We start from the raw sequence: 57,671 nt of genomic DNA on the forward strand, positions 1-57,671 counted from the left end.
ACAGGGCAGGAACTGGCCGACCTTTCGTATAAGCCTGTGCGTGGTTTGGCTGAAGTGAAATCAGCGGAAATTCCTTTGAAGCTCAAGGACGGCGGACAAGAAATCACCTTGAAGATAGCGGTCGTTCATGGAACAAAAAATGTGGAACCCCTGCTGGCAGAAATCAAAGCTGGGAAATCACCATATCATTTCATCGAAGTCATGAACTGTCCGGGTGGCTGTGTGAATGGTGGAGGCCAGCCCATAAATCCGATGGGAACATCATGGACGGGCAAGTTTAAGGCAATTTTGCCGTGGTCGTAGGAGGTGCACCATGAAAAAATATTCCTATGAAGAAAAAGGTGTAAAGATCAGCCGCCGGGAATTTTTAGGCTTTGTGGGGATCGTGAGCGCTTTCCTTTGGACTGGTGTTTATACGATGACCGATTTAATCGTTGACCGGACGAAATACATCAAAATGCGTACGGCGGGCCTTTATCAGGATGATGAGAAGCAGGCGAAACGTCAGAGCCATAACAATCAAAGCCTGTTGAATATGTACAAGAGCCTTAACTTCCAGCCCATGAGCCCGCTGGCCGAAGAGTTGTTCCATACCCATTATATCGATCGCAGCATCTTGTAAGAAAGGCGGGAGAAAGATGAAAAAATTCAAAGGAAATGAGCGTATCCTGCATCATAAATTGCCGACACGATTATTTCACTGGTGTCTGGTGCTCAGCTTTTTGCCCGCAGGTTTTACCGGATTAATCCTTTTTTTCCGCCCCTTGGGGGATGCTGGCATGAATCTGGCGATGCAGGTACATATTGTCGGTGGTATGGTTTTATTTATCGCCTGTACGTTGTTCTTTTTGCTTTGCCCCGGGCGGGTGATTTCTTTTTGGCGGGAGATTACCACGTGGACGGATGATGATTATGCCTGGATGAAAATTTCCGGTGGCTATATTCATAAGTTCCTGCTATTGGAATATGAGGTTCCTCCCATGAATAAACTCAACTCCGGGCAAAAAATGATGGGGGTCATGGTGCTGGTAGGGACGATTTTGCTGATATTGACGGGCTTGGTGCTCTATGTTGCCCTGCCATTGGTGCCAAAGGAAATTGCCTTCTATGCTGACCGTATCCATTTGGTGGTCGGTATCTTCCTGTTTATGTGCGTTGTGGGAGGGCATATTCCTTTGGGGATTTATAACTGGCCGGAGTTCTGCAGTATGTTTGGCGACGGAACCATCAATGCCCAGCATGCGCAGGAACATCATCCACTCTGGACGAAGCATGAAATCAAGGAGACAAAAAAATAAATTCAGAATGACGAAAACAGGCATAGCGAAGAATTTGCTCTTCGCTATGCCTGTCTTTTTTAGAAACGGAAATCCCGTTCGCCCTGTTCGATTTGCTGTAAATGCTTTTGTAATGTTTTTTGGGCAGCAGGATTGCTTACCTGGGGAATGTTTTTGGTGATGAGTTTTTCGCCGGCAGCTTTTGTTTCCGGGGATGCGTAATCTTCAAGATATTCTTTCAGCGTCATCAGTGCATTGGGCAGACAGCAGTTTTGAATCTGCTTGGCCTTGCAAAGGGTCATGAACCGGTCACCGGTGCGGCCTTCCCGATAGCAGGCTGTACAGAAGGAGGGAATGTAGTCCATATCAATCAGCCACTTCATCACCTCATCCAGCGAACGGGTATCGGATACGTCAAATTGCACGGTGTCTTCGGGGCGTGTTTCCTGCGTGTAACCGCCTACAGAGGTACGGGAGCCGCCGGAAATTTGGGAAATACCCAGATGAAGAACCCGTTCACGGGATTTTTGTGACTCGCGGGTGGAAACAATCATGCCTGTATAGGGTACGGCAATCCGGATGCAGGCGACGATTTTGGCGAAGGTGTCATCGTCAATGGCATTGCTGAAGGTGTTTACATCAATATCTTCAGCGGGGCATATTCGCGGTACGGAAATCGTATGCGGCCCTACGCCGAATTTGGCTTCCAGATGCTCTGCGTGCATTAAGAGACCGGTGTATTCGTAGCGGTATTTATCCAAGCCAAAGAGAACGCCCAGCCCTACATCATCAATGCCGCCTTCCATGGCACGGTCCATAGCTTCCGTATGGTAGGCATAATCGTGTTTGGGGCCAGTGGGATGAAGTACCTCATAGGAGTCCTTATGATAGGTTTCCTGAAAGAGGATATAGGTGCCAATGCCAGCTTCGTGCAGGCGGCGGTAATTTTCTACGGTGGTTGCGGCAATGTTCACATTGACACGGCGGATGGCGCCGTTTTTATGTTTGACGGAATAAATGGTATGAATGCAGTCGAGGATGTATTCGATGGGATTGTTTACCGGATCTTCACCAGCTTCGATAGCCAGCCGTTTGTGACCCATTTCCTGTAAAGCAATGACTTCATCGCGGACCTGCTCCTGGGTAAGTTTTACCCGGGGAATATTTTTATTGATGCCATGATAGGGGCAGTAGATACAGCCGTTGATACAGTAGTTGGAGAGGTAAAGCGGGGCGAAAAGAACAATGCGGTTGCCGTAGAATTCTTTTTTTATTTCTTCCGCCAGGTGATAAATTTCCTCGTTTTTTTCGGGAATATCGCAGGCCAGAAGTACGGAGGCTTCCCGATGATTCAAGCCTTTGCATTCACGCGCTTTGGACAGAATGGCATCGATAAGTTCCACATCATTTTTATGCTGGTCGGCATAAGCAAGTGAGGCGAGAATTTCTTCGTGATTGATGAATTCATCTGCTTTACTGGACTTGGGATTATACATACTATCGATCTCCTTTATACCAATATGAAATAAGACGCCGGGCATAGCAAGGAGACTGCTGCGCGACGTCTTATTTTATTGCAGAGGACAAACGGGCTGTTGTTTTCTGCATAGGATGCTTTCCTCATTCAACCGAGCCACCGAAGGAAGAGGAAAAGCTATTTCATAATCTATTATAAAAATTTTATGGAAGGCTCACAAGCTCCCTGGGGGGATATAATTTCAAAAAAATGAAAATTATATTTTCTCTGATAAAAAGAAGGGGATATGATATACCTGGTATTCCGATAAAATGTTCTGCATATCCCCCTGGGGGGCTTATGTTTCCGAGAAAAATCTTGTATCATAAAATATTATAGAGAAGAGGGAGGTCTTAGCAAGGCATGAATTACGCGGTAAAACGCTTTATCCAGCTGATACCGATTTTGTTTGGCATTACGTTTTTATCGTTTTTGCTGATGTATCTGGCGGGCAGCGATGCGGTGACGGAGATGTATACTAACCGCGGCGTGGAAGTGGCGCAGGAAATCATTGACGAGAAGAAGGCGGCTTTGGGGCTGAACCTGCCATTTTTTCAGCAGTATATCAACTGGCTTTGGGGCATGCTGCATGGCAATATGGGCGTTAGCTATGTGACCGGTGAGGATGTGCTGCTGGCTTTTATGAAAAAACTGCCGGCAACCTTATTGTTGACGGCGCTTTCCATTGCCCTGACGGTCATGATTTCCCTGCCCTGTGGAATACTGGCGGCGGTTCGTCATGATAAAATCGCGGATATTGTGCTGCGTTTCGGCAGTTTCCTGGGTAATGCTATGCCGAACTTCTTTGTGGGGATGCTCTTGATGGAGTTTTTGGGCATTCAGCTGGGCGTGCTGCCGGTCATTTCCAGCGGTACGGATTTTCGGAGCGCCATTATGCCTACCCTGACTTTAGCGATTGCCATGTCGGCCAAATATCTGCGGCAGGTGCGCAGCGCGGTGCTGGATGAACTCAATAAGGATTACGTGCTTGGGGCGAAGGCTCGGGGCATAAGCAATCAGGTGATTCTCTGGAAAAACGTGATGAAGGCTTCGATGCTTACGATTATGACCTTGCTCGCGCTGTCTATCGGCAGTCTCCTGGGGGGCACGGCGATTATCGAAAGCATCTTTATGTGGGACGGGGTAGGCAAACTGGCCGTGGATGCCATCAACATGCGGGACTATCCCATCATTCAGGCCTATGTCATGTGGATGGCCATTATCTATGTTCTGGTGAATCTGGTGGCAGACATTATATACCACCATCTTGACCCGCGTATCCGTCTGGGGGTGAATGCCAAATGAGTCAGGCAATAGCCCCGACCATCCGGGTACAGAATGTACGTCAAAATCGCTTGCAGCGCAAGCTCTGGTTCTTTGGCGGGTTGGCCCTTTTGTTGATTCTTGCCTCCTTTTTCAGCGACTATCTCTGCCCTTATGACCCTTATCTGCAGGATATGTCAATGACTAAGGCAGCGCCTTCGGCAGAACACTTGCTTGGCACGGACCGTTATGGCCGGGATATGTTATCAAGGGTCATTGCCGGCAGCAAGACCAGTATCTTTTCCACCTTGCTGCTCGTGAGCTTTATTGCGGTCTTTGGCAGCATTATCGGCATTATCTGTGCCTGGGCGGGAAAATGGGTGGACACGCTGCTCATGCGCCTGTCCGATATGTTTTTGGCTTTCCCGGGGTTGGTATTTGCTTTGGCGGTGGCAGCTGTTTTAGGGGGCGGCGTTCATAATGCCATCTTTGCCCTGGCGGCCATCAGTTGGCCGAAATATGCACGCCTGGCCCGCAGCCAGACCTTGGCTTTGCAGTCATCGACCTTCATGCAGGCTGCAAAAATGGCGGGCAGCGGTACCTGCAAGATTATCCGCAAACATGTACTGCCCAATATCGCCGGGCCAATTCTGGTGACGGCCATGCTGGATATCGGTACGATGATGATGGAGCTGGCGGGACTCTCATTCCTTGGTTTGGGGGCTAAGCCGCCCATTCCGGAATGGGGCAGCATGATGAGCGATACCCGCAATCTTTTGCCCACGCAGCCTTGGGTGACGCTATCCCCGGGCTTTGCGATTTTCTTCTCGGTGATGATTTTCAATCTGCTGGGGGACACCGTGCGCGATTATCTTGATCCGAAAAATAGAAAGTAACAGGAGATAATATGTCAGAAATTATCCGTTATGAACATGTGGACATCAGCTACAATGGGGAACTGGCTGTCCACGATATCAGTTTTTCCCTCGGTGCAGGGGAGATTTTGGGCATCGTCGGGGAAAGTGGCAGCGGCAAGTCCACGCTGATTAAGGCTGCTTTGGGGATGCTTGGCCGGGATGGGCTGGTGACGCGTGGCGATATTTACTACAAGGGACTCGACCTGCCGGATATCAGCGACAAGGAAATGCAGAAAATCTGCGGTACGGAAATCGGCATGATTTTTCAGATGGCAGGCAATTCTTTCTGCCCCATCCGTACCGTAGGTGCGCAGATTAAGGAAATGATGGCGGCTCATGGAAATGAGAACGCTGCGGCCGTAAAGGCAGAAGCCTGTGCGCTCTTTACGAAGTTTGGCTTTAGTGAGCCGGAGCGCATCTGGGACAGCTATCCCTTTGAATTGTCCGGGGGGATGCAGCAGCGTGTCGGCGTGGCGGCCGCCATGCTCCTAAAGCCGAAGCTTCTCTTGGCCGACGAACCCACTTCGGCACTCGATGTTACCGTGCAGAAGCAGGTCATTGAGGAAATGCTTTTGGCGCGGAAACTCTTTGGTACGGCTATTATCCTTGTGACCCATAATATCGGTGTCGTTCGGGCTATGGCAGACAAGATGCTGGTGCTTCATCAAGGGGAAATGATGGAGTATGGCAAGGCGGGGGAGATATTGGCAAATCCCCAGTCGCCCTATACGCAAAAACTTTTGGCGGCGATGCCAAGGCTAAGGAGGCGGGCAGCGGATGGATACGATACTGCAAACTGCGCATCTTAAAAAAGTCTTTCCTCGCAAGGATGGGGAAGATATTGTGGCGGTGGATGATGTTACCTTCTCCCTGAAAAAAGGTGAGAAGCTGGCCATTATCGGGGAAAGCGGCAGCGGTAAGACCACCGTAGCCCGCATGATTGCCCATTTGCTGGAACCAACGGCAGGTCAGGTTATGCTGGCCGGAGAGGACATCACGAATGCCGGTGGCGCGAAGCTCAAAGAGGTCTATACCAGAATGCAGATGGTCTTTCAAAATCCCGTGGACAGTTTTGACCCGCGTTGCACATTAGGGGATGGCATCAGCGAGAGCCTGCTGAACCACGGCAAAAGCAAACGGCAGGCGGCAGAGATGACGAAAAATCTGCTGGCGCTCTGCGGTCTGGGAGAGGAATTTGCTCAGCGATATCCGCATGAAGTCAGCGGCGGCCAGTGCCAGCGGGCGGCTATTGCCCGGGCCTTGGCTATTGAGCCGGAACTGGTCATTCTCGACGAAGCGACCTCGGCGCTTGATGTGACGGTGCAGGCAGAGGTCTTGGATTTGCTGAACCGCCTGCAGGAAGACCGGGGCATTGCCTATCTCTTTATCTGTCACGATATTGCGCTCGTGCAGGATTTTTGCGACCGGGTAATCGTGATGCACGAAGGCAAAATTGTGGAGGAAGGCATCCCAGACGAGATTATCAACAATCCTCAGCAAGCATATACCAAAAAGCTGATTGACAGCGTTTTGTAACGGAGGCAGTAGAATTTTTTTACATAAAGGAAGGAGATTTTGACAAATGAAATGGAAAAAATTAATGGCATTGGCATTGGGGGCAGTCCTGAGTGCCGGCGTGCTTACAGGCTGCGGCACGGATACAGCCAGCAAGACTGGTGAAAAGGCGCTGACCATTGGTGATACGACCTTTAACAGTTCCAATGAGGAGCCGGATGTAAATCCGCATAACACCTATGCGGGCTGGGCCTGCATCCGTTATGGTATTGGTGAAACGCTGATTAAGTACAGCGATAATATGGAGATTCAGCCCTGGCTAGCGGTCAAATGGGAGAATGTGGACGAGCTTACCTGGAAGTTCACTTTGCGTGATGGTGTGAAATTCTCCAGCGGCCGTGTGCTGGATGCCGCAGCCGTCAAGCAATGCTTTGAGCATCTGATTGCCAATAATAAGCGGGCGGCACAGGATTTGAAGATTGCCTCCATGGAAGCCAATGGGCAGGAGCTTATCATCAAGACCACGGAACCGAAACCGGCGCTCCTCAACTACCTCGGCGACCCTTATGGCTGTATCATTGATGTGGATGCTGGCTTTGAAAAAGGCATTGTGGCCGGTACTGGCCCGTACATTGCCACGGATATCAAGACGGATGACCATCTGGTACTCAAGAAGAATGAAAACTATTGGGGGGGCACGCCGAAGCTCGACAAGATTACCATCCGCACGATTACGGACGGCAATACGCTCGCCAATGCCCTGCAGTCCGGTGAAGTGCAGGCCGCTTACGGCATGGCTTATGAAAGCTATCCGCTGTTCCGCAATGACAAGTATAATATCTCGCAGATTTCCACTTCCCGCTGCTTCTTTGGGAAGATGAACTTCGACCCGGATTCTGTGTGCTCTGACCCGGCTGTGCGTCAGGCTATATCCATGGGCATTGACAAGGAAAACTTCGTGGCCAAACTTTTGGATGGCAACGGCTTCCCGGCTAACGGTGTGTTCCCCGCAGGCCCGGCTTTCGGCGGCGATAAGGTAAAAGCCGAAAAGTTTGACCCGGAAGGCGCCAGGAAGGTACTTGAAGCTGCGGGCTGGGTCGATACGGATGGTGATGGCATCCGCGAGAAGAACGGCAAAAAGCTCGTCCTCAAGTGGCTGACCTATCCGAGCCGTCAGGAACTGCCGCTGCTCGCTGAATCTGCCCAGGCAACCTTGAAAGACATCGGCATGCAGGTGGAAGTCAACTGCACCGCGGACAACAATCAGGCAGTCAAGGATGTGAAGGGCTGGGATATCTACGCCATGGCCAATGTGCAGGCGCCCACCGGTGACCCCGAATACTGGTTCACGGTGTTTGCCACCGGGAATGCCACCAAGAATCAGGGCAAATACCAGAGTGCCAAACTGGATGCTTTGGAAGCACAGCTGAGCCGCGAATTTGACCCCGCTAAGCGTGCGCAGCTGGCCCTGCAGATGCAGCAGGTCGTACTCGATGACCATGCCTTTGTATTCTGCTCCTTCCTCAAGATGAGCATGATTTCCAAGGCCAATGTGAAAAACTACACCTCCCATGCCTGCGATTACTATCAGGTAACGGCAGATTTGGATGTGGAATAAAAGATGGCACTTTGAGCAGGAAGCCCGCGCCTTTTGGCGCGGGCATTTTCTTTACATTAAAGGCCATCTTTGCTATACTTATGGGGTTGAATTTCGACCTATATATTAATGAGGAGCAAAGAATCATGCGGCAGAAGCGCAGACGTAAGCGCAGTTATAAAAGAGTCAAGTGGATATTGGGAATTATGCTGACCGTGCTGGTGGCAGTGGCTGGCATAATGGCAGCCAATCACTCCCGCAACAATGGCGGCCTGGTGAACAGCGATGGCGAACCGGTGAAAAGCGACCAGATTACCCATGTGATGCTGTTGGGCGTTGACCGCCGTGAGGGGGATGTGGGTCGCAGCGATACCATGATGGTGGCGGCCTTTGACCAGGAAAAGGAAAAAGCGTCCCTGCTCTCCGTGCCCCGTGATACGCGGGTACAGATTGAGGGCAATGATTACGAGAAAATCAATCATGCCTATGCCTATGGCGGTCATAAGATGAGCCAGGAGGCCGTGGAAAAACTGCTGGGCACGAAGATTGACCATTATATCATCATTGACACCAAGGCCTTTGAACGGATTATTGATGCGCTCGACGGCGTGGACATCAACGTGGAAAAGCGCATGTACTACGAAGACCCTTGGGATGATGACGGTGGCCTCGTGATTGACCTCTATCCTGGCGAGCAGCATATGAATGGCAAAAAGGCCATCCAGTATGTGCGCTATCGTGATGGCGAGGGTGATATCGGCCGCATTGGCCGCCAGCAGAAGTTTATGAAGGCGGTGCTGGCCAAGGTCATTTCGCCCTCGGTGCTGCCCAAGCTGCCGAAACTAGTGGAGGAAGTAAAGTCCGCCATTCAGACGGATATGAGTCTGACGGAGCTCGTGGAGTTTGCGGGCAAGCTGAAGTCTGTTCACGACAATGGCCTGTCAGCGCAGATGGTGCCGGGACAGCCTGCTTACATCAAGGATGTGAGCTATTGGATTCCCGATATTACGGATTTGCGCTCGTTGATGGCTGAGCAGCTGGGCCTCGAACTCAGCGAGGGGGAAAAGCAGAGAGCTCAGGCTGATGAAGACGCCTATATGAAGACTCTGCCCAGCGGCATGCAGCTGCTGGCTAAGTCCAAGACCTCCGGTCAGGTGGCGGAAGGAACGGCGGAGAAGACGGAAGAAAAGAGCAAGCCCATGAAGCCGGAGGAAATTTCCGTGATGGTCATTAACGACAGTGGCATTAACGGTGCCGCCGCGGAAGTGGCCCAGATTCTTCAGCGGAAAGGCTTTGTGATTTCCGGTGTGGAAACGGGTAAGACCAGTTCCCGTACCCAGACCACCATCACGACTTCCACCCGCAACACGGATGTGTTCTACGGCATGCCCTTTGCCTGCGTGATTATGGACGGCGGCAGTTCCAATCAGGCCGTAGTGCATATTGGATTGGATTATAAGAAATAGAAGTCCTTGGAGGATAGGAATGAAAGCCTTCCCCTCTGGGGAAGGTGGCAGCCGCAGGCTGACGGATGAGGTTGCAGAGATATTGCCTTTGAACCTCATCCGCCCATGAGGGGCACCTTCCCCAGGGGGGAAGGCTAGTATAGAGGAGAATTTATTTTGGGTATATTGAAAGTTAATGGCCTCAAAAAGGCCTTTGGCATAGATGAACTCTTCCATGATGTGAATTTTGAAGTGCGGGGCGGCGATAAGGTCGGCCTGGTCGGTGCCAATGGTGCCGGCAAGACCACCCTGATGAAGATTCTCATGGGACAGGAAGAAGCCGATGGCGGTTCGGTGCAGCTTGACCCGGCTGAAACCATCGGCTATGTGCAGCAGCAGGCAGACTTTGGCGAAGGCACGCTCTATGACGAGTTCCGTCGTGCCTTTGACGATATCATCGAACTCGGCGAGCGCAAGCGTTCGTTGGAAAAGCGCATTGCCGCAGGTGAAGAAGAACTTTTGGACACCTATGGCAAGGTCGTGGAGCGTTTTGAACAGTTAAACGGCTATGAATTTGACAGCCGGATTAAAAAGGTCGCCTATGGTTTGGGCTTTACGGATGAAGATTTCCAAAAGAATGTCGAGCATTTCTCCGGCGGTCAGAAGACGCGTATCTGTTTGGCCAAGGCTTTGCTTCGTGAGCCAGACTTCCTCTTTTTGGACGAGCCGACCAACCATCTCGACATCGGGATGATTGAGTGGCTCGAAGGTTTCCTGCGCACCTATCGCGGCGGCGTGCTCATTATATCTCATGACCGCTATTTCCTCGACAAGGTGGCTACGCGCATGGTGGAACTAGAGGCGAATACCGTCACTAGCTACGAGGGCAATTACACCTACTTTATGCGGGTCAAGACGGCCCGGCGCGAGGCGCTCAAATCTGCCTACGAAAAACAGCAGGAGCATATCAAAAAGACGGAGGAATACATCCGCAAGTACAAGGCAGGCATCAAGTCTAAGCAGGCCCGTGGACGGCAGAGTCAGCTCAACCGCTTGGAGCGCATTGTATTGCCGCCGGAGGCTGCCAGCTTCAACTATTTTGCCTTTCATAAGCCGCCTGAATGTGCACAGCGTGTGGCAGAACTGGAAGAAGTTACCTTCGGTTATGGCAGTGAGCCGGTGTTCAAGGACTTGTCCCTGTTGATTCGCAACGGTGACGGCGTGGCGCTCGTTGGCCCGAATGGTGCAGGCAAGACCACTCTGCTCAAAGTTCTCGTAGGCGAGCTTGAAGCTGCCAAAGGCCGGATAAAAATTGGCAGCCGGGTGAAAATCGGTTATTTCTCCCAGCAGCATGAAACTTTGCATATGGATATGACTGTGCTTGATGAAATCATCTACACCTATGGCGTGGACGAAGAACAGGCCCGCCGTTATTTAGGCGCTTTCCTGTTCCACGGAGATGAAGTCCTGCGCAAGATTGGCGACCTCTCTGGCGGCGAGCAGTCCCGCGTGGCTTTTTTGAAGCTGATGCTTACGGGTGCTAACTTCCTTATTCTGGACGAACCGACCAACCATCTCGATATTCCGGCCAGAGAAGCGGTGGAAGAAGCCTTGATGGCTTATCCCGGCACATTCCTTGCGGTATCCCATGACCGTTACTTCCTCGACAAGGTGGCTAACTGCACCTTGGAACTTGATAAGGGCCAGCTTACGGAATACAGCGGCAATTACAGTTATTATCTGATGAAGAAGGAAGCTGAGCGGGAGGCCGAGGAAGAAGAACGGCTGGAAGCAGAAGACGCCGCTCAAAAGGTAGCGGCTAAGAAAGCTGCCGAGAAACCTGCGGAAGCACAGAAGGCAGCTGAGGAAAAAGCTGCCGCCAAAGAGCGGGCAGAAGCCGGTAAGATTCAGAGCATGAGCGATGCCAAGCGCACGGAGATGATTCAGCGGGCTGAGGCGGAAATCGCCATGGCCGAAGCGGAGTTAAAGGGACTGGAGTTTCAGATGAATCAGCCGGATATTCAGGCTGACCCAGCGGAAAGTCAGCGCATTGCCGAAGAATACGCCGCCAAAGAGCAGGAGATAGAAGAACGCTATGCCAAGTGGGAACGGTTAGTGGCCAGCGAATAAATTGCTTTACAGCAGGAGGGAGTGAAGTTATGGCTAACAACAACGAACAGATGGCGCTGGGCTTTGCCCCGGGAACTGTACAGGAAGAACTCGAAGGTCTGGTGGACAGCATTATCTTTGCCAGTGAGGATGGCAAGTTTGCGGTGTTCCGTCTGCAGCCAACCGGACAGAACAGCCGCGTCAGCGTGACTGTTAGCAGTGAACCGCCTTTGGTAGGGCAGCAGGTGCATTTGACGGGGAGTTGGGTCACCCATCCCCGCTTCGGCCAGCAGTTTAAGGCTGTAAGCATCCGTCTGGAAGCGCCTACCAGTGTGGAGGGCATTGAACGCTTCCTGGCTTCCGGTGTCATTGATGGCATTGGCCCTGCCATGGCCAAACGTCTGGTGGCTAAGTTCGGTGCGGACACTTTGGATGTGATTGAGCAGAAGCCCAAACTGCTGGAAACAGTGGAGGGCATCGGCAAAAAGACTGCAGAAAAAATCGTAGCCTCCTATACTGCGCAATCGGAGCTGCGGGAAATCATGCTCTGGCTCGAAAGTCATAATGTTTCGGGTGCTCTTGCGGCGCGAATTTTCAAGAAGTACAGTTCCTTTGCCTTGGATGTATTGGAAAATCATCCCTATAAGCTGGCGCAGGAGGTGGAGGGCATTGGCTTTGCCACCGCAGATGCCATTGCCGCCAGCCTCGGCTTGGCAGGGGATGACGAAAACCGCGTGGTGGCCGGCATTGACTACGCACTGCAGCAGATTTCCACCAATGGGCACTGCTGCATTCCCGAACAGCCCCTGATTGAACGTACTGCTAAACTCCTGCGGGTAGACCCGCTGCGCGTGGGCGAGGTACTCAAAAAACAGCTCAAGCTTCAACGCCTAGCCGTGGAATCCGTCGGCGGAACGACGCTTATCTATTCGCCCTATCTCTATCGGGCCGAGAAAAAAGTTGCCCGCAAGCTCTTATATCTGCAGCGTTATGCCGATGTGCTCAATGTGGAAAATCCCGAGGGGCTGGTGGCGCAGTGGGAGGAAATGACGGGGCTTGATTTGGCCAAGGCACAGAAAGAAGCCATGGTTGCGGCGCTGACGCATGGCATTCTGGTGCTCACGGGCGGCCCCGGCACAGGCAAGACCACCGTGGTGCGCGGGATGATTGATATGCTGGAAATGGCCGGTCTCGAAATCCTGTTGGGGGCGCCAACAGGACGCGCCGCTAAGCGTTTGGCTGAAGCCACAGGGCGCAAGACCATGACGGTGCACCGCATGCTTGAAGCACAGGGGGGACGGCAGGACGATGGCTCCTCTATGTTTGCTAAAGATGCAGACGAGCAGTTAGAGGCCGATGCCATCATTCTCGATGAAGTGTCCATGATGGATATCGTGCTTATGCAGCATTTTTTGGACGCTGTACCCGATGGCTGTCATGTAATTCTCGTGGGCGACGTGGACCAGCTGCCCGCCGTAGGTCCCGGCTCGGTGCTCAAGGACATTCTGCGCTCCGAGGCCATTCCTTCGGTACGCCTGACGGAAGTTTACCGTCAGGATGAAGAGAGCACCATCGTCCTCAATGCCCATGCCATTAATGCCGGCCGTCTGCCCATCTGCAAGCCGGCGGGAGATTTTCAGTTCTGGGAAATTGCTGACCCTGCTGAGGTGGCGAAAAATATCGTGCGCCTCTGCGTGGAAGTCCTGCCAAAGCAGGGATGGAATCCCCTGACGGATGTGCAGGTGCTCTCGCCTATGCACCGGCAGGAATGCGGCGTGGAAAATCTCAACAAGCTATTGCAGGCAGCGCTTAATCCGCCTGCCGCGTATAAGGCGGAGTACAAGAACAGCATCCGTACCTTCCGCCTGCATGACAAGGTCATGCAGACCAAGAACAACTACACGAAAATGGTCTTTAACGGAGATATCGGTTTTATCACCGCTGTGGAGGCCGACCACCTCACGGTAAAATTCAGCGAGGATTTAGAGGTGGATTACGAGAAGAATGAGCTGGTAGAACTGCAGCTGGCCTATGCCATGAGTGTGCATAAGAGTCAGGGCAGTGAGTATCCCGTCATTATCCTGCCCTTAACGGCTGGCCATTACATCATGCTGCAGAGAAATCTGCTCTATACTGCCGTAACCCGGGCCAGCAAGCAGGTGATTCTCCTGGGCACGAAGGCGGCTCTCAATACCGCCGTGGAGAATGACCGCACCCGCAAGCGTTATACTCTGCTTGCCGAACGGCTGGCTGGAGCGCTGAATGAATAAAGACAGCTCTAAGAAGAAAGCGGGAATAAGCTTGAAGGAACGGAATAAAGGACTCTTAATGGTGTGCCTGGGCGCTTCTATGTGGGGCGGCAGCGGCGTAGCCGGACAGTATCTGCTGCAGGATTGCGGCTTTTCTACGGAATGGCTGGTGGTGTCACGGATGCTGCTGGCCGGCGTGATTTTTTTGGCGGCAGATATCTGCCTTTATAAAGAAAACATTTTCTGCGTTTGGACAGACAGGAAAGATGCCAAGGAGATTCTGCTCTTTTCTATTTTGGGGATGCTGGCGGTGCAATATACTTATTTTGCCTGTATCAAAGAGGGAAATGCGGCGGCTGCGGCGGTGTTGCAGTACCTGATGCCCATCATCATCGTGGGATATACGGCCATTACTGTCCGCCGCTTTCCGCAGTATCTGGAAATTCTGTGCGCGGCCATGGCTGTGGGCGGGACGATTCTGCTGGTTACCCATGGCAGTCTGGACTCCCTGGCCATCAGTCCGTTGGCTCTGTTTTGGGGGCTGGCTTCGGCTGTGGCGGCGGCCTTTTATACCATGCAGCCCAAGCGGCTGATTCGCAAATGGCGTCCCACGCTGGTGGTGGGCTGGGGGATGCTCTTGGGAGGTCTAGCACTGTCGGGTATCTGTCCTCCTTGGCAGTTTTCCGGCAGCTGGAATGATATGGCTGCGCTTATCTATGCTTATATTATTGTATTTGGCACTGTGGTGGCCTTTGGCTGTTACTTAGGCAGTATAAAATACATTCAGCCAGCGGAAGCGGGAATGCTGGGCTCTCTGGAACCGCTGGCGGCCATAATCTTTTCCATGATGTTTCTGGGGGCCAGCTTTGGCTTGATGGATGTGCTCGGGACAGCGCTTATTCTGGGCACGGTGTTCCTGCTGGCTCGCCGAAAGGATGGAGAACAACAAAAATGAGGCCTCTTTCGAGGCCTCATTTTTGTTGTTATTATTTCTTGATAATCAAAGCCATAAACACCAAATCCTCGGTCTTGGAGGGGTTGGCGATGCCGTGTTTTTCGCCGTCGGGGCAGAAGGTGGTGCTACCTGCGCCGATGGTTACTTCTTTGCCATTGTCGTTGTAGAGGGCCGTGCCGGAGAGAATGTGGTAAGTCTCCGTGTTGCCGTGATGTTCATGCACGCCGATGGAGCAGAGGGGCGGGATGATAACCTTGGCGTACATATCGCACTTGCCGTCGAGTTCTTCCGGCGTCAAGAGTTTTACGATGGTGATGGTGCCATTGCCATCTGCCTTGTTGGTTGCCTGAATGGGATTCGGTTCAATAAAAGCCATGTTAAAGTCTCCTTTGATAGTTGTTTCTTTTCATTATACCTTTTTTATTTCAAACATGCCATGATAATAAACTGATTGGCCAGCACATTCATGTTGGCAGAGTTTATTTTACCGGCGGCGGCAAAGTCTTCCCAGGCTTTGTCGTATTTTTTTTGCCCGATATGGCAAAGGCCGATAAGATTCTGAGCGTCGGCAGAGCGTTCTTCGATTTTTAAGAGCTTCTGCAGGTCAGAGAGGGCGCCGTCATAGTCCTTGCTTTGGTAGCGGAGCAGGGCGCGGTTGTACCAGGCCTGATTATGGTTGGGCTGCAGGGTGAGCAGTTCATCATAGGCCTTGCGTGCAGCCTTTTTGTCGCCGAGCTTTTCCTCGGTGATGGCCAGATTGAAGAGAGCTTCACCGGATTGGGGCTTGAACTTATGGGCAGCGGCAAAATCGGCCTGGGCGTTCTTAAAATCATCCCGGTTGTAGTAGACAATGCCACGGTAAATCAGGTTGGCAGCTTCATCCGGAGCCTTGCTGACTTTTTTCTGAGCGGCCTGTAAGGAGGCAGAGGAACCGTCAGGGACTTGGGCTTCGCGCCAGAGCATCAGGATTTCCTGACCGTAATTTTTTCCTGGCACAGCCCAGTTGCCGTTGAGTTTTGTCCAGGTCAGCACCTTGCCGTGAAGGTCGGGACGATTCTGTACCACATGCTGATAGCGAGGGTCAACCAGTGCCTGCACTGGCGGTTTGTATTTAGCATAGGCCAGCAGGTGCTGGATATGGGCACGGACGCCTAACTGGGGCGTGGCAAAGCTATGGCCGGGCTCATGGTTTCCTGTGGCGCCTAAGCCGCAGAAATTATTTTGCTGGGGGGACACATCACCACCATAGGCAAAAAAGCCGGTTTCCTTCAAAGCCTGACAAAGAGCCACATCGGGACGGACACCTTCGGCGCCGGCTTCCTGATAGTAGTAGTTTACGATTTCCTCCACAGAGCAGTTGAGCTTCGGCGCGGTATTGCGCTGTTTGATGAAGGCAATCATCTGCTCCTGGCTGGCTTCGGCAGCGCCCATAATGGTGATGGATTCGGGATTTTCGTCCATGGCCATCATGGGCTCATCAAAGGCTGGTGCACAGCGGAAGTGCACGGAGGAAATAGCCCGTTTATTGATTTCGCCGGGCATTTTGTCGGGGAAGGATGGACGCCCCGCGATGGTGCGCTGAGACACAGGTGTATCCTTTACCGCTGCGGCACAGCCGGTAATCGGCAGCAGCAGGCAGCCCATGGTTAGAACAGGAACGAACGCGCGAACAAAACGCATGATGAAAACCTCCTCAATTCAGTTAAGTCTAGCTATAGTATACCACAGGATTTTACCGAGAGGCAGGGATAAATCTGAAAGATGGCGAAGTCATAAGGCAACGAAATGTGGAAGGGGCAAAGTTTGTGGATAGAGATGATTTTTTGGCCGTCTATGGGCAGGCATTGGAATGTTATAAGCGGCAGGAATATGACAGGGCCTGGCAGCTCGTGAAGGATTTTCAGGAGCAGACCGGCATGAAATTTTTGCTCGGAGGTTTGCTGCAGGCCTATATCCTTCGCGCGCAAAAAAAATATGTATCAGAGATTGCCCTGCTGACTTCGTTGGTTCATGATTTTGCGGATAGTGAGGATAGGAAGCGGCTAGCCGATGTCTGGAGTCTTTTAGGGGCGGCTCACCGCATGCTCGGAGAAAGTGAAGCGGCGATGGCGGCCTTTGTGCAGTCGGCAGAGCTTGAACCGGATACGATAAAAAAGCTGACGGAAACAAGCAATGCCATCTTTTCGGCCAATGCCATAGAGAATTTGCCGGCGGCAAGGATGCAGGAACTTTATGGTCTTTACCGCCATTATCTGCAGGATATGCAGGGGAAAGTTTTTCCTGCACCAGACTGGCAGCATGCGAAAATCCGGGTGGGCTATCTTTCTGCTGACCTGCGTGACCATGCTGTAGGACAGTTTGTGAAGCCTTTCTTCACTGGCTTTGACCGAGCAGCCTTTGAAGTCTTTGTGTACCAATTAAATGCAGAAAGCGATTTTGTCACGGAGGATTTGCGCCATGCGCCGGTTCATTGGCGCATGATGGCGGGGCAGGATTTTGCAGCCATCGCCCAAGCGGTTCGTGCTGATGAAATCGATATTCTGGTGGAACTGGGGGGACATACGGCAGACAATGCCCTGCCGGTCTTTGCTTACCGGGCAGCGAAGGTACAAATTTGCGGCATTGGTTACTTCAACAGCACGGGAATCTCGGAGTGTGATGGTTTTCTGTCAGATGCCTACTGCGCTCCTGCGGAGCACTCGCCCTATTTTACAGAACGGCTTTTGCAGCTGCCGCATACTCATTTTTGCTATCAGCCGTATAAGAAATTTCCAGAGCTAGTGCCGCCACCATGCCGGCAAAATAAGTATATTACCTTCGGTTCCTTCAATAATTTTGCCAAGGTCAATGACGGCATGCTCTGTTTGTGGCGGGAACTTTTGCAGCAGGTGCCGAATTCCCGGCTGCTGCTGAAACATCAGTTGCTGGGCACGGATGAAGGGCGGGATTATACACTGTCCCGTCTGCGGAAGCTGCAGCTGCCCATAGAGCGGATTGAACTGCGTTCCTATTCGGCAGATTATCTGCGCGAATATGGAGATATGGATATTGCGCTGGATACATCGCCTTATCCCGGTGGACTGACCACCTGTGAGGCTCTCTACATGGGAGTGCCGGTGGTGACTTTGACAGGCAATCGTCACGGTGCCCGTTTCGGGAAAAGTTTTTTGTGCAATTTAGGACTCGGAGAACTGGTGGCGGAGAGTCCGGAACAATATGTAAATATCGCCCGGACTTTGGCCGGGGATGAGGAACTATTGACGGCTTTGCGGCAGACACTGCGGCAGATGATGCTGGCTTCGCCGTTGATGGACAGTCAAACTTATATGCAGGATGTGGAAAATCTGTATCGACAAATTATGTTGAAACGAGAATAATTTTTGCAGGAATGGATAAGAATGTGTCGAATATTCACACTAGAAATAGCGGATAAAATGATTGTGAGGAGGATTTGGAGGGATAGAAATGTCACTAAAGGGACGCATGGTGATTATGGTAATTGGCATCGCAGTATTGACTACGATTTGCGTAAGTGCGGCATTTATCATGAATCTCAAAGCTGAATCGGAGCGTCAGGTTGCTTCGGTGCGGCAGACGATGACGGCAGATGTGGAGCGGGAACTGAAAATTGAAACGGAAACCGCCATCTCCATTATCAAGCAGGTCTATGACCGTCAGCAAAAGGGTGAGCTCACCGAAGAACAGGCTAAAAAGCAGGCCGCAGATATGGTGCGCAACCTGCGCTATGATGATGGCAAAGGCTATTTCTGGGTGGATACATTTGATGGGGTCAATGTGGTGCTTCTGGGCCGTGATACGGAAGGAAAATCACGTATCAATTTGACTGACCCGTCCGGCAAGCAGTTCATCAAGGAAATGATTGAAAATGGCCGCAAGCAAGGCGGCGGCTATACGGATTTGATGTTCGCTAAACCAAATGAGACTACGCCGCTGCCCAAGCGGAATTACACCGCAACCTTTGAGCCTTATAAATGGGTGCTGGGCACGGGTGTCTGGATTGACTATATTGACAGCCGTGTTGCTGAAGAACAGGCAGCTGCTGACGAGGCTTTCAAAGCCACTCTGATTAACACGGTCATCGTCAATATCGTTCTGCTGGCTATCTTCTCCGGTTTGGGGATGCTGGCAGCAAAATCCATTGTGGGTCCCCTGCATATTGTCACCGACCGTCTGGGCGTTATGGCGACGGGCGACTTGCGGGAGGATAATTCACTGGAAGAGGTATTCCATCGTACCGATGAAATCGGTGAGATGAGCCGGGCCTTGCACAAGGTGCAGACGGAGGTCAGCACCATGATGCGGCAGATTATCGAGTCGAGCCAGCAGGTAGCAGCTTCCTGCCAGCAGCTCACCAATAGTTCCGAACAGTCTGCTGAAGTCAGCGGCTCTGTGGCAGACAGTATCGTCAACGTGGCTGGTGCCTGCAGCGAGCAGTTCACGGAGGTCGAAAATGCCAGCACCAATATTGAAAGCCTCTCCCAGAGCATGGAGCGGTTCAAGGTAACCATTGAACATGCCGGTCAGGTGGTTGCTGATGCCAAGGGGCAGGCCGACAGCGGGGAAAAGGCAGTAACCGGTGCAGTGAAACAGATGGAACTCATCGAGCAGTCCGTCAGCCAGTCCGCGCAGGTTATTGAAGAACTGGGCCGCGAATCCGATAAGATTGGCGCCATTGTAGATGCCATCTCGGAAATTGCTGAACAGACGAACCTCTTGGCACTGAATGCGGCGATTGAAGCTGCCCGTGCCGGTGAACATGGCCGGGGCTTCGCGGTAGTAGCCGATGAAGTAAGAAAGCTGGCCGAACAGTCCAGTTCCTCGGCAGGGGAAATCTCCAGCCTGATTGGTTCCATTCAGGATAAGGCCCGCAATGCCGTATCCGTTATGCAGGACGGCGTATCTCAGGTACAGAATGGTGTAGGTGCCGTTAATGGAGCCGGCAGCAGCTTCAAGGACATTGCCGTCATGGTTGAGCAGGTAGTGGATGAAACCAACGAAATGGAACGCACGGTGGCAAGCCTCGCCAACAATACCAGCACCATTGCGGAAGCCATCAACAAGATTAGTGAAATGAGCCGCAACGTGGCATCCGAAGCAGAAACCGTATCGGCAGCTACTGAGGAGCAGACAGCTACCATGAATGAGATTGCCAGTGCCAGCCGTCGCCTTACGGAAATGGCGGAAGGCATGGAAACTTCTGTAGAGCGCTTCAAGATTTAACTGTCTTGACAGGAAAAAATTGCAATGCTAACATAATAGCAAGATAACAGTGATGGTTTCGGCAGAATTTATTCTGCCGAAACCATCTTCGTGTATTACGTTAGAAGGAGAACTCTATGCAGGACATAATTGGTCAGGATATCAAGAGCATTACGCAGGACATATTAGCCGATTACGATAAAAACCGTCATATCGACAAGCTGGATGTATTCAATCAGCCGGATACCAAGGTCATCTATGAATTGATTGGGGAGCTCACGCGAGTGGCCTATCCCGGTTATGTCAAAGACCCGCATTACCGCATCTATGATATCCGCAACAATTTGTCGATGGTGATTGAGGATATCGCCTTTCGCCTCAACAAGCAGATTGCCATTGCCCTGCGTTATGGCATGAAGCTCGACGAGGAGACACTGGACGCAACCCGGACGGAAGCACAGCGTATTACGCTGGCTTTTTTGCGGCAGATTCCCAAGATTCGCGAATTTTTGGCTACGGATGTGGAGGCGCTCTTTGATGGTGACCCGGCAGCGGAAAGTGCTGATGAAATCATCTTTGCTTATCCCGGCCTCTATGCGGTGACGGTGTTCCGCTTTGCCCATGAGCTCTACAAACTCAACGTGCCAGTGATTCCCCGCATTATGACGGAGCTCGCGCACAGCAAGACGGGCATTGACATCAATCCGGGCGCAACCATCGGCAAATACTTTATGATTGACCATGGCACGGGCATCGTTATCGGTGAGACCACGGAAATCGGTGAGCATGTGAAAATCTATCAGGGCGTTACCTTGGGGGCCCTTTCGACCTCGGGCGGGCGGAAACTCTTCAACAAGAAGCGTCATCCGACCATTGAGGACAATGTGACCATTTACTCCGGGGCATCTATCTTAGGCGGCGATACGGTGATTGGCAAAGGCTCGGTCATCGGCGGCAATGTGTTCCTGACCCATTCGGTTCCGCCGGAAACGAAAGTCAGCGTCAAGAATCAGGAATTGCGCTACAATATGGGAAGCTGTGATTTATAACGTGTTTTTCCTTCATTCCTATATTTCTGTCAATTCACACTTGCGCTTTGAACTGTGCGTGTTATAATGGATAGGTATGTTTTTCCCCATAGACTCATTGTTTCCCCATCAATGAGTTTTTTCGTTTTTTACTTTACTGCAAAGCAAGGAGTTTTGAAATGTCGAGAATTAAAGACGCTTTTGATGCCGTAGCTGCGGCCATCATTGCCCAGAAGGATTATCTGTCGGATATTGATGCCAAGGCCGGTGACGGTGACCATGGCTTCAATATGGCCCGCGGTTTTCGGGCTGCTCAGGAAAAAGTGGACGAGATGGACGATACCAGCCTGCCAGGCCCGGTGCTGATTAAAATCGGCAAGGCGCTGATTCAGAACGTGGGCGGTGCTGCAGGCCCGCTTTACGGTGCAGCTTTCGTCAAGGCTGGTGAGGCATGTGATGAAGAAACCCGCATGAACATCAAGAGTTTTGAAAAACTTTTGGCAGCTGCCATTGAAGCGATTCAGTCCCGTGGCCGTGCCGAACAGGGCGACAAGACCATCTTGGATGCTCTGATTCCCATTCATGACTGCTTCCTGCCGGAAAATGTGGAAGACAAGAATCTCTTTGAGGTTCTGCAGGAAGCCTCCAAAGCCGCTGGTGACGGCGTAAATTACACCAAGGAAATCCCCGCGAAAAAAGGCCGCGCCAGCCTCGTAGGCGAGCGCAGCATCGGCGTGGAAGACCCCGGTGCTGTCAGCACGATGCTGATGTACCGTGCCTTGTATCAGTTCTTGAAACGCTAAGCGTTTTTATTGTAAGTTTTTAGGAGGAAATTTCATTGAGTCAGAAGGTTCGTACCCGTTTTGCTCCGAGCCCTACGGGTTATATGCATATTGGTAATCTGCGCACGGCGCTTTACGGTTATCTCTACGCCAAAGCACAGAAGGGTGATTTTATCCTGCGTATTGAGGATACCGACCGTACGCGTTATGTGGCCGATGCGGTGGATTTCATCAACCGCACGCTCGAAATGGCGCATATTGTGCCGGATGAAGGCCCCGATATCGGCGGTGACTGCGGCCCCTATGTGCAGAGTGAGCGCATGGACATCTACAAGAAGTACGCCGAAGAACTGGTAAAGACCGGTCATGCTTATTACTGTTTCTGCGACCCGGACGAAGACCATTCTGCCGGTGAGTTTGGCGGCTATGACCGCACCTGCCGCGATTTGAATGCTGCAGTAATCGAAGAACATCTGAAAAATGGCGACCCGTATGTCATCCGTCAGAAGATGCCGCTCGATGGTTCGACCACGTTCTTTGATGTGCTCCATGGCAATATCACCATTCCGAACTCCGAATTGGAAGACCAGGTGCTCTTAAAGCGTGATGGCATGCCGACTTATAACTTTGCCAACGTAATCGATGACCATCTGATGGGTATCAGCCATATCATGCGCGGTGCTGAGTTCATCACGTCCACGCCGAAGTACATCCTGCTCTATGAAGCATATGGCTGGGAAGTGCCGACCTTCATTCATCTGGCACCGGTTATGGGTAAGAATGAAGACGGTTCTGTATCCAAGCTGTCCAAGCGTCATGGAGCAACGAGTTTTGACGATTTGGTGAAGCTGGGCTATCTGCCGGAAGCCATCACGAACTATGTGGCACTTCTGGGCTGGAACCCCAAGACCACCAATCAGGAAATCTTCTCCATGGAAGAACTCATTGCGCACTTTGAGCTGGATGGTCTGTCCAAGTCCCCGGCTGTGTTCGACTATGACAAGCTGGGATGGATTAACGGCGAATACTTCAAGGCCATGAGCGACGAAGAATTTGCTAAGCGCGCCCATGACTTTGTGGAGGACCTGCCGGATTATCTCGAAAAGAACTGGCAGATGGTGGCCGCACTCCTGAAGACCCGCGTACAGCGCTTCAGCGATGTCAAAGACGAAATTGACTTCCTCGTGGAGATGCCGGCGTTTGATGCTGACCTCTACAACAACAAGCGCAACAAGGTCAATCCGGAAAAGGCCGCTGAACTCATGCCGAAACTCGTGGAACTCTTGGAAGGTGTAAGCGAAGCAGACTGGCACAATGACAGCCTTTACGCTAAGCTCGAAGAATACATCGCAGCTCAGGAACTCAAGAAGGGCCTCGTGATGTGGGTGCTGCGTATCGGCGTTGCCGGCAAGTCTGTAACGCCGGGCGGCGCTACGGAAATCCTGTCCGTATTGGGCAAGGAAAATTCTCTGGCCCGTCTGCAAAAAAGCCTTGCCAACCTTACGGCGTAGTGCTATAATAGTTTGAGTCAGCAACAGTAGAGTTGCTTTTGGCGCCTTCGTCAAGCGGTTAAGACACTGGCCTCTCACGCCAGGTTCACGGGTTCGAATCCCGTAGGCGTCACCAATCGGCACCTTCGTCAAGCGGTTAAGACACCGGCCTCTCACGCCGGGTTCACGGGTTCGAATCCCGTAGGTGTCACCATATGAAAATACAGGAGCTATGAATTTTCATAGCTCCTTTTTAGTCTAAATTGCAGTTTGTTGGGGCGTTCGTGGTAAAGGTATCTTGTTCATACGTAGTTTGAGGCCAGACGGGGGAGTAATTTTTCTGTTTTCCGCTAAACGACCCCTTCGTAAAGTACAGCTGTCCAGTTATTCGCGCCGGGCAGGCCAACGGCGCTGCTTTCAGTGTATTTGCTTAGCCGGGGACTACATGGGGTCGGCCTTCACTTCGTTCAGGCAGTCGCTCCCTACAGAAAAATCACTCCCCCGTCCGACCCAAGCTACGGCCAATACTATTGCCACGAACTCGTTGCTCCCGTTACAAGAACATCGATGTGCTTGCTGCTTGTTTCCACGAAAATTACGTTTTATAGGGACGTCGCTTAGGGCGGAGGTGGTGATGCTTTTCGCCGTGGAACGACTGTCCGAACGCAGTGAGGACTGGCCCACAAACGGTAGTTACTAAAAATCGAGCTGAACATACGCGCCGCCGGTCTTGCCCGGCGCAGGTAACTAAAAAGTCCATACATTTGCTTGTGGGTCATTTAGTGCAACGGCGAAAAGTATTACCACCTCTGCCCAAACTAAGCTGTAACAAAAATATTTCAGCACGCACTAACATACTGCAGCTTATATGTGTGGATGTTCCTTTTCAATAGTAGCTGCTTAGTGCAAACAGAGGAACAGCAGTGGGAAGATTAGCAGGAGGTAAGCGGCTGTGGTGATGACGAAGGAAGAAACGGTTATATCGTAATTGAGTTTGTAGATTTTGGCGGCTAGCACTGCGTTGATGGCGGTGGGGCAGAAGGTTAGAATGATGAGGGTTCCCCGCAGGATGGGGTCGCTTACTACAAGATAGGTCAAGATGATAAAGAGGGCCGGGGTGATGACGAAGCGCAGCAATGTCAGGGTGCGTACTGTTCGGGCATATTCCCGCACCTTGCCGAAATCGATTAAGAACCCCACTGGCAGCATGGCAATCCAAGCGCCGATGTGGACGAGGCTTTGGAAGATGGTGCCCAGTTCCTGGGGGCGTTCCACGCCGTTGGCATTGAGCAGCAGGCCGGTGGCCATGCCCAAAAGGCTTAACTGGTTGATGGAAAAGAACATTTCCCGGAAACTGTGGCCGGGGCTGGACTTGCGGACTGAGGAAGTATGCTTCAGATAATAGTACTGAGCCATGGGAAACACCACGACGCAGAGCAGAAAATTCTGGGTGGTGCCAATGAGCTGGGAATAGGCGTATCCCTGCTCGTTGTAAAGGATAAAGGCGCAGACCCCGCCCAGGGTGCCAAGATTGGCAAGCATGGCGCTGGCAATAAAGGCGCCTCTGTCCAACAGATTTTCAATGCGCCGGGCAAAGAGGGCATAACCGATAGCTCCGGGCAGCAGTACCAGCATCATGCCAAACAGGGGCACGAGCAGCAGGTTCCAGGACAGGGGGAGTACCCAGAAACTCAGCAAGGAGAGTGTGGTGTACACGCAGATAACGTTGAAGCGGATGACTTTGTTGATGGTATTATCGGAAATCCAATGGCGGTGGTGCATAAAATACCCCATCACCAAGGGCATGATTAAATCCGTTACCACATAGAGAATTCGCAGGGAAGCGCCGTCCAAAAAATCACTCCTTAAATTTATAGCTCAAAATTATAAAGTTATCCTATCACCTTTTGTGCGGACTGTAAATGGCATGGGGGCAGGAAAATATGTTATAATGATAGAATGTAAATTGGGGAGGTGGATGATGTGCCGGAAAAAATCAAGCCGGAATTGTTGCAATTCTTACAACCGGGCGAATTATCCTTAAAGATTCTGGTGGTGGAAAGCCTCTGTTATCTGCCGGATTTACGCCGGATGTTTCCCTGTGCCCAGCTCTATGCGGTGACCGCCGATAGGGATGCCATGCTGGATTATCAGGGACTTTCTGTGGAATTTACGGAGCTTAATTATCTGGACGCACCCCTGCCTTACCCTAAGGAATTTTTTGATTACATCATTTCGGATTTGACTTTGGAACAGGCCGGACATCCCCAGGACATTGCGGCGGGATTTTCCCGCTTTCTCAAGGAGACGGGCAGTTTCCTCACCAGTTTCCGCAATATTCGCCATTGGTCGCAGCTTACGGATTTGCTCGCAGGCCACTACTACAATGTGGTGGCCCGACTCTTTGCCCGGCAGGAATTTGAGCGCTTGCTCTACGCTTCCTATTATAAGATGGTCTTTATGGAACCGCAGAAGCGTCCCGCGGATGAAAAGACGCTGCAGAAACTTTTGGCAGCGGGCTTTGACAATGAAGGGGACGATATCAATACGGAATTCTATCTGGTGCGGGCAGACAGGTCCATGCCGGAAATGGCGCTCTTGAAGTCCATGTACAGTAAAGCGGAACGGCGGCAGCTGTCAATATATTTGCATCGTATCGAATACGGTGTGGAGCCGGAGCAAAACTGCCGGGAGTTTTGGCAGTTCTATCGTAAGACGGGTTTGTTTGCCGATTATACGGCGGCGTTTATCAAGCAGGCGGTATTCCATCCAAAAAAATTTTATCGTGAGCTGTTGGCTAATTCGCCCGCGGAGCGGGATGAAATTGGTCAGATGCTTCAAGGGGCATTGAATAATGCGACCACCGAGGAAGAAGCTGCTTATTTGCAGGAACTTTGGCAGGAATGGCAGGGGATGCAGAATGAATAATCAAGTGGATGAACAAAAGATTGCCTTTATCACCTGTGTCAATAGTGAGGACTGGTACAGCGAGTGCCGTCTCTATTTGGAGAGTCTGCATATACCTGAGGACATGACGGCAGAGTTTATCCCGGTCCGGGGGGCCGCTTCCATGTGTGCAGGGTATAATGCGGGGATGGCCCGCACGGATGCCAAATACAAGGTCTATCTTCATCAGGATACGCTGGTGGTCAATAAAAATCTCGTGGCGGATTTACTGCATATTTTTGCGGATAAAACGGTTGGGGCTGTGGGTGTCATCGGCTGCCGCAGTTTGCCACTTAGCGGGGTATGGTGGGATGGCCTGCGCACCTATGGCCGGGTGCTCCATGCCTGTGAACCGGAAAGTGTTGTGGATTCCCACTGCCGGGAGCCGGAAGGGGAGTATCAGGAAGTGGAAGCCGTGGACGGCCTCTTTATTGCGACCCAGTATGATGTAAAATGGCGGGAGGATATCTTCACCGGCTGGCATCTTTACGATACATCTCTGTGCAAGGAGATGCAGCGGGCGGGTTACAAAGTGGTGGTGCCCAATCAGGAGGCGGACTTCTGGTGCATCCACTGCCCCAAGGAGAAGCCTTTGGCCTATGAGTACAAAGGTTATCAAAAAGCATTTATCCGGGAGTACGGCAAAGAACTCAACCCCGAGGTGTGATAAATCATGTCTGCGCTCTTTTTAGGTCAAATAAAGGATAAGCGGGCAGTAACGTAGAATAAGTAGAAGCGACGGTTTTTAGGGATTTTCGATAAATTTTTGGGAGTTAGTCTGTTTATGGAGCATGAAACGTTAAATTGGCTGAATCTGGCCGATAAGTTTGCGAGTGATGGTGACCCGAAGGGCATGCGGGCCTGCGCACGGGAACTTTGGAATATTGATGCGGAGAGCATGGACGGGGCAGCGGTAATGGCTGAAGCGGCCCTTTATACCGGCGACCACGAGGAAGCCCATGCGCTCTTGGATGAAATCCTGCGCAAGAAGCCCCAGCATCTGCGGGGGCGTTTGGTGGCAGCAGGTCTTGCTGCTGTGGAATTCCGTCTCGACGAGGAAATTCCGGAACTGAATAAACTGGTCAATGAACTGGAACGGAAACTCTGGGCGCTGACTCCTGATGAACCCTATTACAAAATCGTCATTTACCTGTTACAAAAAGCCAGAGCCTGGCTGGCGGATGCTTATTATTTGGCTGCTGAGCCGGATAAGGCGGCGGCCTTGATGCTGGCCCATAGCAAAAATGGGGCTTCGGATGAGGAGAAGGCCTTATCTTACAGCAAGTTTCTCTTCATGCGCAATTATCGGGAACTGGGCGCATTGGAGGGTAAGGAACTGGCAGAAAAATACGGCCCCATGTTGAATGTCACGCCCTATCTTCATGATAATGCGCAGAAACTTCCCGGCAAGAAACTCCGTATCGGTTATCTTTCGCCGGATTTCCGTCAGCATGCGGTGGCCAATTTCGTTGCGCCGCTGCTCAAGAATTTCGATGGCAGCCGGTTCAGTGTCTATGCTTATTCCACGGGGCAGAGGGATGAGGTAACGAAGCGGCTGATGGCTTCGCCGGTGACCTGGCGGGATTTGCGCGGACGCAGCCCCAGGACGGCGGCGCGGCTCATTGCCGAAGACCAGATTGATATTCTGGTGGATTTATCCGGTCACAGCAACAACAACTGCCTGCCCATTATGGCCTTGCGCCCTGCACCGGTGCAGGTGGCAGGTATCGGCTATATGAATACCACGGGGCTTTCTACCATTGATTACTTCCTGTCGGATGAAGTCTGTCTGCCTGCCGGTGAACAGGCAGCTCAGGGCTTTACGGAAAAAATCCTGCGTCTGCCGCATTCCCATCTTTGCTATGTGCCGGGTGCGGTGCGGGAAATTCCACCAGCGGGCACAGAAGCGCCCTGCCTTAAAAATGGTTTCGTGACTTTTGGCTCGTTTAATAATTTAGCGAAGGTCACGGATGAAACCTTACTCTTATGGCGGGGAATTCTGGATCAGGTGCATAGCTCCAAGCTGGTGCTGAAGGGCAAGATTTGCAGCATTGATTCTGGCCGGGCTATCCTGCGGGACAGACTGAAGCGGCTGAGCTTTGATTTGGCCCGGGTGGAGATGCGGCCTTACAGCCCTGATTATATGGAACAGTACCGGGATATTGATATTGCGCTGGATACTATGCCCTATAATGGGGGACTGACCACCTGCGAAGCTCTGTTCATGGGCGTGCCGGTCGTGAGCATCCGCGGGCGCCGCCATGGTTCCCGTTTTGGGGCTTCTATTCTGGTGAATGCCGGGGTTAAAGAGCTTGTGGTAGAAAATGACATCAATTATGTGCGCCGAGCCGTGCAGCTGGGCAACAGTCCGGAACTTATCGGTGCATATCACTCGGGACTCAGGGCAAATCTCTTGAAATCTCCGCTGATGGATGTCAAAAATTATATGCGCGAGCTTGAAAGTGGATATTGTGCGATATGGCAAAATTTTTGCACAATATAAAAAACACTTGCATTTTTGAACTAAACAATATATAATAATAGGCATGGACGTTCTTTTTCTCGGCGTAATCTACGGAAAAACTAGGGGACTCAGGGATACAGGGACATCTAAATATTATTTCTTTTTAGGTAAGGGGATTATCGTATGGCTTTTGAAGACAAAACACTGGTATGCAAAGAATGTGGGAAGGAATTTACGTTCACCGCTGGTGAGCAGGAATTCTACGCTGAGAAGGGGTTTGAAAACGAACCGGCACGTTGCCGCGATTGCCGTGACAAACGTCGTCGCAGTCGTGATGGCGGTGAAGCCCGTCAGATGTTCAAGGTAGTTTGCGCTGAATGTGGCAAGGAAACGGAAGTTCCGTTCGAACCGAAGAACGATCGTCCGGTATACTGCCGTGACTGCTTTAACAAAAAAAGAGGCGAAGCAATGTAATCATTAACACTTGCAGTTTTTCTGTAGTGTGTTATACTTACATTGTGCGTGACGAGTGGAGTTTGAGCGAAACGCTCAAACTCCACTTTTGTTACATTGTAAAAATTTAATTTGAGAGTGGGGTTATTCTATGAAGATGAAAAAAGTGTTATCCCTCCTGGCAGCAGGTGCATTTGCTGTCTTTGCTATGGCGGGCTGCGGCAATAGCGGTGCTCCTGCCGCTGATAAGCAGGCCAAGGTTCTGAAGGTTGGTTCCTCCATTGACTTCCCGCCGTTTGAATTCCAGGATGAAACCCAGAAGGAATATCAGGGCTTTGATATGGACCTCATCCGTGCCATCGGCAAGGAAATGGGCCGTGAAGTGGAAATTCAGAATCTGGGCTTTGATGGCCTGATTCCGGCTCTGCAGGGCAAGAGCATCGATGTGGCTATCTCCGGTATGACCATCAACGATGAACGCAAGGCAAATGTTCTGTTCTCTGACCCGTATTATCAGTCCGGTCTGACCATGGTGGTTCGTCAGGACGAAGAAGCCATCAAGAAGTTCTCTGACCTCAAGGGCAAGAAGGTAGCTGTGCAGATTGGTACCACCAGTGCTGCAGAAGTTAAGAAGCTCGAAGGCGTGACGGTTACGGAACTCAACACTCCGGCTGACTGCTTCATGGAACTCAAGGCCAAAGGCGTGGATGCCGTCGTAAATGACCGTCCGGTAAATGATTACTTCATCACCAAGAATGCCGCACAGGGCGTCAAGGTGCTGGACGAAAAACTGACGGCTGAAGATTACGGCATTGCCATCAATAAGGACAATGCAGAACTGCAGAAGGAAATTAACGCTGCGTTCAAGAAGCTCAAAGAAAACGGCGAATACGACAAGATTTTCGCAAAATGGTTCGGCGAGAAAAAATAATAGTTTTTCCCATAGCCTTCCCTTTCGGGAAGGCTATTTTACAGGTTGACACTCTTAAAATATTGCTCTATAATTATACATGATTTATGAATAAATATAAGCAGGGTGAAAGATATGGATTTTAATTTTGACTTGGTTGTACAGTCCTTTCCCTTGCTCCTGTTGGGAGCGGGGATAACCATCAAGATAACGGCACTGTCTGTGGCCGTGGGTATTATTATCGGTCTCTTTATGGGCATTGCCCGCATTGGCCGTATCCGGATTTTCCGCTGGATTGCGGCGGTGTATGTGGATTTCTTCCGAGGGACGCCGCTGCTCGTACAGATTTTCCTCGTATACTTCGCTCTGCCCTTGATGACAGGACAGAGAAGTGACCCCTATGTGGCAGCCATCAGCGCCTGCGGTTTGAACTCTGGCGCTTATGTGGCGGAGATTTTCCGCTCGGGGATTCAGTCCATTGACAAGGGGCAGATGGAAGCGGGACGTTCGCTGGGTATGACCTGGGTGCAGACCATGCGTTACATCGTTGTGCCGCAGGCCTTTAAGCGGGTTATTCCCCAGTTGGGCAATGAGTTTATCGCCCTCCTCAAAGATTCTTCGCTGGTATCGGTTATCGGCTTTGAGGAACTGACCCGCCGCGGCCAGCTCATCATTGCCAAGACCTATGCGTCGGTGGAAATCTGGACTTGTGTAGCCATCATTTACCTGATTATGACGCTGACTATTTCCCGCTTTGTGGCATTCTTGGAGTGGAGGTTTGCAAAAGATGATCGTCATTGAAAATTTACATAAGGCCTTTGGCAAGGTGGAAGTCCTCAAAGGTGTCAATCTCCATATCAAACCAAAGGAAGTCGTGGCGCTTATCGGCCCGTCCGGTTCCGGCAAGAGCACCTTGCTGCGCTGCATGAACTATCTGGAAGAACCCACCAGCGGCAAGGTGACGGTGGACGGCACACCGCTCGACGGGGAAACCAACATCAATAAAGTCCGGGAAGAAGTCGGCATGGTGTTCCAGCGTTTCAATCTGTTCCCGCATATGACGGCACTGGAAAATATTATGCTGGCGCCCATGAAGGTCAAAAAAATCAGCCAGGCTGAGGCGAAGAAGAAAGCCGAGGAACTATTGGCACGGGTCGGCTTGGCAGATAAAGCCAATAATTATCCCAGTCAGCTTTCCGGCGGTCAGCAGCAGCGTGTGGCCATTGCCCGCGCATTGGCTATGGAACCCAAGGTCATGCTCTTTGATGAACCGACTTCAGCTCTTGACCCGGAAATGGTCGGCGAGGTTCTGGATGTTATGCGTTCTCTGGCCAAGGAAGGCATGACCATGGCCATTGTGACGCACGAAATGGGCTTTGCCCGGGAAGTGGCCGACCGGGTTCTCTTCATTGACGGTGGCGGCATCTTAGAACAGGGTACACCGGAAGAACTCTTTGCACATCCTCAGCAGGAACGTACCAAGAGTTTCCTCTCCAAAGTGTTGTAAAAGTGTAAAAGGGTAAAACTGTATACACATATAAGAAAAGATTGACAATTCAATAACTAACAATTATAATTGTTATTGGGTCGTCAAAGAATTGTAGGCGACAGGTTTTAAGCAACAGGAGGAATCTCAATGGTTGGTAAAGTTAAATGGTTCAGCGCTGAAAAAGGTTATGGCTTCATTGCCCGCGAGGATGGGGACGATGTATTCGTACATTTTTCCGCTATCAATGACGAAGGCTTCAAGACTCTGAACGAAGGTCAGGAAGTTGAATTTGACATCGTGGAAGGTGCCCGCGGTCCGCAGGCTTCCAATGTCAGCAAAACGGCATAATTAATTTTATAGCGAATTAAGCCTTCCCAAACGGGAGGGCTTTTTTATATTTTCTTTACAATAAAAGAAGGGTTTTGCATACAAGCGGCGAATACTGTATATAGAACCAAATAAGTTGTTGCTAGTTAATCCGCAGGCAACGTCCTGTGGCAGTATAAGAAAGGGGATGTGTCATATGGCAACATTCACTGTAAGAGGCAAGAACATCGAGATCACTCCTTCCCTGCGCGAGTATGTGGAAAAACGTGTAGGCAAAGTCACCAAGTATTTCGAAAACGTTGGTGATATTTCGGTTCTCTTAACCGTATCGAAGGGGCGTCACATCGTCGAGGTTACGGTGCCCGTACAGAATGGCATTTTGCTTCGCGGCGAAGAGGCCACGATGGATATGTACACGTCAATTGACTTAGTGGTGGAAAAACTGGAGCGCCAGATTCATAAACAGAAAACGAAACTGGCTCGCCGTTTCCGTGGCGGCGGCTTCAAGGCCGAAGCCCTCAAGACGCCCCCTGTTGAAGGGCCGGCAGATGATGAGGAATATCAGGTCGTGAAGACCAAACGCTTCGTGGTAAAACCCATGGACGTACAGGAAGCCATCATGCAGATGAATCTCCTGAACCACAACTTCTTCGTCTTCCGCAACTCCCAGACGGAAGATGTGCAGGTGGTCTACAAGCGCACCGATGGCAATTACGGGCTGATTGAGTCCGGTAACTGAGCATTTACAAGGCTGTGAGCAAAATGAGCAATCGTTTTGCTCACAGTTTTTTTATTCTGCAAGCATGAAAAATAATTTTTTGTCGCGAAATAGTAAAACAAAAATTTACTGCCACAGCTTTTACGTCATCAGGAAGGACAGGCTTATTTTTGTGCGTTCTGCATCGCTTATTTTTAGAAAATTTTTAGTCTTTGAAAGGATTTGCGAATTGAGCGTAGAAGTATTAAGGCACGGGAAATTGTGATTTGAGAAAATCCAATATAAGGAAGAGAGGATGGTCATGTATGGGGATTAAACAAAAATTCACGGTACTAGCCGGAATTATCGGTGTGTTATTGGCGGTGGTTTCCATTATTGGCTTTTACACAGCGGATAGCAATCTGGAGAAGGCTGTGGAGCAGGAATTAACCGCTACCATGGGAGATGCAGCTTCCCAAATGGATGGCTGGCTGCAGGCAAAAGGGAGATCCGCCCAGTATGCGGCAGATTTGCTGACGGAGTTCAATGGGGACGAAACCCGAACCAAGAGCATTGCTTCTCTGGCTATCGGTGCTTCGGATAAAGAAATTCTTGACATCAATGTGGGCATGGAGGATGGTTATTTTGCTTCCTACCGCACCCAGAACAAGAGCACAGGGACTCTTGATCCGCGTACTCGTCCTTGGTACAACGATGCGAAGAAGGCTGGCAAGATGGTCTTTACCGATCCCTATGTAGACAAGAATACGGGGAAACTGGTGGTTTCAGCGGTGGCGCCTTTCAAGGCTAACGGCCAGTTTGCAGGAGCCATCTGTACGGATATTGACCTGGCTGTAGTGGATGCGCAGGTGGATAAGCTGAAATACCACGGCGAAGCTGGTATGGCAACTGTTGCGGATAAGACGGGCATGATTCTGGGAATTGGTACAGATGAGGCTATTGGCTCCAAGTTTCAGGATTTGCCAGGAATTGGCAGTCATTTTGAAGAAATGCTGAAAGCTGGCAAGGGTGTATTTGTCTTTGACAACCCCCGGGATGGCAAAATGATTTGTGGCTATACCGTGGTACCTAGCACGGGCTGGCTCTTTGCCATGAGCGTCCCCTATGATTATGTATTTGCCGCTGTCAGCAGCTTGAAGATTGTCTATGCCGTGTTGACCTTGGTAGGTTTGGCGTTGGTACTGGTGGTTTGCTTTGCCTTTGCGGGCCGCATTACCAATCCGATTGTGGCGCTGGAAGCTAATGCCCGCGAACTGGCCAATGGCAATCTGTCCCAGAAGAATCTGGAGGTTACTTCCCGCGATGAAATCGGCTCTTTGACGCAGGCCTTTAATACCATGAGTGACAATCTGCGCAACCTTATCCGGCAGATGGCCACGACTTCGGAGCAGGTGGCTGCATCCTCCGAAGAACTTACGGCTAACGCCCAGCAGTCGGCAGATGCATCCGTGCATGTTGCCGAAACGGTGGGGGATGTTGTGGGCAATGTGGCCCAGCAGCTCAGTGATATCGGCAGTGCCAAGGAAAGCGTGGATGGCGTTTATCACGATATTGCGGAAATGTCCGCCAAGGCTAAGCATGTAACGACCGCTTCCAACCAGACGGCAGAAGCTGCCAAGAAGGGCGCCGATTTGATGGAAGAAGCCATCAAGAAGATGGGCGCTATCGAGCAGAGTGTTCTTTCTTCCTCGGAAGTCGTCAGGACGCTGGGCGAAAGTTCTCAGCAGATTGGCCAGATTGTGGAGGCGATTTCCTCCATTGCTCAGCAGACGAACCTCCTCTCCCTCAATGCAGCCATTGAAGCTGCTCGTGCCGGTGAGCAGGGACGCGGCTTTGCAGTCGTAGCAGAAGAAGTCCGCAAGCTGGCGGCTGAATCCCAGGAATCGGCAGAACAGATTAAAGAACGCATTGCTTCCATTCAGAATGAAACGGCTCGGGCTGTGGAATCCATGCAGAGCGGTACCGAAGAGGTGACTTTGGGAACCAAGGCCATTCGGGATGTAGGCGAGCAGTTCGAAGACATTATGAGCAAGGTGGATTCTATCAATGTGCAGATGGAAGAAATCAATGGTGCAGTATCGCAGGTTTCCACTGGTGCCGAGCAGATTGTGACGGCAGTGGATGCCATTGACAGCGTAAGCAACAAGACTTCCGACAGCATGCAGACCATTTCTTCGGCAACAGAAGAACAGTCTGCATCGAACGAAGAGATTGCAGCCGCTTCGCAGGCGTTGGCTAATCTGGCGAACAAGATGCAGGAGGCTGTCGGCAAGTTCCGGCTTTAAGAAATTCATAGGCACAATAAAGGAAGGCGGTGACCATGTGGTCACCGCCTTTAGTGTACGTTTTATTGATTTTTGACAAGTCAACGGACGAGTTTATAAATGGCCTGCGGGATGCTGGAAAGGGGCAGCTGCTGCTGTACGGCGCCCAACTCAAAAGCGGATTTAGGCATGCCGTAGACAACGGAGCTGGCGGCATCCTGTCCGATGGTGGGCGAACCCAGCTGACGCATTTTAAGCAGGCCGGCAGCACCGTCTTTGCCGATGCCGGTAAGGATGATGCCCATGGCATGGTTCCCTGCCACATCCGCCACGCTGTCGAAGAGTACATCTACCGATGGGCAGACACTGTGCACTGGCGGTCCGGGCTTGCATTCGAGCATATAGCGGGTGCCCATGCGGGAGATGGTCATATGCTTGGCTCCCGGCGCAATGTAGACGTGATTGGGCAGTACCACATCCCCGCTGACCGCTTCCTTTACGGAAAGATGACATTCCGTGTTCAGGCGCTCGGCAAAGAGGCGGGAGAACATGGGGGGAATGTGCTGGACAATGACAATGCCCGGCAGAGGCGGCTGCAGCTGGGTGAGAATTGACGATAAGGCTTCTGTTCCGCCAGTAGAGGCGCCGATGGCAATGAGGTCAATCTGCGCCGCGTTGGGCGGTGGTGTTATGCTGCTGGTAATGGGGCAGGGCACTGGTTTCGGTGGTGCTGGCGGCTGTGCAGGCTTGGAGGCCTGCCAGATTTCTTTTGTCACTACAGCACCGCTGCCAATGTCAGACGGCCGGCTATTGGCACGGTCCGCTTTCCCTTGAGAAACCAGCAGGGCACTGACCAGCTGCTCAAAGAAGGGTTCCATGGGCTGGCCCGTGGAAGGCTTTTTCAGGTACTGGGCAGCTCCCAGGAATTGGGCTGCCCTTTGGCCGCTTTCCAAGATTCCATAAGTCACAACGGGAGCCGCGGGAAAGGTTTTAATCAGCAGAGGCAGAAACTTTTCCTGTTTTACCAATAAGGAAGATAAGGCAAAGTTCAGCACAATGATGGTGGGCTTGAAAACAGCCAGTTTGCTCAGTGCCTCAGCAGGCTGGCCGGCACGTTCCACCAGACTTCCGGCGGGCAGCCTTTTGGTCAGCTCCTGCAATAAGGTATTCTGAAACATTATGGAGTTGTCAATGACGAATACCCTCAAATTATGCATAAGCTCCTCCAAGTCAGGCTTACGTACTTACAGTTATTACTTTACTATATAATTGTAACATAAAATCCTGCTCGCAGGTAGCAGAATATGGAGGAGAAGCGTTTTTTGCGGGCATTTTTTATGATTGCTAATTTTCTAACAAATTGACATATGTCCTAATATTTGCTATGCTAGTACCGTTAATTTCTTGTATAAGCCCGCTGATAGGGTGCGGGCGTTTCTACAGGCAGCCGTAAACTGTCACAGTCTACAAGAAGAAGCAGGGAGTTTTTTGCTTCTTTTTTCTTGACTGGTGCAGAGTTTTTGTTTGACCTGTGGAGAAAGAGGAGGCTATTATTTTTTATGCAAGCACAAGCAAGTCAGTCTTTCCTAGAGCGCTTCTTTAAGCTCTCGGAAAAGGGAACCACGGTACGCACGGAAGTCATCGCTGGTTTCACCACCTTTATCGCTTTGGCCTACATCATGTTCGTCAATCCGAACATTCTGGCCGATGCCGGTGTGCCCAAGGAAGCGGCCATTGCTTCCACCATTTGGATTGCAGCGCTGTCCACACTTATGATGGGCGTATTCGCCAACTATCCGGTAGCCTTGGCACCGGGCATGGGCTTAAATGCGTTTTTTGCTTATTATGTCTGCGGCGTTTTAGGCCTGCATTGGACGGTTGCTCTGGGCGCCGTTTTCTTCTCTGGTTTGCTGTTTTTAATTCTGACCATCAGCCATGTGCGTCAGGCCATCATCAACGCTGTGCCGCAGAATCTGCGCGTGGCTATCGGCGTGGGTATCGGTCTGTTTATCGCCTTTATCGGTCTTAAGGGCACGGGACTTATCGTCAGTGACCCGGCCACGTTCATCACGCTGGGCAGTGTAACGAAGCCGGAAACGGCCATGTCCCTGTTCGGCCTCGTACTCACCGGCGTATTGATGGCCCGTGATGTGCAGGGCTCCATTCTTATCGGTATCATTGCCACCACGGTTCTTTCCATGGTGCTGGGCTACTCCCCGGTACCGGCAAGTTTTGCTGATGTAGTCAGCACCAGCCTGCCCCATATGGGTGAAACCTTCGGCAAGCTCGACATCATGGGGGCCTGGAACTACGGCATCCTGTCCATTATCTTCACCTTTACGGTCGTGGAACTCTTCGATAACATGGGTACGCTGATTGGCCTGACCGCCAAAGCCAAGCTCGTGAAAGAAAATGGCGAGATTGAAAACCTCGACCGCGCGCTGAACACCGACGCTGTGGGTACGATTTTCTCCGCAGTATTCGGTACTTCCACGGTAACTTCCTACATTGAAAGTGCTGCTGGTATCGCCGCTGGCGGTAAGACGGGTCTGACGGCTGTAACGGTAGCTGTGCTGTTTTTGGTATCGCTGCTGTTTGCTCCGCTGATTGGTCTGGTGCCGGGTTATGCTACGGCTCCGCCGCTTATCCTCGTTGGTGCGCTGATGATGTCTGAAGTAGGCAAGGTAAACTTCGCTGACTTCACTGACGGTCTGCCCGCCTTCCTGACCATCATCATGATGCCCATGACTTCTTCCATCGCTAACGGTTTTGCCTTCGGTTTCATCAGCTATGCTTTCATGAAATCCCTGTCCGGCAAGGCCAAGGAAGTCAGCCCCATCATGTGGCTGGTAAGCATTGCCTTTATGGTGAATCTCTTTATGCGTTCTTAATGGCAGTAACAGAGCCCTCCCGGGAAAGGGGAGGGCTTTTTCTTTGCCCTTGCAATTTCATAAAAAAGACATTACAATAGTATTCATGCAGCTTATGCTTTACAAATTAACAGATAGTCTGGAGGCAGCCTATGAAACGAGTATCCGTGGAGCTGATTCCCCGTGACGAGGAGACTTTGCGCGGCGAGTTACAGCTTTTGAAGCAGTATGAGGGCAAGATTGATGTCATCAATATCCCCGATTTACTGCGGTTTGACACCCGCAGCTGGGAAGGTTCGGCAATTGCCCAGGAGTATTTTGCCATGTCCATGCCTCATATCCGCGCCATGGATATCGACTTGGACAAGGAACTGCCCATGAAGGATTATCTGCGGGAAAAGGGCATCAAGGAAGTGCTGGTGGTGCAGGGCGACCCGCCGCAGCGCATGACCCATGAGGTTTATCCGACGGAATCCACGGACGTCATCCGCAAGTTCCGCGAGGAAATGCCGGAAGTGAAGGTCTATGCGGGCATTGACCAGTACAGAAGTTCCATGCGCCATGAGCTTTACCGTACCCGCCGCAAGGTGCAGGCCGGGGCCGCAGGTTTCTTCACGCAGCCGTTCTTCGACATGCGGATGCTGGAAATCTATATGGATATGCTCGATGGGCTGGATGTGTACTGGGGCGTATCGCCGGTGGTCACGGCGGCTTCGCAGAGCTATTGGGAGCGCAAGAACAACGTCATTTTCCCGAAGCACTTTGCGCCGACCTTGGAGTGGAGTGTGGATTTCTCCCGTCAGGTCATGGAAATGGCGGACAAGAAGGATGCCAATGTGTATCTGATGCCCATTAAGACCAATCTGGAAGAGTATTTAGCAGGTGTATTAGCCTGATTTTATTGTGTGTATTTAGGAGAGTGAATCATGTTTAAGATTCTGAAAAAGGAAGAGCTGTCTCCCAGCGTCTTCTCCATGGATATCGAAGCCCCGCGTGTGGCCAAGAAATGTCTGGCTGGCCAGTTCATCATTCTGCGGGTGGACGAGGAAGGTGAGCGCATTCCTCTGACCATCGCGAACTTTGACCGCGAAAAAGGCATCATCAACATCGTATTCCAGGTAATCGGTGCCTCCACGATGGCTCTGGCTGCAAAAGAAGCCGGCGACAGCATTGTGGACTTTGCCGGTCCCTTGGGCCAGCCGTCTGAAATCAAGAAGTTTGACGGCACGGTTGTTGTCGTGGGCGGCGGTATCGGTGTTGCTCCGACTTTCCCGATTGCCCGTGCGATGAAGGAAGCAGGCAACAAGGTTATCGCCATCATGGGTGCCAAGACCAAGGACATTCTGATTATGGAAAAGGAAATGTCCGAAGTGACGGATGAAATCCTGATTACGACCGATGATGGTTCCCGCGGCATCAAGGGCTTTGTCACCTATGCGGTGCAGGAACTCGTGAACCGCGGCGAAAAGATTGCCCAGATTACGGCTATCGGTCCGGTTATCATGATGAAGAGCGTGGCTGATGCTACGCGTGAACTCGGCATTCCGACGGTGGTCAGTCTGAATCCCATCATGGTAGACGGTACGGGCATGTGCGGCGGCTGCCGTGTAACCGTAGGCGACGAAACGAAGTTTGCCTGCGTAGATGGCCCGGAATTTGACGCACACAAGGTAGATTTCCCCGAACTCATGAGCCGCCAGCGTATGTACCGCGACATGGAGGCTGAGGAAAAGGACCATATTTGCCGCATTGGTTTGGGGAGGAAATAAACGATGGCTTTGTCTTTGAAGAAACATGAAATGCCGGTGCAGGACCCGCAGGTTCGCGCCCATAACTTTGATGAAGTAGCTTTGGGCTACGATGAGGAAACGGCAGTAGCCGAAGCAGAACGCTGCCTGCACTGCAAAGTGCCGCAGTGCCGCAAAGGCTGCCCGGTGTCCGTAGATATCCCGGAATTTATCGGCAAGATTAAAGAGCGCGATTTTGACGGCGCCATTGAAAAAATCAAGGAAGCCAACGCGCTGCCAGCTGTCTGCGGCCGTGTCTGCCCGCAGGAAAACCAGTGCGAAAAATACTGCGTGCTGGCCAAGAAGGGCGAATCCGTCGGCATTGGCCGTCTGGAGCGCTATGTAGCGGACCGCTATATGGCCAAGAATGAAGAAGTAAAGCCCATTGAATACGCCGAAGATGCACAGAAGGTAGCCGTGATCGGCTCCGGCCCCTCCGGCTTGTCCTGTGCCGGCGATTTGGCCAAGAAGGGTTACAAGGTAACGGTATTTGAGGCCCTGCACAAGGCGGGCGGCGTGCTGTCCTACGGCATTCCTGAATTCCGTCTGCCGAAAGATGATGTCGTGAAGAAGGAAATCGACAACATCGCCAAACTCGGCGTGAAGTTTGAACTCAACTCCGTAGCCGGCCGCCTGTTCACGGTGGACGAGCTCATGGAAGAAGAAGGCTTTGATGCGGTATTCATCGGCACGGGTGCTGGTCTGCCGCGTTTCCAGGGCATTCCGGGCGAAAGCCTCAGCGGCGTTTATTCTGCCAATGAATTCCTGACGCGCTGCAACCTCATGAAGGCGTACAAGTTCCCGGAATACGCTACGCCGATTAAGATTGGCAAGAAGGTCGCCGTTATCGGCGGCGGCAACGTGGCTATGGATGCTGCCCGCACGGCGCTGCGTCTGGGCGCGGAAAAGGTCTATATCGTCTATCGCCGCAGCGAGGCAGAACTGCCTGCTCGTAAGGAAGAAGTGGAACATGCCAAAGAGGAAGGGATTGAATTCAAGCTCCTCAATAACCCGGTGGAAATTCTTGGGGATGAAAACGGCTGGGTGAGTGGCATGCGCTGCATCAAGATGGAACTCGGTGAGCCTGATGAATCCGGCCGCCGCCGTCCGGTAGCTGTGGCTGGTTCTGAGTTTGACCTGGATGTGGAAACGGTTATCGTATCCATCGGTACCGGCCCGAATCCGATTATTTCGCAGACCACGCCGGGCCTTGATACGACGAAGCGCGGCAATATCGCTGCTGACGAGGAAACTGGGGAAACGTCCAAGCCGGGCGTATTTGCCGGCGGCGATATCGTAACGGGTGCCGCTACGGTAATTCTCGCCATGGGCGCAGGCCGCAAGGCAGCTGCCGCCATTGACGAATATTTGAAAAGCAAGCGCTAAGCGTTAATTGAATAAACAATGGGGAATCCACCTGGGCCTACGCTCAGGTGGATTTGTCCGTTTGTAATTCGATTGATGAAAGTTATATAAGCAAGAAAAGAAGGAACGATTGATTTATGATGAACTTTGCGGCCATTGACTTTGAAACGGCCACGGGCTGCCGTAACTCAGCCTGCAGTGTGGCGGTGATGGCGGTGGAAGATGGCAGGATGAAGGATGTATACTACTCGCTAATTCAGCCGCCCATGAATAAGTACAATTACTTCAATATACAGATTCATGGCATTACGCCCAATGACACAAAAAATGCGCCGACCTTTGCCGAAATCTGGCCGGAACTTAAAAGCCATCTCGAAGGGAAAATCGTGGTGGCGCATAATGCAAAATTTGATATGGGTGTTTTAAGTGCGTGTCTTGCGGATGAAGGACTGCCGACACCGGATTTTGCCTACTGCGATACGGTAGCCATTGCCCGCAAGGCCTGGCCGTTTTTGGAGAATCACAAACTGGATACGGTGGGCACGCATCTGCATATTGATTTCCAGCATCATAATGCCATGGATGATGCCCGTACCTGTGCCGCAATTCCTTTGGCAGCCGGACAGGAATTAAAAGAGGATTCTTTGGAGTCCTTGGCGAAAAAACTGGGTATAAATGTGTGTGTGTTTGGGAGAAAGGGGTATCGAAGATGATTCTGGTTAGCGCCTGTCTGTTAGGGCATAAGGTAAAGTACAGCGGAGGGGCCAACACCCATGAGCTGCTGTTGAAATACAATGAGCGGGGCCGCTTTATCGCCGTCTGCCCCGAATGCTTCGCCATGCTGCCTTGCCCAAGGCCGGCTATGGAGATTCAGGGTGGTACGGGCAAGAAAGTCCTTGCGGGCAAAGCGCGGGCTATGGACGAAAACGGCATGGATACCACCCAGTACCTGCTGACGGGGGCCGACAAGGTGCTCAAAATCGCCGAAGCCTATAATGCGAAAGTCGCCATTCTCAAAGAAGGCAGCCCCTCCTGCGGCGTCAAAAAAATCCATAGCGGCAACTTTGATGGCAAAAAAGTCAAAGGGCAGGGCGTAACCACCGCTCTTTTGCAAAAACACGGCATTACGGTCTATTCCGAAAAAGATATGACCGTGGGACGGCTTGAAGAACTTATTGCCGAAGATGTGAAACGGGATAGAATATGATTACCACGTCTGGGTTCGTGGCACAAGGCGCAGGGCAGGCGGGGATAGCTGTCTTACGCTATGACGGGGAGCTGAACGGATTTTTTGCCTTTAATTAAGTATCGTGAAAAGCAAAAACTCGCTACGCTCAAACAGTATGCTTTTCACAATAAAACAGCGGTATGGCAAAAAATCCGTTCTTAACGCTCACCGCCAACGCTTCAGCCAGCTATCCCCGCCTGCTCTGCGCTGCTTTAGAGCTAATATTAATAATCTTTTTAGGCAAATAAGGGACTATGTTACGGTATAATTCTTTGTGAATGAGGAGATTGTTATGGTGTTATTTCATGGAAGCAATATTGTAGTTCGTGAACCTAAGATATTGAAATCGCAAAGATTTTTGGACTTTGGCGCTGGCTTTTATATGACCAGTGACTTTGAGCAGGCACGGAAGTGGGCGGTTAGGACGGCTGCCCGTCGTGAGGAAGGCGTAGCAACGATATCTGTTTTTGAAATTAGCGATGATTATGTGGATAGAGTGAAGGTACTGGCTTTTGTCAGACCGGATAGAGATTGGCTGCGGTATATAACGGCTCATCGCACTGGAAATCCACCTGCTGATGATTATGATATGGTGGTTGGGCCTGTGGCCAATGACCAAGCTATCCGCACGGTCAACAATTATTTGAAGGGTTATTTTCCCGAAGATGTGGCGATTAAACTGTTATTGCCACAGAAGTTAAAAGACCAATATTTGTTTCGTACAGAGAAAGCGTTGGATTTATTGGTCTTTAAGGAGGCGAAGCAGTTATGAAGCGGCTCGACCCCGATATTTTGGATTATTACAATGAAGCTGTGGTCAATATGCTGGTGGAGAAGTATGGCTATAGCTATATGGAGGCATTGCAGAAGTTTGTGCAATCCAAGACCCATGAAATGTTAGAAAATGAGGCTTGCGGCATGACGGATTTTGGTGCCGGAGCAATTTTGGAAATTTGGGAAGCAGAGCAGATTACTGGTGACCCGCGCAAGTCTGTGTATATTCGAGGTGAGTGATATGCCGGAGGAAATGAAATTTTTTATGTACCTGCTGGAATTTTATGCGGCCTATAAGAATCGTAAGACCGGTGAAGTTTTGGCTGAATGGGAAAGCAAGGGACTTACCAAGAAGATATATGACAATTATTGGGTGTATCATACAGAAGCTATCGAGAATGCCTATGCTGATATTGATAACCTGTTGAATACTGGCAAGCATGCCTGGTGATTTAAAAGGTTCCGTTAAACCTGCACGATTTCTACGCCCTGCTTTTGGGCGGCGGTGAGGAAGTCTTTATCGGCCTGCTTATCGGTGACCAGCATATCGATGTCTTTGAGAGTGCAGACCTGTATGAAGGACAGGTGATTGATTTTCGTATGGTCAAAGACCACGACTTTTTTGTTGGCGCGCTCCAGCAGGGCGAGCTTTACGGCTTGGTCGTCGAAGTCCGGGGACATGATGCCGCTGGCGTCGATGGAGCAGATGCCCAGAAAGGCGATGTCGATGCGGAAGTTTTTAATCATGCGGCAGGTCAGGTCGCCAAAAAATCCATGCGGGGAACTGCGGTAGAAGCCGGGCATGGCGATGAGTTGCAGTTTGTCATTGACAGAGAGAATATTGTGAATCGGCAATGAGTGGGAGAGTACCGCGATATTTTGCCGATTTTTTAATTCCTCGGCGATTTCGATATTGGTCGAGCCAGTGTCGAGGTAAATGGCATTGCCTTCCTTAATGAGTCCGGCGCAGAATTCGGCAATGGCATTCTTCTCCTTGGCCATGCGCAATGAACGGGCGCTGACGTTGGCCAGGGCCGCGGTGCCTTCATTGAGGACAGCACCGCCATGAACGAGCGTGACGATATTCATATCGGCCAGCCGGTGCAAATCCCGGCGGATGGTCATATCGGAAACTGCGAGCCGTTGGGCCAGCTCGCGGACATAGACGGCTTTAGCCTTCTGCAATTCCTGCAGGAGGAAGTGACGGCGTTCACGGGAATTCATAATTACCTCCAGATTTGACATGTCAAAATGTTTGTTTTCTGTTATATTAACGATTATAACATGATAATCGCACAAAAGAGGCGAAAAACTGTGAAAAACACACAGAAAACGAACAGAAATATCTTGTAGCGCTTCGGAGCACTGGCTATAATGAAAGCAACAACAGGGGTTGACATGGGGAAAGAGGTAATGATGATGACGGATTGCAGAACGAAAATCGTTTTTTCGGATATTGATGGCACTTTATTGACAAGTCAACATAAGGTGACATGTCAAAGCAAGGCGGCTGTGCAGAAACTGGCGCAGAAGGATATTCCTTTCGTGCTGGTGTCGGCGAGGATGCCGGCGGCCATTTATCCCATTACGGACGAGCTGGACGTGAAGATGCCCATAATCAGCTATAGCGGAGCTTTGGTCTTAGACCGGGAAGGCAGGACCTTGGCCAGCACCAAGATGGAGGAAAAGCCCACGCGGCAGCTGCTGCAAGAACTGGCGGAGAAATTTCCCCAGATTACGGCCAACTTCTACACGGATAATAAGTGGTATGTAAAAGACAGGACGGACAAGCGGGTGCAGCGGGAAATGGATATTACCTCGGCCACAGCCGAGAATGCAGATTTTGCGGAGCTGCTGGACGAGGGGATTTATCCCCACAAGATTCTCCTGATGGCTGAACCGGAGGACTGCGTGGCGGCAGAAAATTATTTCCGGGAAAATTATCCTGCGTTTCAGGTCGTGCGTTCCTCATCCATTCTGCTCGAAATCATGTCCGGCTGCGTCTCCAAGGCAGGAGGAATTGCCGTGCTGTTAAAGCATTACGGCCTGACGGTGGAGGAGGCCCTTTCCTTTGGCGACAGCTACAACGACATTCCCATGCTGGAATACACGGGCCAAAGCGTAGCCATGGGCAATGCTCCGGATGTGGTGAAAGAAGCGGCCAAAGATGTGACGCTGACGAGTGATGAAGATGGCATCAGCGCCTATCTGAATGGCTATTTTGAGAGGTTCTAAAAAAATCCTAAAAAAAAATAAATTTTTTTCAAAAAAGGGGTTGCAATCTCTGAAAAGATGTCGTATAATAATTTTCGTTGGTGAGACACACCACGGCATTCCCCGATAGTTCAGCCGGTAGAACGGTGGACTGTTAATCCATATGTCGCAGGTTCGAATCCTGCTCGGGGAGCCATGGCGCGTTGGTCAAGTGGTTAAGACACCGCCCTTTCACGGCGGCTTCATGGGTTCGAATCCCATACGCGTCACCATTTCGGGCGATTAGCTCAGCTGGGAGAGCGCCTGCCTTACAAGCAGGATGTCAGCAGTTCGATCCTGTTATCGCCCACCATTTGAAATTTAAGCTGCCGCAAGGCAGCTTTTTTTGTTATCCAAAAAGGAGGGGATTTCTATGACCACAGAGGAACGGCGGGCGGAAGTCCTGCGCCGTTTGCAGGCAGCCACTTCGCCCCTGACCGGTACGCGCCTTTCCCGGGAACTCGGCGTCAGCCGTCAGATTATCGTCGGAGATGTAAGCATTCTGCGGGCGGAGGGCGCAAAGATTTTTGCGACTCCCCGGGGCTATATTTTGCCCGAGGATGAACCCAGCCAGAAAAAGATTACACTCGTCTGCCAGCATTCGGCAGAGGATATGGAAGCGGAGCTCAATGCCATCGTGGATAACGGCGGTGCCGTGCTGGATGTGATTGTGGAGCATCCGGTCTATGGCCCGATTAAGAGCGATTTGTTTCTGGAGAGCCGCCGGGATGTCAAGAATTTCCTCACCAAGATGAAAAAGTGCCAGGCCAATCCGCTGCTCGTCGTGACCGGCGGGATTCACATTCATACGGTGCGGGTGCCGGATGAGGAAGCGCTGGCTGATATCCGGCGGGAATTGCAGGCTTTGGGGATTTTGGTAAATATTGCGTGAGAAGTGCCTTCGTAGTATAATAAACTGTACTTTGTTATGAAGCAGAATTGTAAAGAAGGCTGTAATATTGAAAGAATTACTGAAGAAAATGCACGCCTGGATGGATGGCTACATGAATCAGTTCGTCACCGATGACGAAGAGGTCATGCAGGGCATCCGCATCAAGATGAATCATACAGGCTACGTCACGGCCATTGCCCGCGAATTGGCACAGCATTTAGAGCTCAGTGAGCACGATGTGCAGCTGGCGGAAATCATGGGCCTGTTCCATGATGTGGGCCGTTTCCGGCAGTACAGCATCTACAAGACCTTTAACGATGCCCAGTCGGAAGACCACGCGGATTTGGGGCTCAAAGTGTTGGCCGAGGAAATGCCCTATATGGCGGATTTATCGGCGGAAGATGCCGAGCTGGTTCGCTATGCCATAAAGTATCATAATAAGAAGAAAATTCCCGCCGAGGCGGCAGGGCGAAAACTCCTGTTTGCCAAGCTGCTGCGGGATGCGGATAAATTGGATATCTATCGGGTGCTGTTGCCTTATCTGGACCCCGAGAAGGCAGACGAGGCGCCGAAGTTTATCCGTTCCGATGCCAGCCAGTTCATCAGCCCGGATTTTATCGAGGCTTTTAAGCACGGTGAGCAGGCGGATTACCGTCAGCTGCGGACGCATGGTGACCGCAAGCTGGTGCGTCTGCTTTGGGTTTATGATGTGAACTTTGCCTGGACGCTCCAAAAGATGGTGGACCGTGGTTATATCCAGACGGTTATCGACCATCTGCCGGAGCAGGAAGGTGTCGATATCGGCGTGAAGCGCCTGTGGAAATATATAGAAGAGAAATGTGCAACACCAGATGATGTGTCTGCGTATATAAAGGAGAGAATGTAATGGCAGAAAACACGACAATCGCCACAAACTTTGTGCAGAATGCGATTGAGGAAGACCAGAAGAACGGTAAGTACACCGAGGGAATCCATACTCGTTTTCCACCGGAACCGAACGGTTATCTGCATATCGGCCACGCCAAGTCCATTTGCTTGAACTTTGGTCTGGCTGAGTACAACCATGGTCTGTGCAATCTGCGTTTTGACGATACCAACCCCACCAAGGAAGATACGGAATATGTGGACTCCATTCAGGAGGACATCCGCTGGCTCGGATTTAGCTGGCAGAACCGCATGTACTATGCTTCTGACTACTTCGATAAGCTCTACGATTACGCTGTGGAACTCATCAAGAAGGGCTTGGCTTACGTTGACGATTTGACGGCTGAGGAAATCAAGGAATACCGCGGCACGCTGACGGAACCGGGCAAGGAAAGCCCGTACCGCAACCGCAGTGTGGAGGAAAACCTCGACCTGTTCGCCCGCATGAAAGCCGGCGAGTTTGCCGATGGGGAAAAGGTACTGCGTGCCAAAATCGACATGGCTTCGCCGAACATGGTTATGCGCGACACGGTTATCTACCGCATTGCTCATGCTCATCATCACCGCACGGGCGACAAGTGGTGCATCTATCCGATGTACGACTTTGCGCATCCGCTGTCCGATGCCATTGAGGGCATTACCCATTCCGTCTGCACGCTGGAATTTGAGGAACATCGTCCGTTCTATGACTGGCTGCTCGAAAATCTCGGCTTTGACGTCAATACCCGTCCACGCCAGATTGAGTTTGCCCGCCTGAACCTCACGAACACCGTGACCAGCAAGCGCAAGCTGCGCCAGCTCGTGGAAGAAGGCCATGTGCGCGGCTGGGATGACCCGCGTATGCCGACCATTTCCGGCCTGCGCCGCCGTGGTTTTACGCCGGCTGCCCTGCGCAAATTCTGCGAGGAAATCGGTGTGGCCAAGGGCAATAGCCTCGTCGATGTGGCGATGCTCGAATCCTGCGTGCGCTCGGACCTCAACGAAAACGCTGACCGCATTATGGCAGTGCTGCGTCCGCTGAAGGTCGTGATTACGAACTATCCGGAAGATAAGGAAGAATGGCTGCTGGGGGACAATAACCCCATGCATGGCGGCCACCGCTTTATTCCGTTCTCCCGTGAACTTTACATCGAACAGGAAGACTTTATGGAAGAAGCGCCCAAGAAGTTCTTCCGCTTGAAACCGGGCGGAGAAGTCCGCCTCAAGCACGCCTATATCATCAAATGTGATGAGGTCATCAAGGATGAGGCTGGCAATGTGGTGGAACTGCACTGCACGGCTGACCTCGAATCCAAGACCGGCGGTGCTACGGCCAGCCGCAAGATTAAGGGCACCATCCACTGGGTAGCTGCCAAGACGGCTGTGCCTGCCGAAGTACGGCTCTATGATTATTTGCTGGAAACCGATGAAAACGGGAATTTGCCCGCTGACTTTATCGGTGCACTCAATAAAAATTCCTTGGAAGTTATCGACAACGCCTGGGTAGAACCCAGCGTGAAGCTCCAAGCCGCAGGCAAGCATTATCAGTTCCTGCGCACGGGGTACTTCGTAATCGATACGGATACCACGCCGGATAAGCTGGTGTTCAACCGTGTGGTTGGACTCCGTGACAGCTGGGCCAAGGAAAAGAACAAATAATCTACTCGTCAAGAAAGAAGTGAACGTACTTTGGAAAGCAGCACAATGATTGCTATTGTTATCTTTGTGGCGGCCTATGCCTTGATTATTTCCGAGAAGGTACACCGCACCATCGTGGGTATCTTCGGCGCCATGCTGATGATTCTCTTTGGCATCATCAACCAGGAAACCGCCATTCACCACATTGACTTTAATACATTGGGCCTTCTCATGGGCATGATGATTATCGTCAATATTACCAGTGAGACAGGACTTTTTAACTTCCTGGCTATCTGGGCTGCGAAAAAGGTCAAGGCAAGGCCTGTGGCCCTGCTCGTAGCACTCTCGGCCATTACGGCTGTGTGCTCGGCCCTGCTCGATAACGTGACCACGGTGCTTTTGACTGTGCCCATCACCTTCAGCATTACTTCCCAGCTCAAAGTGGATGTAAAGCCTTACCTGATGGCACAGATTATCTCCTCCAATATCGGTGGTACGGCCACCCTTATCGGTGACCCGCCCAATATCATGATTGGCAGCGCCGTGGGCCTGAGCTTTATGGACTTCATTCAGAACATGACGCTGGTATCGATTGTTATCTTCATCGTCGTGCAGGGCGTGCTCGTAGCGCTCTACGGCAGCAAGCTCAAGACCACGCCGGAATTGCAGGACAAGGTAATGCGTCTCAACGCCAAGAGTCAGATTGCCGACAAGGCACTGCTGAAAAAATGTCTGGCGGTTATCTTCATTACCATTACGCTGTTCACCCTGCATGGTGCTCTGGGGCTGGAAACGGCGACGGCGGCTCTGACTGGTGCAGGCCTCCTGCTGCTCATCACCTATACCCGCAATGAAGCCATGATTGCCAAGGTCCTTTCCAAGGTGGAATGGCTGGCTATCTTCTTCTTTGCCGGTCTGTTCGTTCTGGTCGGTGCGCTGGTGGAAACGGGCGTTATCAAGGCCATGGCAGCTGAAGCTCTGACGATTACCAACGGCAATGTGCCCATGACGGCCATGCTGATTCTTTGGATGAGTGCCTTTGCTTCTGCCTTTATCGATAACATTCCCTTTGTGGCTACGTTGATTCCTCTGATTCAGGATATGGGCCAGATGGGCCTTTCAAATCTGGAACCCATGTGGTGGAGCCTGGCCCTGGGGGCCTGCCTGGGAGGAAATGGTACCCTTATCGGTGCTTCTGCCAACGTGGTTGTGGCCTCTTTGGCTGCTCAGCACGGCAAGCAGATTTCCTTCATCGGCTTTATGAAGGTGGCCTTCCCCGTGATGATTCTCACCATTATCATGGCCAACATCTATATCTGGATTTGGCACCTTTAATCTTATAACTACAAAAGCTGACAGGTCAATTTGACTTGTCAGCTTTTTGCAGGTATTAGGGTGTTTGCTGTTGAATTAGTATATTTGTATGGTTTACTTAGTAATGGGCTTATGGGGATTAGGTCCGCCTGCAGCGGCGAGATTATCCAGTTCATCCCAGGACAGTTCCCGCTTTTGAGCCCGTATCTCATGGAGGTGTTCCTTGAGATTGCCTTTGACTTTGCTGAAACGGGAAAAATCCGTTTCTTGAAGTTCGCGTTCAATACCCATATGTATCACTCCTATCTATATCTTAGTTCTATTATAACATACGAGTGAGCAGGCTGGAAATTACAAGGATTTACAAATTTTTTTGGGGAGTTTGGGGTTTTTATATGAAAATTTATTTTTATTTGGGTGTGGGCATTATCATCACGCTGATTGTGGGGCTTTTAGGTTACGGCGTGTATCTGAATCAGCGTGGGGAAAGTGAGATTGAGCAGCGTATGGAAAGTCTGCGCCTGCCGCTGAATGGTGCAGTCGTCACGGAAAGGGAGATACAGCCTTACGTGGAACTGGAACTGGTGAATCTCTACTGTGATGATATGACAGACGTGATAGCCAGGGAAAATGGCCGGGTCAATCAGGTGTTGGTGGAGAAACACGATATGGTGACGGCAGGCAAGCCGATCATGCAGCTGGTGGATGAGGATATTCCACTCAAAATCAAGCAGGCCGACAGCGATATACTGGAAGCGGAAGCCCAGCTCGTTAAGACGCGCAACTCCTATAACCGCTACAGTCAGCTCGTGGAATCCAATGCGATTTCGCTGGAAAAGTTTGATGAAGCGGCGGCGGCTTACAAGGCTGCCCAGGCAAGACTTGCCAACAACGAAGCCAAGCGGGAGCAGCTTTTGATGCGCCAGTCCCGGCAGATGGTGCTTTCCTCCATTGATGGGGAAGTCTTGCGCCTCTATCAGAGCGAAGGGGCTTATGTGACGGCGGGGACTCCCGTGGCTTTGGTGGGAGATTTCAGCAAACTTTATTTTTCGGCTCCTGTCGTAGATGAGGAGGCCAGACGCATGGAGCTGGGGAAGACCATCAACATGACTATCGCCGGTGGCGCTACCGCTGTGCTGGGGGGCGAAGCTCTGCCCAAGTCCTATGGAGCGAATTATTCCACGGGCAATCTGGGGGAAGACCAGGTTTTCTCCGCCATGGTAACGAGGATAACTCCGGGCCTTGGCGAACCGGCAACGGTGCGGCAGGTAATCTGGAAGGTGGATAACCGCGTGGGCCTGTTGGAGCCGGGGGCCTATCGGAAACTGCGGCTGTATGCCGGGACGACTCGCAAGTGTCTGGCTGTGCCCGTAGCGGCTTTTACCGATGAGAGCCATGACCGGGTGGCTGTGATGGAAGCAGATGGGCGCCTCGGATTCCGGGATGTGAAGACGGGCGTAACCGATGGTCACTATATTGAAATCATTTCCGGACTGCAGGCGGGCGATATCGTCATTACTTCGGATACCGCAGGGGTGACAACCGGTACGGAAATCGAACTCACGCTTGAAGAAAACTGAGTTTACAGGGATAGTACCTGCTGCTTGCTGGCAGGTATTTTCTTTTATTCGTCGAATATTATAAATTGTATTGTGTTGGCTTATTGGGGAGGATAATTGGTTATGGCAGATGGTAGCAATATTTTTAGCAGGGCGGCACTGGATAAGCTGCGCTCTCCTGACAGGCTGGATATGCTTCTGCCCATAACCACTCCTATTGGCTGGATGTCATTGGTAGCGGTGGGGCTGCTGCTCATTTCGGTGATTCTGTGGTCAATTTTTGGCTCCTTCACCGTGCGGGCTGATGGCAAGGGAATGATACTGGATGCCGGCGGGGTGGCCAGCGTTACCCACGTGGCTGGGGGAAAAATTGCCCATGTTTATGTGCGTCAGGGCTCTGTGGTGCAAAAGGGCGATTTAATCGCCGAGCTGGAACAACCGACGCAGTCTGCCGATACCAATATGGCCCAGTATGGGCCGCAACTGGCCAACAGCATGAAGGATACGGCGGACAGGGTTTACCAGTACCGGGCTAAACTCTATCAGCAGGTGGTATCCCGGGATGTGGTCAGTGATTATGATGGCATCGTGGAAGATGTCATGGTGCGCAAGGGCAGTGTCATCAACAGCGGCAGTCCGCTGTGTACGGTGCGCCTGACCCAGAAGCGCAGCGATTTGATGGGCGTCATGTATGTTCCCGTGGACAAGGGCAAGCGCATTGAGCCGGGACAGACCATTCAGCTTGTGCCCAACGGCGTAGATGTGCAGGAATCCGGCAGTCTTATCGGCGTAGTGCGGGCGGTGTCCAATTATCCAGTGGCCTTGAAATCCATTGAGCGCCATGTCGGCAATCCGGAACTGGCGCAGTGGCTTATGGCCAGCGGGCAGGGCGCAGTGGTGGAAGTCAGCTTTGTGCTGGTGAAGGATGAGAACAATCCTTCGGGCTACCTTTGGACTTCCTTTGTGGGAGAGCATAAGCCCATTACGGCCGGGAGCTTCTGCACGGGTTCGGTGATTATCGAACGGCGCCCGCCGATTGAAAAGGTATTTTATAAACTCAGCCAGTGGCTGCGGAACAGGTGAGTCATATGGCGATGGATTTTTGGGAAAAGTTTTGGCATAAGTCCGGGGCAAGAGTCAAGGTGCCCACGGTGTTGCAGATGGAGGCCACGGAATGCGGTGCGGCCTCTTTAGCCATGGTGCTGGCGCATTATGGTCTTTGGGTTCCGCTGGAAAAATTGCGCTCCGAGTGCGGGGTCAACCGTGACGGCAGCAAGGCCAGCAATGTGATGCGAGCGGCCAAGGCACGGGGCTGTGAAGTGCACGGCTATCGCTGGGAGGCAGAGAGCCTGCGGGAGGAGCAGGATTATCCCCTGATTATTCACTGGGAATTCAATCACTTTCTGGTGCTCGAGGGAATTCGCGGCGATAAAGTGTATTTGAACGATCCGGCCATGGGGCGGCGGACGGTGTACTGGGATGAATTTGTTACCTCTTATACGGGCATTGCCCTGACCATCCGCCCCGGGGCAGGCTTTCAGCCTGCCGGTCACCGTTATAACGTCTTTAAGGCTGTAGCGCAAAAACTTTGGCAGGATAAATGGGGCATGACTTTCCTGATTCTGCTGGGGCTCTGCATGATTGTGCCGGGGCTGGCGTCACCGATATTCAGTCAGGTTTTTCTGGATGATATTCTGACGGGCAAGCACCGGGACTGGATGGGCAATCTCTGCATTGCCATGACCGTGTCCTTTTTGGTGTCGGCAGTTTTGACCTGGCTGCGGGCGGTGCTTCTGACCCGCTGGCAGCGGAAGCTGACACTTGCCGATTCCTCCACGTTCTTCTGGCATTTGCTGCGCCTGCCCATGCACTTCTTCCATCAGCGTTATGCGGCAGAAGTGGCAGGACGCATCTCCATGAATGAGTCTGTGGCCGGAGTCCTTTCGGGCAGTGCGGCTACGGCGGTTTTGGATGCGTTTATCGCATTGTTCTTCCTGCTTCTGCTCTTGCAGTACAATGTACTGTTGACCTTTATCGGCATTGTCTTTATGATACTGAATATCGCGGTGCTGGTGCTGACCCGCCGCCATCTGACGGACCTGGCCATGCGGATTCAGCAGGATGCGGGCAAGGAATACGGGGCTTCCATCAATGGTCTCACCATGATTGACAGCATCAAGGCCAACGGCAACGAAGGGGATTTCTTCATGAAATGGGCCGGTTACCGGTCCAAGGTCTTAAACGGCATGCAGGAAACCCAGCTCTGGATGCTGTCGGTAACCATGCTGCCCACGTTGCTGACGGGGCTTAACGGGGCCTTGATTATGACCTTTGGCGGCTTTTCTATTATGGATGGGGCCATGACGGCTGGTATGTTTGTGGCCTTTCAGCATTTGATGGGCAGCTTCCAGGCACCAGTGGCCAATCTCACGGGGCTTTATACCAGCCTGCAGACCACGGAAATGCAGATGCAGCGTCTCAATGATGTGCAGCGTTATGAAGTGGATGATTTGAATTATCCCGAGAAGGAAAATCAGACCTTCGGCAAGCAGCGCCTGTCCGGAGAAATGGAATTAAAGGCGGTCAGCTTTGGCTACAGTCCTTTGGAACCGCCTTTGCTGACGGATTTCAACCTGCATTTGAAGCCGGGGCATTGGGTGGCTATCGTAGGCCCATCCGGCAGCGGCAAGTCCACGGTGGCAAAAGTCATCACGGGCCTCTACGAGGAATGGGGCGGGCAGGTGCTCTTTGATGGCACGTCCCGGCGGCAGGTGCCGCGCAGTGTCATCACCACTTCGCTGACGTCCGTGGACCAGGATGTGTTCCAGATTACCGGCACCGTTGGCGAAAATATTGCCCTCTTTGACCATTCCCTGCGGCAGAGCGATATCATGCGGGCGGCTAAGGATGCCTGCATCCACGAAGATATCCTGCAGCTCGAAGGCGGCTATGATGCTAAAGTTTCCGAAGGTGGCCTGAATTTTTCCGGCGGCCAGCGGCAGCGCATGGAAATCGCCCGGGCGTTGGCGGTGAATCCCTCCATTCTCGTATTGGATGAAGCCACTAGTGCGCTGGACCCCATTACGGAGGAAAAGGTGCTGGAAAACATCCGCCACCGCGGCTGTGCCTGTGTGATTATCGCCCATCGCCTGTCCACTATCCGGGATGCTGATGAGATAATCGTGTTAGAGCACGGACAAGTGGTGGAGCGGGGACGCCATCGCGATATGATGAAGCATGATGGCCCCTACAAGCGGTTGATTGATGAATATAGCAGTAAGTGATTTGCGATAGATTGTGAGTTGTGATGGTATGGAATTACAGGCAGGCAAGCGCTGGCAACTGACAAAAGAAGATAGTTTCCTGATGCTGGCTTCCGGTCAGGTGGAGGTTTATGCTGTAACGCAGGATAAGGATGAATTCCGCCAGTCCTATCTGTTGACACTGGAAGCCGGGAAAGCCATTTTTCCGGCCATGGATGAATTCGAGGAAATCGATGTTCTTATCTATGCGGTAAAAGACAGTGTGCTGGAGGAAAAGTCCTTCCTGGATATGGACCCGCATGAGCTGCATCCCCTGATGCAGGAATGGTTCAAAGCGCTCGGGGAACTTCCTTGGCTCAAGCGGCTGGCCGCCTTGGGGGATGATATGCTCTCCCTCTGGGGAAGCCGGAAGTTATTTGCAGACAGCTTGGGCAGCAGCCATGAGCTGTTAGAGGCTTTTCGCAAGCATCAGCGCATCTTTTCGATGCTGCGGGGCATGCGCTTCCTGTCTGCCGACAGGCGGCTGGCCAGACGGCAGAAAATCATTGCCCGCCAGAAGAAATGGCTGATTAATGATGCCATTGGCAACCTGCTGGGAGAAGATGAAATCCTCTACGAGGAAAGCAGCACGGAACAGGCCGGCAAGGCGGTGGATGAGACAAGCTTTATCCTCAAGCTGGCTATGAAAGCTCTGTCCATGCCGGAGGCGGATATCAATATCTCGGCGGAGATTGCCAAGAAGCTCGATTCGCTGGCCTTGCTCCGGCGGCTGGCCCAAAAGGCAAACATTCAGCTGCGGCTCGTGAAGCTGGAAGGGAAAAAATGGTTTACCAAGGACAGCGGTGTGCTGATTGGCTGGTATGGGGAGAATAAGGAAATTGCGGCCATTATTCCCGAGAGCCCCGGCCGTTATAAAATCATCACCCGCAGGAATCCGGCGGGGCTTCCCCTGACACCGGAGGTTCTGGACAAGATTGATAAAGATGCTTTTGTCTGCTATGCGGGTTTCCCGCGGCGCAAGCTCAAAATTATGGACCTCTTGCGGTTCATGTTTCATCAGTGCTGGAAGGCAGATTACCGGACCATTATTCTGGTGAGTTTCTTTGCGGGACTTATTCCATTGGTCAGCCCGGTTATCACGGAGACCATCTTCCAGGATATCCTGCCCATCATGGACAGGGAAGGACTGGTGACGGTTACGCAGGTTGTCATGGTCACGAGTTTTACCATGGCGGCCCTGTCCATGATTCGGACGGTAGCGGTTGTGCGCATTAGTACCCGGCTGGACATGGCGGTGGAAGCAGCCCTTTGGGGCAGGCTTCTGTCCCTGCCGCAAAAATTCTTCAGCCGCTTTACCACCGGCGAACTGGCCAGTCGTATGCAGGGCATGGAGGCGGTCAAAGAAGTCGTCAGCGGCAATTTCGTGACGGCCATCTTCAATACGGTGTTTTCCTTTTGGAGCCTCATCCTCATGTGCTGGTACAGCCTCAAGCTCACGGTGGCAGCCATGGTGGTCTGGGGCATCTGGTGCCTGATTACGGCCTTTATCTATCGGCGGGTTCTGAGCTTCCAGCGCAAACTCATTACGGCCAAGAATGAGGAAGCGGGTCTTGTGCAACAGGTGTTCACAGGACTTTCCAAGTTCCGGGTGCATGGCGCCGAAGAACGGGCCTACCATCTTTGGAGCAAGGTTTTCGGCGTAACCTGGAAATGGAATCTTGCTTTGCGCTGGCAGGGGAACTATAATACTATTATCGCGGCGGTACAGCCCTTTGTGCTGAATATGCTGCTCTACTATATTGTTGTGTACGGCATGCAGGAAACCGTGCAGACGGGCAATGGCGGCAGCATGGTGCAGACAGGCATTGGCTATGCCCAGTTCCTGGCCTTTGAAGCGGCCTTCAGTTCCTTTAATGGCACCTTGAATGCGGTGATTCCGCTCGTGGGTACGTTCTTCACCATCCAGCCGCATATTGAAAACCTGCGGCCTATTTTGGAAGAGGTACCGGAAACTACGGACGATAAACTGGAAGCCGACCCGCTGTCCGGGGCCATTGAGGTGAGTCATCTGACCTTTGCCTATGGGGAAGGGAAAAAAGATGTGATTCGTGATGTGAGCTTTCAGGTTGCGGCGGGCGAAAATGTGGCCATTGTAGGCCATTCCGGCTGCGGCAAGTCCACGCTGGTGCGGCTGCTTTTAGGCTTTGAACAGCCCAAAAGCGGGGCTGTCTATTATGACGGCCAGTCCTTGGCAGAACTTTCCCCGCCGTCGGTGCGCTCCCAGATGGGAGTGGTGCTGCAGAACGGTCAGCTCATGAGCGGTGACATCTTTACCAATATCGTGGGACAGTCGGCGCTTACCCAGGATGATGCCTGGGCAGCGGCAGAAGCTGCGGGCATTGCCGATGATATCCGTGAAATGCCCATGGGCATGCAGACTGTTATCAGTGAAGGCTCCAACAATATTTCCGGGGGCCAGCGCCAGCGGATTATGATTGCCCGTGCACTCGCGGCGAAACCGGCTATTCTGATTTTTGACGAAGCCACCAGTGCTTTAGACAACCGCACGCAGGCCATTGTGACGGAAAGCCTCAATAAGCTCAACACCACAAGGCTTGTGATTGCCCACCGCCTGTCCACCATCAAGGAGTGCGACAGGATTCTGGTTATGGATAAAGGCAGTATTGTGGAAAGTGGTTCCTATGAGGAACTCCTTTCTCAAAATGGCGTTTTTGCCCAGTTGGTGAAACGACAGGTTGCATAGGAGAAAGATATGGAAGAGAAGGATTGGAACCTTATTGCCCAGCAGGCCGTGCTGGAGGATGAGGCGTTTGATGAATTATATGAGCATTTTTTTCCGCGGGTCTATAACTTGATTTATGCCCGGGTGA

Annotated in this window: 53 protein-coding genes, 5 tRNA genes and 1 riboswitch (2 of these 59 cut by a window edge); of the genes, 51 read left to right on the forward strand and 7 right to left on the reverse strand. The window is 51.7% G+C overall.

The genetic code is table 11. The annotated features are described in order from the left end of the window. The 3 genes in view from P157_RS0105070 to P157_RS0105080 are tightly spaced (at most 16 nt apart) and all read left to right on the forward strand, a layout consistent with a single transcriptional unit that may run on beyond the window. Positions 1–303, forward strand: the 3' end of a protein-coding gene (locus tag P157_RS0105070; RefSeq protein ID WP_026760045.1) for a [FeFe] hydrogenase, group A. It extends 957 nt beyond the left edge of the window; the window shows 303 of its 1,260 coding nt (coding positions 958–1,260); the start codon falls outside the window, past its left edge; the stop codon is at positions 301–303. A 10-nt stretch (positions 304–313) separates the two neighbouring features. Beyond that, complete coding sequence (locus P157_RS0105075) at positions 314–622, forward strand: iron hydrogenase small subunit (protein ID WP_026760046.1); 309 nt, start codon at positions 314–316, stop codon at positions 620–622. A gap of 16 nt (positions 623–638) precedes the next feature. After that, on the forward strand, positions 639–1,298 hold the full coding sequence (locus P157_RS0105080) for a cytochrome b/b6 domain-containing protein (protein ID WP_026760047.1): 660 nt from the start codon (positions 639–641) through the stop codon (positions 1,296–1,298). 59 nt (positions 1,299–1,357) lie between these two features. On the opposite strand, the gene hydG is transcribed toward P157_RS0105080, so the two are convergent. Beyond that, the gene (hydG, locus tag P157_RS0105085; RefSeq protein WP_026760048.1) at positions 1,358–2,773 is read right to left on the reverse strand and encodes a [FeFe] hydrogenase H-cluster radical SAM maturase HydG; all 1,416 of its coding nucleotides are present in this window, start codon (positions 2,771–2,773) and stop codon (positions 1,358–1,360) included. 383 nt (positions 2,774–3,156) lie between these two features. On the opposite strand from hydG, the gene P157_RS0105090 reads away from it, so the two are divergent. The 9 genes from P157_RS0105090 (at position 3,157) to P157_RS0105135 (ending at position 14,843) form a co-directional block, all read left to right on the forward strand. Then, the gene (locus P157_RS0105090) at positions 3,157–4,098 is read left to right on the forward strand and encodes an ABC transporter permease (protein WP_026760049.1); all 942 of its coding nucleotides are present in this window, start codon (positions 3,157–3,159) and stop codon (positions 4,096–4,098) included. Beyond that, positions 4,095–4,952, forward strand: coding sequence for a nickel transporter permease (gene nikC / locus P157_RS0105095; RefSeq protein WP_026760050.1), 858 nt, complete (start codon positions 4,095–4,097; stop codon positions 4,950–4,952). Before P157_RS0105090 ends, nikC begins: the two co-directional genes overlap by 4 nt. 11 nt (positions 4,953–4,963) lie before the next feature. Next, on the forward strand, positions 4,964–5,782 hold the full coding sequence (locus tag P157_RS0105100; RefSeq protein WP_026760051.1) for an ABC transporter ATP-binding protein: 819 nt from the start codon (positions 4,964–4,966) through the stop codon (positions 5,780–5,782). Beyond that, positions 5,751–6,509 carry an ABC transporter ATP-binding protein gene (locus P157_RS0105105; protein WP_026760052.1) on the forward strand — a complete coding sequence of 253 codons (759 nt, stop codon included), beginning with the start codon at positions 5,751–5,753 and terminating at the stop codon, positions 6,507–6,509. Before P157_RS0105100 ends, P157_RS0105105 begins: the two co-directional genes overlap by 32 nt. A 46-nt stretch (positions 6,510–6,555) precedes the next feature. Next, complete coding sequence (locus tag P157_RS0105110) at positions 6,556–8,106, forward strand: ABC transporter substrate-binding protein (protein WP_026760053.1); 1,551 nt, start codon at positions 6,556–6,558, stop codon at positions 8,104–8,106. Between the two features lie 125 nt (positions 8,107–8,231). After that, positions 8,232–9,551, forward strand: a complete 1,320-nt coding sequence (locus tag P157_RS0105115) for an LCP family protein (protein ID WP_026760054.1) — start codon at positions 8,232–8,234, stop codon at positions 9,549–9,551. Between the two features lie 156 nt (positions 9,552–9,707). Then, positions 9,708–11,660, forward strand: coding sequence for an ABC-F family ATP-binding cassette domain-containing protein (locus P157_RS0105125; protein WP_026760055.1), 1,953 nt, complete (start codon positions 9,708–9,710; stop codon positions 11,658–11,660). A 29-nt stretch (positions 11,661–11,689) separates the two neighbouring features. After that, a complete protein-coding gene (locus P157_RS0105130) occupies positions 11,690–13,909 on the forward strand; it encodes an ATP-dependent RecD-like DNA helicase (protein WP_080695384.1) in 2,220 nt (739 codons plus the stop codon). A 31-nt stretch (positions 13,910–13,940) separates the two neighbouring features. Further along, on the forward strand, positions 13,941–14,843 hold the full coding sequence (locus tag P157_RS0105135) for a DMT family transporter (RefSeq protein ID WP_026760057.1): 903 nt from the start codon (positions 13,941–13,943) through the stop codon (positions 14,841–14,843). Between the two features lie 31 nt (positions 14,844–14,874). Here P157_RS0105135 and P157_RS0105140 read toward each other — a convergent pair whose 3' ends face one another. After that, the gene (locus P157_RS0105140; protein WP_026760058.1) at positions 14,875–15,219 is read right to left on the reverse strand and encodes a cupin domain-containing protein; all 345 of its coding nucleotides are present in this window, start codon (positions 15,217–15,219) and stop codon (positions 14,875–14,877) included. A gap of 44 nt (positions 15,220–15,263) precedes the next feature. Next, entirely contained in the window at positions 15,264–16,523 is a 1,260-nt protein-coding gene (locus P157_RS13915; protein ID WP_037368133.1) for a glucosaminidase domain-containing protein, read from the reverse strand. Between the two features lie 125 nt (positions 16,524–16,648). Here P157_RS13915 and P157_RS13920 point away from each other — a divergent pair, with 125 nt between their 5' ends. From P157_RS13920 to P157_RS0105180, 7 genes are all read left to right on the forward strand, one after another. Continuing rightward, positions 16,649–18,220 carry a hypothetical protein gene (locus tag P157_RS13920; RefSeq protein WP_072000169.1) on the forward strand — a complete coding sequence of 524 codons (1,572 nt, stop codon included), beginning with the start codon at positions 16,649–16,651 and terminating at the stop codon, positions 18,218–18,220. Between the two features lie 88 nt (positions 18,221–18,308). Continuing rightward, the gene (locus P157_RS0105155; RefSeq protein WP_026760059.1) at positions 18,309–20,084 is read left to right on the forward strand and encodes a methyl-accepting chemotaxis protein; all 1,776 of its coding nucleotides are present in this window, start codon (positions 18,309–18,311) and stop codon (positions 20,082–20,084) included. A gap of 116 nt (positions 20,085–20,200) precedes the next feature. Then, the gene (locus P157_RS0105160; protein ID WP_026760060.1) at positions 20,201–21,112 is read left to right on the forward strand and encodes a serine O-acetyltransferase; all 912 of its coding nucleotides are present in this window, start codon (positions 20,201–20,203) and stop codon (positions 21,110–21,112) included. 158 nt (positions 21,113–21,270) lie between these two features. Beyond that, positions 21,271–21,894, forward strand: a complete 624-nt coding sequence (dhaL, locus tag P157_RS0105165) for a dihydroxyacetone kinase subunit DhaL (protein WP_026760061.1) — start codon at positions 21,271–21,273, stop codon at positions 21,892–21,894. Between the two features lie 35 nt (positions 21,895–21,929). Further along, complete coding sequence (gltX, locus tag P157_RS0105170) at positions 21,930–23,384, forward strand: glutamate--tRNA ligase (protein WP_026760062.1); 1,455 nt, start codon at positions 21,930–21,932, stop codon at positions 23,382–23,384. A gap of 40 nt (positions 23,385–23,424) precedes the next feature. Next, a tRNA-Glu gene (locus P157_RS0105175) sits at positions 23,425–23,499 on the forward strand. Between the two features lie 3 nt (positions 23,500–23,502). Beyond that, positions 23,503–23,577, forward strand: a tRNA-Glu gene (locus P157_RS0105180). Positions 23,578–24,263: 686 nt separating this feature from the next. Here the strand turns inward: P157_RS0105180 and P157_RS0105185 are convergent. Then, positions 24,264–25,217 (reverse strand): AEC family transporter, encoded by a 954-nt coding sequence (locus tag P157_RS0105185; protein ID WP_026760063.1) that lies wholly within the window; start codon positions 25,215–25,217, stop codon positions 24,264–24,266. Positions 25,218–25,346: 129 nt separating this feature from the next. On the opposite strand from P157_RS0105185, the gene P157_RS0105190 reads away from it, so the two are divergent. From P157_RS0105190 to P157_RS0105235, 10 genes are all read left to right on the forward strand, one after another. Further along, complete coding sequence (locus P157_RS0105190; protein WP_026760064.1) at positions 25,347–26,291, forward strand: class I SAM-dependent methyltransferase; 945 nt, start codon at positions 25,347–25,349, stop codon at positions 26,289–26,291. Further along, positions 26,284–26,976 (forward strand): glycosyltransferase family protein, encoded by a 693-nt coding sequence (locus tag P157_RS0105195; RefSeq protein WP_026760065.1) that lies wholly within the window; start codon positions 26,284–26,286, stop codon positions 26,974–26,976. Before P157_RS0105190 ends, P157_RS0105195 begins: the two co-directional genes overlap by 8 nt. Before the next feature lie 117 nt (positions 26,977–27,093). Beyond that, positions 27,094–28,812 (forward strand): hypothetical protein, encoded by a 1,719-nt coding sequence (locus P157_RS0105200; RefSeq protein ID WP_026760066.1) that lies wholly within the window; start codon positions 27,094–27,096, stop codon positions 28,810–28,812. Positions 28,813–28,956: 144 nt separating this feature from the next. Next, positions 28,957–29,247 (forward strand): zinc-ribbon domain containing protein, encoded by a 291-nt coding sequence (locus P157_RS0105205; RefSeq protein ID WP_026760067.1) that lies wholly within the window; start codon positions 28,957–28,959, stop codon positions 29,245–29,247. A 130-nt stretch (positions 29,248–29,377) separates the two neighbouring features. Then, positions 29,378–30,157, forward strand: coding sequence for a basic amino acid ABC transporter substrate-binding protein (locus P157_RS0105210; protein ID WP_026760068.1), 780 nt, complete (start codon positions 29,378–29,380; stop codon positions 30,155–30,157). Between the two features lie 114 nt (positions 30,158–30,271). Then, a complete protein-coding gene (locus P157_RS0105215) occupies positions 30,272–30,937 on the forward strand; it encodes an amino acid ABC transporter permease (protein ID WP_026760069.1) in 666 nt (221 codons plus the stop codon). Further along, positions 30,924–31,643, forward strand: a complete 720-nt coding sequence (locus P157_RS0105220; RefSeq protein ID WP_026760070.1) for an amino acid ABC transporter ATP-binding protein — start codon at positions 30,924–30,926, stop codon at positions 31,641–31,643. The genes P157_RS0105215 and P157_RS0105220 overlap by 14 nt, the downstream gene beginning before the upstream one ends. Positions 31,644–31,772: 129 nt before the next feature. Continuing rightward, complete coding sequence (locus tag P157_RS0105225; RefSeq protein WP_026760071.1) at positions 31,773–31,973, forward strand: cold shock domain-containing protein; 201 nt, start codon at positions 31,773–31,775, stop codon at positions 31,971–31,973. Positions 31,974–32,148: 175 nt separating this feature from the next. Continuing rightward, positions 32,149–32,691, forward strand: a complete 543-nt coding sequence (gene hpf, locus P157_RS0105230; RefSeq protein WP_026760072.1) for a ribosome hibernation-promoting factor, HPF/YfiA family — start codon at positions 32,149–32,151, stop codon at positions 32,689–32,691. A gap of 284 nt (positions 32,692–32,975) precedes the next feature. After that, the gene (locus P157_RS0105235; protein WP_037368135.1) at positions 32,976–34,955 is read left to right on the forward strand and encodes a methyl-accepting chemotaxis protein; all 1,980 of its coding nucleotides are present in this window, start codon (positions 32,976–32,978) and stop codon (positions 34,953–34,955) included. Positions 34,956–35,035: 80 nt separating this feature from the next. Here the strand turns inward: P157_RS0105235 and P157_RS13925 are convergent, their stop codons facing one another. Beyond that, positions 35,036–36,151 (reverse strand): chemotaxis protein CheB, encoded by a 1,116-nt coding sequence (locus P157_RS13925; RefSeq protein ID WP_037368137.1) that lies wholly within the window; start codon positions 36,149–36,151, stop codon positions 35,036–35,038. A gap of 167 nt (positions 36,152–36,318) precedes the next feature. Beyond that, positions 36,319–36,421, forward strand: a riboswitch (purine riboswitch). A gap of 72 nt (positions 36,422–36,493) precedes the next feature. On the opposite strand from P157_RS13925, the gene P157_RS0105245 reads away from it, so the two are divergent. The 9 genes from P157_RS0105245 to P157_RS0105285 all read left to right on the forward strand — a co-directional run bounded on the left by P157_RS0105245 (position 36,494) and on the right by P157_RS0105285 (position 43,409). Next, the gene (locus P157_RS0105245) at positions 36,494–37,825 is read left to right on the forward strand and encodes an NCS2 family permease (RefSeq protein WP_026760074.1); all 1,332 of its coding nucleotides are present in this window, start codon (positions 36,494–36,496) and stop codon (positions 37,823–37,825) included. Positions 37,826–37,956: 131 nt separating this feature from the next. Continuing rightward, positions 37,957–38,700, forward strand: a complete 744-nt coding sequence (locus P157_RS0105250) for a methylenetetrahydrofolate reductase (RefSeq protein WP_026760075.1) — start codon at positions 37,957–37,959, stop codon at positions 38,698–38,700. A gap of 30 nt (positions 38,701–38,730) precedes the next feature. After that, positions 38,731–39,573 carry a sulfide/dihydroorotate dehydrogenase-like FAD/NAD-binding protein gene (locus P157_RS0105255; RefSeq protein ID WP_026760076.1) on the forward strand — a complete coding sequence of 281 codons (843 nt, stop codon included), beginning with the start codon at positions 38,731–38,733 and terminating at the stop codon, positions 39,571–39,573. Between the two features lie 3 nt (positions 39,574–39,576). Further along, entirely contained in the window at positions 39,577–40,977 is a 1,401-nt protein-coding gene (gene gltA, locus P157_RS0105260; RefSeq protein WP_026760077.1) for an NADPH-dependent glutamate synthase, read from the forward strand. A 116-nt stretch (positions 40,978–41,093) separates the two neighbouring features. Further along, on the forward strand, positions 41,094–41,669 hold the full coding sequence (locus P157_RS0105265; protein ID WP_080695385.1) for a 3'-5' exonuclease: 576 nt from the start codon (positions 41,094–41,096) through the stop codon (positions 41,667–41,669). Further along, positions 41,666–42,163: a DUF523 domain-containing protein gene (locus P157_RS0105270; protein ID WP_026760079.1), complete on the forward strand. Its 498-nt coding sequence runs from the start codon at positions 41,666–41,668 to the stop codon at positions 42,161–42,163. Before P157_RS0105265 ends, P157_RS0105270 begins: the two co-directional genes overlap by 4 nt. Positions 42,164–42,476: 313 nt before the next feature. Continuing rightward, positions 42,477–42,956, forward strand: a complete 480-nt coding sequence (locus P157_RS0105275; RefSeq protein ID WP_026760080.1) for a DUF3990 domain-containing protein — start codon at positions 42,477–42,479, stop codon at positions 42,954–42,956. Next, positions 42,953–43,198 carry a hypothetical protein gene (locus P157_RS0105280; protein WP_026760081.1) on the forward strand — a complete coding sequence of 82 codons (246 nt, stop codon included), beginning with the start codon at positions 42,953–42,955 and terminating at the stop codon, positions 43,196–43,198. Before P157_RS0105275 ends, P157_RS0105280 begins: the two co-directional genes overlap by 4 nt. Positions 43,199–43,211: 13 nt before the next feature. Continuing rightward, on the forward strand, positions 43,212–43,409 hold the full coding sequence (locus P157_RS0105285; protein ID WP_230578443.1) for a DUF3791 domain-containing protein: 198 nt from the start codon (positions 43,212–43,214) through the stop codon (positions 43,407–43,409). A 14-nt stretch (positions 43,410–43,423) separates the two neighbouring features. On the opposite strand, the gene P157_RS0105290 is transcribed toward P157_RS0105285, so the two are convergent. Further along, the gene (locus P157_RS0105290; protein WP_026760083.1) at positions 43,424–44,182 is read right to left on the reverse strand and encodes a DeoR/GlpR family DNA-binding transcription regulator; all 759 of its coding nucleotides are present in this window, start codon (positions 44,180–44,182) and stop codon (positions 43,424–43,426) included. Between the two features lie 174 nt (positions 44,183–44,356). Between P157_RS0105290 and P157_RS0105295 the strand changes: the two genes are divergently transcribed. The 8 genes from P157_RS0105295 (at position 44,357) to P157_RS0105330 (ending at position 49,979) form a co-directional block, all read left to right on the forward strand. Then, a complete protein-coding gene (locus P157_RS0105295) occupies positions 44,357–45,193 on the forward strand; it encodes an HAD family hydrolase (RefSeq protein WP_026760084.1) in 837 nt (278 codons plus the stop codon). A 99-nt stretch (positions 45,194–45,292) separates the two neighbouring features. After that, positions 45,293–45,368 (forward strand) — tRNA-Asn (locus tag P157_RS0105300). Between the two features lies 1 nt (position 45,369). Further along, positions 45,370–45,444, forward strand: a tRNA-Glu gene (locus P157_RS0105305). A gap of 4 nt (positions 45,445–45,448) precedes the next feature. Next, positions 45,449–45,524: transfer RNA gene (locus P157_RS0105310), tRNA-Val, on the forward strand. Positions 45,525–45,584: 60 nt separating this feature from the next. Beyond that, complete coding sequence (locus P157_RS0105315; RefSeq protein WP_026760085.1) at positions 45,585–46,103, forward strand: transcription repressor NadR; 519 nt, start codon at positions 45,585–45,587, stop codon at positions 46,101–46,103. Between the two features lie 67 nt (positions 46,104–46,170). Beyond that, positions 46,171–46,989 carry an HD domain-containing protein gene (locus P157_RS0105320; RefSeq protein WP_026760086.1) on the forward strand — a complete coding sequence of 273 codons (819 nt, stop codon included), beginning with the start codon at positions 46,171–46,173 and terminating at the stop codon, positions 46,987–46,989. Continuing rightward, entirely contained in the window at positions 46,989–48,665 is a 1,677-nt protein-coding gene (locus tag P157_RS0105325; protein WP_026760087.1) for a glutamine--tRNA ligase/YqeY domain fusion protein, read from the forward strand. The genes P157_RS0105320 and P157_RS0105325 overlap by 1 nt, the downstream gene beginning before the upstream one ends. Positions 48,666–48,710: 45 nt before the next feature. Then, positions 48,711–49,979, forward strand: a complete 1,269-nt coding sequence (locus tag P157_RS0105330; RefSeq protein ID WP_037368143.1) for an ArsB/NhaD family transporter — start codon at positions 48,711–48,713, stop codon at positions 49,977–49,979. A 93-nt stretch (positions 49,980–50,072) separates the two neighbouring features. Here the strand turns inward: P157_RS0105330 and P157_RS15460 are convergent, their stop codons facing one another. Next, on the reverse strand, positions 50,073–50,249 hold the full coding sequence (locus P157_RS15460) for a hypothetical protein (RefSeq protein WP_155266702.1): 177 nt from the start codon (positions 50,247–50,249) through the stop codon (positions 50,073–50,075). Positions 50,250–50,353: 104 nt separating this feature from the next. Here P157_RS15460 and P157_RS0105340 point away from each other — a divergent pair, with 104 nt between their 5' ends. The 5 genes from P157_RS0105340 to P157_RS0105360 form a co-directional block, all read left to right on the forward strand. After that, the gene (locus tag P157_RS0105340) at positions 50,354–51,538 is read left to right on the forward strand and encodes an efflux RND transporter periplasmic adaptor subunit (protein ID WP_026760089.1); all 1,185 of its coding nucleotides are present in this window, start codon (positions 50,354–50,356) and stop codon (positions 51,536–51,538) included. 102 nt (positions 51,539–51,640) lie between these two features. Continuing rightward, the gene (locus P157_RS0105345) at positions 51,641–52,600 is read left to right on the forward strand and encodes a biotin/lipoyl-binding protein (protein WP_026760090.1); all 960 of its coding nucleotides are present in this window, start codon (positions 51,641–51,643) and stop codon (positions 52,598–52,600) included. Between the two features lie 11 nt (positions 52,601–52,611). Next, positions 52,612–54,801, forward strand: a complete 2,190-nt coding sequence (locus P157_RS0105350) for an NHLP family bacteriocin export ABC transporter peptidase/permease/ATPase subunit (protein ID WP_072000170.1) — start codon at positions 52,612–52,614, stop codon at positions 54,799–54,801. A gap of 28 nt (positions 54,802–54,829) precedes the next feature. Then, positions 54,830–57,544 carry an NHLP bacteriocin export ABC transporter permease/ATPase subunit gene (locus tag P157_RS13930; protein ID WP_051598508.1) on the forward strand — a complete coding sequence of 905 codons (2,715 nt, stop codon included), beginning with the start codon at positions 54,830–54,832 and terminating at the stop codon, positions 57,542–57,544. Positions 57,545–57,553: 9 nt separating this feature from the next. Next, on the forward strand, positions 57,554–57,671 hold the start of the coding sequence (locus tag P157_RS0105360) for an RNA polymerase sigma factor (protein ID WP_026760092.1). The gene runs 428 nt beyond the window's last position; 118 of the gene's 546 nt are visible here — the first part of the coding sequence; the start codon lies at positions 57,554–57,556; the stop codon falls past the right edge of the window.

The sequence above is a fragment of the Selenomonas ruminantium AC2024 genome (assembly GCF_000687995.1).
GTDB lineage: Bacteria > Bacillota > Negativicutes > Selenomonadales > Selenomonadaceae > Selenomonas_A > Selenomonas_A ruminantium_B.

Bases quoted from the DNA above. Each gene is read 5' to 3' on its own strand.
- P157_RS0105075 (WP_026760046.1), top strand. From the start codon at position 314: ATGAAAAAATATTCCTATGAAGAAAAAGGTGTAAAGATCAGCCGCCGG.
- P157_RS0105080 (WP_026760047.1), top strand. From the start codon at position 639: ATGAAAAAATTCAAAGGAAATGAGCGTATCCTGCATCATAAATTGCCG.
- hydG (WP_026760048.1), bottom strand. From the start codon at position 2,773: ATGTATAATCCCAAGTCCAGTAAAGCAGATGAATTCATCAATCACGAA.
- P157_RS0105090 (WP_026760049.1), top strand. From the start codon at position 3,157: ATGAATTACGCGGTAAAACGCTTTATCCAGCTGATACCGATTTTGTTT.
- nikC (WP_026760050.1), top strand. From the start codon at position 4,095: ATGAGTCAGGCAATAGCCCCGACCATCCGGGTACAGAATGTACGTCAA.
- P157_RS0105100 (WP_026760051.1), top strand. From the start codon at position 4,964: ATGTCAGAAATTATCCGTTATGAACATGTGGACATCAGCTACAATGGG.
- P157_RS0105105 (WP_026760052.1), top strand. From the start codon at position 5,751: ATGGATACGATACTGCAAACTGCGCATCTTAAAAAAGTCTTTCCTCGC.
- P157_RS0105110 (WP_026760053.1), top strand. From the start codon at position 6,556: ATGAAATGGAAAAAATTAATGGCATTGGCATTGGGGGCAGTCCTGAGT.
- P157_RS0105115 (WP_026760054.1), top strand. From the start codon at position 8,232: ATGCGGCAGAAGCGCAGACGTAAGCGCAGTTATAAAAGAGTCAAGTGG.
- P157_RS0105130 (WP_080695384.1), top strand. From the start codon at position 11,690: ATGGCTAACAACAACGAACAGATGGCGCTGGGCTTTGCCCCGGGAACT.
- P157_RS0105140 (WP_026760058.1), bottom strand. From the start codon at position 15,219: ATGGCTTTTATTGAACCGAATCCCATTCAGGCAACCAACAAGGCAGAT.
- P157_RS13915 (WP_037368133.1), bottom strand. From the start codon at position 16,523: ATGCGTTTTGTTCGCGCGTTCGTTCCTGTTCTAACCATGGGCTGCCTG.
- P157_RS0105155 (WP_026760059.1), top strand. From the start codon at position 18,309: ATGTCACTAAAGGGACGCATGGTGATTATGGTAATTGGCATCGCAGTA.
- P157_RS0105160 (WP_026760060.1), top strand. From the start codon at position 20,201: ATGCAGGACATAATTGGTCAGGATATCAAGAGCATTACGCAGGACATA.
- dhaL (WP_026760061.1), top strand. From the start codon at position 21,271: ATGTCGAGAATTAAAGACGCTTTTGATGCCGTAGCTGCGGCCATCATT.
- P157_RS0105195 (WP_026760065.1), top strand. From the start codon at position 26,284: ATGAATAATCAAGTGGATGAACAAAAGATTGCCTTTATCACCTGTGTC.
- P157_RS0105200 (WP_026760066.1), top strand. From the start codon at position 27,094: ATGGAGCATGAAACGTTAAATTGGCTGAATCTGGCCGATAAGTTTGCG.
- P157_RS0105205 (WP_026760067.1), top strand. From the start codon at position 28,957: ATGGCTTTTGAAGACAAAACACTGGTATGCAAAGAATGTGGGAAGGAA.
- P157_RS0105210 (WP_026760068.1), top strand. From the start codon at position 29,378: ATGAAGATGAAAAAAGTGTTATCCCTCCTGGCAGCAGGTGCATTTGCT.
- P157_RS0105215 (WP_026760069.1), top strand. From the start codon at position 30,272: ATGGATTTTAATTTTGACTTGGTTGTACAGTCCTTTCCCTTGCTCCTG.
- P157_RS0105220 (WP_026760070.1), top strand. From the start codon at position 30,924: ATGATCGTCATTGAAAATTTACATAAGGCCTTTGGCAAGGTGGAAGTC.
- P157_RS0105225 (WP_026760071.1), top strand. From the start codon at position 31,773: ATGGTTGGTAAAGTTAAATGGTTCAGCGCTGAAAAAGGTTATGGCTTC.
- hpf (WP_026760072.1), top strand. From the start codon at position 32,149: ATGGCAACATTCACTGTAAGAGGCAAGAACATCGAGATCACTCCTTCC.
- P157_RS0105235 (WP_037368135.1), top strand. From the start codon at position 32,976: ATGGGGATTAAACAAAAATTCACGGTACTAGCCGGAATTATCGGTGTG.
- P157_RS13925 (WP_037368137.1), bottom strand. From the start codon at position 36,151: ATGCATAATTTGAGGGTATTCGTCATTGACAACTCCATAATGTTTCAG.
- P157_RS0105245 (WP_026760074.1), top strand. From the start codon at position 36,494: ATGCAAGCACAAGCAAGTCAGTCTTTCCTAGAGCGCTTCTTTAAGCTC.
- P157_RS0105250 (WP_026760075.1), top strand. From the start codon at position 37,957: ATGAAACGAGTATCCGTGGAGCTGATTCCCCGTGACGAGGAGACTTTG.
- P157_RS0105255 (WP_026760076.1), top strand. From the start codon at position 38,731: ATGTTTAAGATTCTGAAAAAGGAAGAGCTGTCTCCCAGCGTCTTCTCC.
- gltA (WP_026760077.1), top strand. From the start codon at position 39,577: ATGGCTTTGTCTTTGAAGAAACATGAAATGCCGGTGCAGGACCCGCAG.
- P157_RS0105265 (WP_080695385.1), top strand. From the start codon at position 41,094: ATGATGAACTTTGCGGCCATTGACTTTGAAACGGCCACGGGCTGCCGT.
- P157_RS0105270 (WP_026760079.1), top strand. From the start codon at position 41,666: ATGATTCTGGTTAGCGCCTGTCTGTTAGGGCATAAGGTAAAGTACAGC.
- P157_RS0105275 (WP_026760080.1), top strand. From the start codon at position 42,477: ATGGTGTTATTTCATGGAAGCAATATTGTAGTTCGTGAACCTAAGATA.
- P157_RS0105280 (WP_026760081.1), top strand. From the start codon at position 42,953: ATGAAGCGGCTCGACCCCGATATTTTGGATTATTACAATGAAGCTGTG.
- P157_RS0105285 (WP_230578443.1), top strand. From the start codon at position 43,212: ATGAAATTTTTTATGTACCTGCTGGAATTTTATGCGGCCTATAAGAAT.
- P157_RS0105290 (WP_026760083.1), bottom strand. From the start codon at position 44,182: ATGAATTCCCGTGAACGCCGTCACTTCCTCCTGCAGGAATTGCAGAAG.
- P157_RS0105295 (WP_026760084.1), top strand. From the start codon at position 44,357: ATGGGGAAAGAGGTAATGATGATGACGGATTGCAGAACGAAAATCGTT.
- P157_RS0105315 (WP_026760085.1), top strand. From the start codon at position 45,585: ATGACCACAGAGGAACGGCGGGCGGAAGTCCTGCGCCGTTTGCAGGCA.
- P157_RS0105325 (WP_026760087.1), top strand. From the start codon at position 46,989: ATGGCAGAAAACACGACAATCGCCACAAACTTTGTGCAGAATGCGATT.
- P157_RS0105330 (WP_037368143.1), top strand. From the start codon at position 48,711: ATGATTGCTATTGTTATCTTTGTGGCGGCCTATGCCTTGATTATTTCC.
- P157_RS15460 (WP_155266702.1), bottom strand. From the start codon at position 50,249: ATGGGTATTGAACGCGAACTTCAAGAAACGGATTTTTCCCGTTTCAGC.
- P157_RS0105340 (WP_026760089.1), top strand. From the start codon at position 50,354: ATGAAAATTTATTTTTATTTGGGTGTGGGCATTATCATCACGCTGATT.
- P157_RS0105345 (WP_026760090.1), top strand. From the start codon at position 51,641: ATGGCAGATGGTAGCAATATTTTTAGCAGGGCGGCACTGGATAAGCTG.
- P157_RS0105350 (WP_072000170.1), top strand. From the start codon at position 52,612: ATGGATTTTTGGGAAAAGTTTTGGCATAAGTCCGGGGCAAGAGTCAAG.
- P157_RS13930 (WP_051598508.1), top strand. From the start codon at position 54,830: ATGGAATTACAGGCAGGCAAGCGCTGGCAACTGACAAAAGAAGATAGT.